This window comes from Pantoea hericii (assembly GCF_014155795.1).
In the GTDB taxonomy this organism is placed as follows: domain Bacteria; phylum Pseudomonadota; class Gammaproteobacteria; order Enterobacterales; family Enterobacteriaceae; genus Pantoea; species Pantoea eucalypti.
Map to the genome: position 1 here is coordinate 57306 of NZ_SCKV01000004.1, position 57671 is coordinate 114976.

The following is a 57671-nucleotide window of genomic DNA, read 5'->3' on the forward strand; positions in this document are numbered from 1 at the left end:
GGAAGCTCTGAACAACCCGCTCAAGCTGGGTACTCTGTGATTCCATCGCCTGCGCGGCAGCGGAAACCTGCTCCACCAGCACGGCGTTCTGCTGTGTGGTGCCATCCAGCTGGGTAATTGCCACGTTGACCTGTTCGATACCCATGCTCTGCTCACGGCTGGCTGACATGATTTCGCTCATCAGGGTGGTCACACTGCTCACGCCCTGCATGAGCTCATCCATGGTCTGACCCGCCTGTTCAACCAGCGCGCTGCCGGTATCAATGTTCGCCACTGACTCTTCGATTAACTTTTTAATCTCTCGTGCCGAGTTAGCTGAACGCTGTGCCAGGTTACGCACTTCCGATGCCACCACCGCAAACCCACGACCCTGTTCACCGGCACGTGCAGCTTCGACTGCGGCGTTCAGGGCCAGGATATTGGTCTGGAATGCGATGCTGTCGATTACGCTGATGATATCGACCACTTTACGGGACGAGTGATGAATCTCACCCATGGTGGTGACCACCTGACGGACCACTTCGGTGCCACGCGCAGCCACCTGGGAGGCATCGCCTGCCAGCTGGTTAGCATGCGTCGCGTTGTCGGCATTCTGACGGACGGTGCCGGTCAGCTGTTCCATCGACGCAGCCGTTTCGACAATCGAGCTGGCCTGATCTTCAGTACGGGACGAGAGATTGGCGTTGCCGCTGGCAATTTCCCGCGACGCGGCGGTGATCGCCAGCGCGCTGTCACCCACCTGCTGGAGCAGGCCCTGCAGATAGCTGATGAACTGGTTAAAGCTCTGCGCAACGGCGTTGAACTCCGGGCTGTTGCTGGCTGGCAGACGCTGGGTCAGATCGGCGCCACCCGTCGAGAGCGCTTCAATGTTGCTGTTCAGCGCGTTAAGACGTTTCATCATGGCGCGGACAAATCCCAGCGACACCAGCAGCAGGATTACCGCCAGAGGAATCTGCACCAGGCCCAGTCGGGTCAGCATGTTATGCGACTGCGCTTTCAGCAGGCTGGTCGGCAGACTACTGGCGAGATACCACGGGCTGCCAGGAATCGCCTGAACGAACAGGGTCTGCTCGCCTTCGCTGCTGTCATAGGTGGTTTCCAGCGGCTGGCTGCCAACACCGTTCAGCAGCGCTTTAAGCGGTGCTGCCATCGGCATCTGCACGTCAGCCAGGTTCTCCAGCTTCGGTGCGGCATTGACCAGTGCGCCATTACCCACGACTTTGCCGTCGGCTTCAACAATCAGCACGTTGCCATGAATGGTTTCACCCATCTGCTTCGCCAGCTGATTAAAGAACCCCAGCGTGACGTCGATAGTGGCAACACCCCAGGCCGTGCCATTTTTGTAGATGGCCATAGCACAGTTAGTACGCGGCTGCGGACTGGCGGCATCCTGATAGGCTTTAGCCCAGGCACACTGCCCTTTTGCAGCAGCCATGCCATCTTTATACCAGGGTTGCTCCCAGTATTTGTCGGCGGCGTCGGAGTTCCAGTAGGTATTGACCTGCAGTTCATTGCTGGCATTACGGGCAAAGAAGCTGCTGTCTTTCTCTTTGGCCGGATCACGACGGTTTGGCAGTGGCCAGATACCGCCCCCAAACACATTGCTGTCCTGATACTGGTTTACCAGCGTCGGTAACAGGGTGTCGATAGTCGCGCTGTCCATAACGGAGGCCGCTTCGGTAATCGCACGCTGCTGAGCCTGCACGCGGTTCATCTGTTCAACGATGCCAGAGGCCAGTGAATCAACCTGATAGCGAACCAGACGGCTTTCGCTGTCGACGAGCTGTGGTGCGACGAACTGATTAATCACCCAGACTGTAACGAGTAAAAGCGCAACAAAGAATGCGATCATTGTTGCGGTAAAGCGGGATTGTGTTGTTTTGAACATCTTCATGCCCCTGCCCCTGGTACGGCGCGATTGCCTTATTCGGGTTAACGGCTCGCTTAAGGGGAACTTGAGATGGGCGGGATCACATATTTAAGAAATGTATGATTTATGTGAAATTTAATTTCACTCCGGGACTATCACCTCCCCAACAGCCGCCGGGGAAAGTGTCTACAGGCGCGTCATTGCTGAGCTACTCTGGCGAATCGACCACCTGCTGGCGTGGACGGAAAACGTGATCGTTACCGTCTGCTGTTAACAACTCCCGTAACTTCTGGCCGCCGTGTTCATCGGCCTGCGCGAACTGCCGCTCCGCTTCAGTAATCGGCGTTGTCCAGAGCAGCGTCGGGCGATCGCCATCACGCTTGGGCAGCGTGAACTGCCCTTTTTCGGTTGCCAGTTCATTCGCCAACAGGAAGCTTTCAAAGCCGACCGGTGCCACTTCTGACGCCAGCGTATGGCCCTCGCCCAGCCAGGTGAGACGCGCCCAGGGCAGATGTACAAATTCCGCCAATGCGCTGGCCATCTGCACCGCATTGCCTTCCGTCATGATTTCACCGTCAACCGCCATACCCAGTTCGATACGTCGATACTGCGGTGCCAGCTCATCAAACAGATAATCGACCTGCGGCATGGGCCGGATACTCATGCCAAGCGTCAGGAAATACCAGACGCCCTGATGCCAGTGCTGCGAGATTGCCATTGGCGGCCAGCTACCCTGATCAATCGCGTAATATTTCACCGACTCACCGAAACGAGCCTGATAGCAGGCCATGAGATCCTGCTGGACCTTATCCCACTCGCTGCCGTCGTGCCATTCTCGCCAGAACTGACGCTGATGCTCTGCACGGGCATAGTAGTCATTGGTTGATGCTGACCCCAGTGGGGCCGTCAGCCGGTTCTTTTTGATGCAGCCTGCGGAGAAACTCACCTGTTTCTCCTGATAGAGGCTCCAGCCAGGGATGACAGCCAGCAGCTGGCCGTAATACCACAGTGCTGCACCATCATCAGAAGGCTCCCACAGGATCTGCAGACCGGCCGGGTCCAGTGCGGGTTCCGCTTCCAGATTACGGCAATACTCTGCGCTGAGCAGCGGCGCTATGCCTTGCTCCATCGCCTCGCGGTCTTCCTGCGCCGGCGCAGGCAGCAGGTTTCGCAGCCAGCAGCCGCGCACAGCATACTGACTGCGGAACAGGTCGGTGGGCCAGATGTAAAAATAGGCGGTGCGCTCATCCTGTTCGACAATTGCGGTCAGTGTGCGCTGCTGATTGTGGACTTCAGCAATCAGGGATTTGTACGTCATAGTGCCTCGACAAAGCCTGGAGGAATCCATTTTCCCCGAGAATAGAGCAGGATCCTGGCTACGGCGATATGAGACAAGGGTAATAGTCTCAAAGTGCATCTCAGGATGATGTAGAGCGAGGAGCTGATGAAGGATTCTTGTACCAAAAACACTTTTACACGACCCGGATAAACAGTGTGAAATTCTAGAGCGATGCGATTTAAAAAAAGACTAAGGTTTTAACACAGGATGAGACGATCATCGCCTCATGCTAATCATAAAACCATACAGGGCTTTCTAAAAGAATAGCGTCTGTTTGCATCGATAATGACCGGCCCTATGCGTAAATCCGACTGCCTGATGTTCCTATGCAGAAACTGAGCAAATATCAATCATAAAAAATCAGCTGTGGCTAACTGCATCCTTTTTTCAAATAGCTCGGAAATCCTCAAAGAAATGATATTACCCTTGAGATGAATTCAGATCATGTAAAGCATGATATATATCATTTGAAGCTTAAGGCAAAAAAAAGTTAAATATCCCTATCGAACTAAATCCATGTAACCAAAGCGGAAGGTTGAATCCGGCACATCTGATTATAGTAGTTTTGCAATCCCCGACCTGTATTGCAGAATGTCATTCTGCGCATCCTGAACGCTAATATTTTCAATAATAATACCATTAACAATTACCCTATTCCCCCGTAACACTGCAGGAAAAATGAAATAACACGAAAGCGGACAAAGAAACGCGAATATCCATACCGGAAAGATGTTAAAAATATAACGCACCATCCTGAATCAGCGCTAAAAATAAAAAACTCACAATTTTTCGTTCATACAAACGAATTATGATATCCGGACACGCCTGATATCGCCTATAGCCTGGAGTTAAAGAAAATATTATGCGTTTACCTTTAAACAGCAAAGCGATCATGATCATGACGCTCATCTGCTTTGTATGGGGACTACAGCAGGTTGCAATCAAGGCTGCCGAAAAAGAGGTTTCACTCACTCTGCAGATTGCTATGCGATCCGGTCTCGCGGCATTAGTAATATACGTTTATGCAAAGATTAAAGGAGAAAAATTTTCAATGGAGAAAATAACACTCTTCGCAGGCGTTTGTGCAGGAGTCCTCTTTGCGCTGGAATTTTTTTTTCTTTCTGAAGGACTACGCTACTCCAGCGCATCGCATATGGCGGTACTTCTTTATACTGCTCCACTCTATTCGGCTGTAGGCTTGCATATTTTTTCTGCCGAAGAAAAACTTACTGCCCGACAGTGGTTTGGTGTGATGATTGCATTTTTTGGGCTGGTGGTAAGCATGATCAATACAGTCGCTCATGCTGGCTTTGACAGCATTAATTATGGCGATTTGTGCGGACTACTTGCTGGCCTGGCCTGGGGATGCACTACCGTAGTTATACGTACAACGCCACTTTCTGTGTGCTCAGCCAAACAGACCCTGCTGTATCAGCTTTCAGGTGCATTTATCATTCTAATGACCATATCGCTCTTTAATGATGGTTATCATTTCAAGCCAGGTACAGTGGCATATGGAAGCCTGATATTCCAGACATTAATTGTTTCAGTAATCAGTTATCTTGTGTGGTTCAGCCTGCTGCGAAATTATCAGGTAGCCTCACTTTCAATGTTGACATTTATGACACCTTTTTTCGGAATACTTTCGGGCATAATAATATTGCATGAAAAAGTTCAGGCCAACTTTATTGCTGGCACAGTGCTGCTTATTATTGGCCTGCTTTTTATTACAGTAAAAACGCATCAACAGCATTCAAAAAATAAGTCAGTAGAATGAATTACGATATTTTAAGTTATAATATAAACTGCACTGGAGGTAATAACATTATGATTCAGGTAACAAATTACTCTCACGGTGCGCCTCTCATCACATTGAGTGACAATGCCAGCTTTGAAATCATGAGAAATAGAAAATGGTTTAGTCTTGCAAAAAATCAACGTATTGAGATACTTCGATTTGGCGACGATACAGCAATAGCATGGAACGAAACCAGGTCACATATCGATTATTTTAAACATGGAAAAATCTTCAGGTGCAATCTTATTTCCTGGTATAGCCCCGACACCTGGGCTAAAAAAAAATATTAATATACATCAGGCAGACAACTCAGGAATCGCTTAAAAGCCATGATTTTTGGCCACTGCCTGTCGGATATTATGCAGTTGAAGTAACAGTGCTCTACGGGCATCAGCATGCCCGGGAAAGGAAAAATTAATTCTCCTCTTTCCGTCCATTCCTGGACAAGATTAATTCTTCCCATCGCAATACCAAGATGCCGGGAAGCTGCAATCAGAGCCAAATCAGAACGGTCAAAGGATATTCCTTTTAGATCAGTATCAATATCCAGCTGAAAAAAACTTGACCAATTTGCCCATTCATTTTCACCTGAGTTAAAACGATCGTGCAGAAAGATACAATCTGACAGTTTTTCGGGATTGTTATAAAGACCATGATTTCTGGCATACCGCGGAGTACAGACCGGCGTTATGGCTTCTTTCATGAAGATCTCTTCTGTATAGCTTTCAGAAAACGAAGGTTTTCCGAAGTATATTGCCAGGTCTACTCCCCGATTAGCCAGATTAATGGCTTCAAGTCCGGTCAGAATCTTCAGCTGAACGGCAGGATTCTGTTCTATAAACTTATTAAGATGAGGAAGAAGAAGGCACTGAACGATAGACGGATGTGAATAAACAGTCAGATCACCTGTAAGCCCGCTATTCCTTATGTAATTAACCTCTTGATTTAAAAGATTAAAAGAATTTTTTAGTGCCCATTGCATCCGTTCTCCTTCAGGCGTGAGAGCTATTTTACGATGGAGCCTGTAAAACAAGCTGAAACCCAGTTCTTTTTCAAGCTGGCTGATACGATGGCTCACCGCGCTTGGGCTAACGAATAACTACTCGGCAGCAAGCGCAAATGATAATCGCCGTGCAACACACTCAAAAGTATGCAAGCGGGAGAGCTGATAGCCGGTCAGAGAATTAAGTATCGGAATGTTCTTGCTGTCAGAAAACACTTTTCCCCCAGAGTCGTTAGTCAAAAGAAAATACTTATTATAACCGCTCACGGATATGCCCAACTTATCCTTTGCTGGAAACCAGGCCTGGAGAAACAGCCATAATCTGTCTCAGCCTGTAAGCTTTATGGCTGGCCCGGAACGATCAATTGTTGAAACTGCTGTACAAAAGATTATCAGTGTAAGACATGCAGAAGCCTGAACAGACTATAAACGTCAGAGCATAACCTGCTTTTTCGTGGTCATAGCTTCAGGAAACGCTGCTTGCTCTCGCGTGACATTTTCGGTTCTGCGGGAAGCCATAAAAGCGCCTGTAGGGTTACTTTTAAAGCACTGAACCCGCGTCGTTATGCTGATAAAACTTAACCATCTGACTTACTTAAAAAACGAGTAAAAAAGATACCAGTCACCTCAGTGCGGATCTCTCCCCATCCTTACCATCGCCCGATACCACGCTCCGCGCTGAATCGACCATCTCAACCCCAACGCGATGACATTAATCTTCTGGTCAATGATCGCCTGCTCAAAGCGGCCGATTTCTCTACCGGACATCGCCTGCGCCCAGGCTGGCATTAGCCCGAAGCCTGATTTCAGCATGATCTTCATCACTGGTTTCGCCTGCCAGCTCGGTGCAGGGGCGTTCATCAGCAATCGCGTCACTTCGGCGGTACGCTCATCAAAGCGCAGCTCTGCTCGCATCTGTTGCAGGTAATCCGCCACATCAACAACGCTTTTCGGCACCTTCTCCGCGCCCAGCGCCTCGGCAATCTGCGCCGCTTCCTGATAGTACTGATCCTGTTCGGCGCGGCTGAGCTGCGGATTTTTATAGCGCAGATGGGCCGCCAGAAAACGGCTGGTCTCCGCCACATGCACCCAGGTCAGCAGATGTGGATCGCTGGCGGCATAAGGTTTGCCTTCGCTGTCGACGCCGCTGACTTTCAGATGAATGCGTTTCACCCGCTCAATCAGCGTCCGGGCATCCTGCGAATTCCCGTAGGTGGTCACGGCGATAAACTGACTGGTGCGCCGCAGGCGGCCCATCATATCTTCGCGGAAATTGGAGTGATCCCAGACGCCCGCCAGCGCCGCTGGATGCAGCATCTGCAACAGCAGCGCGCTGATCCCGCCGCACATCATGGAGGTGAAATCACCGTGGACGCGCCAGATCACGCTGTCCGGGCCATACAGGCCGGGATCGCCTGGCGGTTGAGAGAGGTCAAATTCATTCATCGACAGACCATTAAGGCGGAAGACCTGCTGCTGAATGCGGTCACGCAGATTAATCATAGCGGCTCTGATAGTGGATATGATGCGACGCGCGATAGCAGGACGCTAACGACGCGCCGCATCACCTTCCCCTGCATTCAGGGGAAAGGCTGACGGTTATTGGTAGTTGAACTGCGCATCCTGAGTACGCACGGAGTCGAGTCCAATCATCACGTTGAATTTGCCTGGCTCGGCAACATGCTGCATCTGCTGGTTCCAGAATTTCAGCGCATCGACGTCGATCTTAAAGGTCACGGTTTGCGACTCGCCTGCTTTCAGCATGATGCGTTTGAAACCACGCAGCTCCTGCACCGGACGGCTGATAGAGGCGACCGGATCGTTCAGATACATCTGGACCACCGTCGCACCATCACGCTTACCGCTGTTAGTTACCGTTACGCTGGCCTCAATGCTGCCATTACGCGGCATGGTCGGTGAAGACATTTTTACCGGCGACACGGTGAACGTGGTATAGCTCAGGCCGTAACCAAACGGATAGAGCGGGCCGTTAACCGCATCATAGTAGTGCGAGGTGTACTTGTTCGGCTTCGCAAAGTTGTAAGGCCGGCCAGTTGGCAGATGGTTGTAGTAAATCGGAATCTGACCCACTGAACGCGGGAAGGAGACCGGCAGTTTGCCCGATGGGTTATAGTCACCGAACAGCACATCGACGATGGCGTTGCCACCTTCGGTGCCACTGAACCAGGTTTCCAGCACGGCATCAGCCATGCGATCTTCGTTCACTATCGACAGCGGGCGGCCGTTCATCAGTACAATCACCAGCGGCTTACCGGTAGCTTTGAGCGCGGCTAACAGCTTCTGCTGGCTCGGCGGGATCACCAGATCGCTGCGGCTGGAGGCTTCGTGCGCCATACCCTGCGCTTCACCCACGGCGGCGACCACCACATCGGCCTGCTTCGCTTTAGCGACCGCGTCATCAATCATCTGTTGCGGTGAACGCGTATCAACAGAAACAGCCTGCTCATAGAGGTTCAGGAAGTCCTGAATCCCTTTGTTGTCGGTGACGTTCGCGCCCTTCTCATACAGCAGCGTCGCTTTGCCTTCGGTGGCATTGCGCATGCCCTGCAGCAGCGAAACGGATTGCTTCGCCACGCCCGCCGCAGACCAGCTGCCCATAATGTCGCGCTGACTGTCTGCCAGCGGACCAATCAGGGCAATGGTGCCCGATTTTTTCAGCGGCAGCGTTTCCAGACGGTTTTTCAGCAACACGATGCTTTTACGCGCGACGTCGCGCGCTTCAGCCCGATGCAGACGGCTTTCCGCATTGGTATCCTGCGGGTCACTCTCTTTCGGACCTAAATGGCTGTAGGGATCGTTAAACAGGCCCATGTCATATTTGACGTTAAGCACATGCCGTGCCGCATCATCAATTTCAGCCATGGTAACGTCGCCGCTCTTCACCAGCGCAGGCAGATACTTGCTGTAATATTCGTCGCTCATGCTCATATCGACGCCCGACTTCAGAGCGATGCGCACCGCTTCCTGCGGATCGCTGGCGACGCCATGTTTGATCAGCTCTTTAATCGCACCGTGATCGCTGATGGTGATGCCTTTGAATTTCCACTTATCACGCAGCAGATCTTTCAGCAGCCAGCTGTCTGCCGTGGCCGGTACGCCATTGATGGAGTTGAGCGCCACCATCACGCCGCCGCTGCCCGCATCCAGTGAGGCTTTGTAGGGCGGCAGATAGTCCTGGAACATACGCTGCGGACTCATGTCCACGGTGTTGTAGTCGCGTCCCCCTTCCACTGCGCCATAGAGTGCGAAATGCTTCACGCTGGTCATTACGCTGTAGCGATCGGCCGCGCTTTTTCCCTGCATCGACTGCACCATGCTGCGACCCATTTCGCTGGTGAGATACGTATCCTCACCGAAACCTTCGGAACCACGACCCCAGCGCGGTTCGCGGCTGACATCCACCATCGGTGCCCATGTCATATTCAGCCCATCGTCGGCCGCTTCATAGGCGGAGACGCGCCCCACCTCTTTCACCGCATCCAGATCCCAGCTCGACGCCAGGGCTAAAGGAATAGGAAAAATGGTGCGCTGGCCATGAATAACGTCGTAGGCGAAAAACAGCGGGATTTTCAGGCGGCTGAGCTGCATCGCCTGATCCTGCATCGCGCGGATATCCTGACGGGTCACAGTATTAAAGATCGCGCCAACCTGACTCTTCTGAATCATGTCGCGAATCACTTCTTTCGGATTATCAGGTCCGACGCTGATTAAACGCAGCTGGCCGATTTTCTCGTCCAGCGTCATTTTTTTAAGCAGTTGGTTAACGAAGGCATCCCGCGCCTGTTCGGTCATCGGGTGGTTACCTTGCACTGTCTCAGCTAAAGCGGGTTGCATCGCGAGGGAGACAGCGAGACTAACAGAGCAAATCCATTTCATCAGGTTGGGTTCTCTTAAGTAACTGCGCAATATCGAATTAACAGGCGGCAGTGTGCCACAAGATGAGAATAGCAGGTAGCGGTCAGGGTCACACTGCGTTGTGGTCAGTTGACGTGCTACAGTTAGGACGCACTGATAAGACAAGGGAATTGCTCATGACACAAACCTCTGCCCTGCTTTCTGACCTGCGCCGCCTGGTCGGCCCCTCTCATCTGCTGACAGAACCTGAACAGACCGCCCGCTATCGCAAAGGCTTTCGCTCCGGCGAAGGTGACGCGCTGGCCGTGGCGTTTCCTGGTACGCTGCTGGAGCTCTGGCGGGTACTGCAAACGCTGGTGAATGCGGATGTCATCATCCTGATGCAGGCGGCCAATACCGGCCTGACCGAAGGGTCAACGCCGCATGGCGACGATTACGATCGCCCGCTGGTGATCGTCAGTACCCTGCGACTCGATAAGCTTCAGCTGATTGACAGTGGCCAGCAGGTGCTGGCGTTCCCCGGCAGTACACTCTATCAGCTGGAAAAAGCGCTGAAGCCGCTGGGGCGCGAGCCTCACTCGGTGATTGGCTCCTCCTGTATTGGTGCCTCGGTGCTGGGCGGCATCTGCAATAATTCCGGCGGATCGCTGATTAAGCGCGGCCCGGCCTACAGCGAAATGGCCCTGTTTGCTCAGATTGATGCACAGGGAAGACTGAAGCTGGTTAACCATCTCGGCATCGATCTGGGAACGTCGCCGGAAGAGATTCTGGGGCGACTGGATGACGATCGCTGGCAGCCTAAAGATGTGCAGCACGATGGCCGTCACGCTTCCGATCATGAATATGCAGACCGGGTGCGTGAAGTTGATGCCGATACGCCAGCGCGTTACAACGCTGATGCGCGTCGTCTGTTCGAAGCATCCGGCTGTGCCGGGAAACTGGCGGTCTTCGCGGTGCGACTTGATACCTTCCCCACTGAACCGCAGCAGCAGGTGTTTTACATCGGCACTAACGAACCCGCTGTGCTCAACGATATCCGCCGTCACATGCTGGCGCATTTTACTCATTTGCCGGTGGCGGGCGAATATATGCACCGCGACATCTATGACATTGCGGAAGTCTATGGCAAAGACACCTTCCTGATGATCGACAAGCTGGGCACCGATAAGATGCCGCTGTTTTTCACGCTGAAGGGGCGGATTGATGCCTGGCTGAACAAGCTCTCCTTCGTTAAACCGCACTTCAGCGATCGCCTGCTGCAGCGCCTGAGTAAACTGTTTCCGGCGCATCTGCCCAAACGCATGAAGCAGTATCGCGATAAATATGAACATCATCTGATGCTGAAGATGTCGGGCGACGGCGTGGCAGAAGCGCGTCAGTTCCTGCGTGACTACTTCCGCGAAGGCGGCGGCGAGTTCTTTGAGTGTGAAGGCAAAGAAGGTGCGCACGCCTTTCTGCATCGCTTCGCGGCGGCAGGTGCGGCCGTGCGCTACCACGCGGTGCATGCCGATGAGGTCGAGGATATTCTGGCGCTGGATATCGCCCTGCGTCGCAACGATGCGGACTGGTTTGAAACTCTGCCCGATGAGATTCGCGCATCTTTAAGCCATCGCCTCTACTATGGTCACTTCTTCTGTCATGTCTTCCATCAGGATTACATCGTCAGAAAAGGGGTCGATGTGCACGCGCTGAAAGCGCAGATGCTGGAGATCCTTCAGGCGCGCGGCGCGGAATATCCCGCTGAACATAACGTTGGGCATCTCTATCAGGCGAAACCGCAACTGGCGGCGTTCTATCGCCGGCTCGATCCGACTAACAGCTTCAATCCCGGCATTGGCAAAACCAGCAAGCAAAAAGGCTGGGCGGTGAAACAGGTTTAACTCGCTGTTATCTGTCAGCCTGCCCTTCTCTGCAGGCTGACGTTCAAAACAGCCGAACCAGCAGACCCCATAAAACCTGCAGACTATTTGGTTATTCAGTTAATGAAATAGTCATCACTTAATCCAGCCTGACTGCTTTCCCTGATTACCGATTGCCCTTACCTTGTCTGCTAATAATATTTTAATAAAAAATTAACCCATCCTCCCATATTGAACCCACATTATTTTATGTCTCTGGGTTATGCGCAACGCCTCACAAAAAATCACCCTGACAATTGATAATTCGCGTCGCGAAAAATATATTCACGACACAAAAATAAAAAACCACAAATATTAATTTACCTCAGGGCAGGATCTTCCATGTCTAAAAAAAACTACACATTAGCATTGATGGAAATAATAGCGCTGTCAGCAGGCGTAACGGCAATGTCATCAACGCCAGCCTATGCTGCCGGATTTGTTGACGACTCAACGCTGACAGGAAATGTTTTTTACTGGCAGCGACAGCGAGACCGAAAAGAGAGCGATCCCGCCAGTCAGCATCAGGGAGAGTACCAGGCTAATTTACACCATACTTCACTCAACAGTAACCTCGACTATCAGTCCGGCTATGCCGGGGACTGGATTGGCATGGACCTCGCCGTGTTTGGCGCCGTTGAACTTTCCAATAGCGGTCCCGCCGCACCCAATGAAATTGGCTTCAGTAAATCGCATTCCCGCTGGAATGAAAAATGGAATGGCGACAGCAGTGGCGCATCGGTTTATAAAGCCGCACTGAAATTAAAACATAACGACTACTGGTTACGCGCGGGTTATATCCAGCCAACCGGACAGACACTGATTGCGCCTCACTGGAGTTTCCTGCCCGGCACCTATCGCGGATTTGAAACGGGTGCACTTTATGATTTCCAGCAAGCAGGCGCATTATCACTCTCCTGGATGTGGACCGATAAATATAAAGCCCCCTGGTATCGTGATTTATATGATTTCCGGCAGGCTGATAATAAAACGCCTGTCAGCTACCTGCATTCGTTCGGCATGAAATATGACTTCAAAAATAATCTGGTGCTTGAAGGTGCATTTGGTCAGGCCGCACATTATATGGATCAATATTTTGCCAAAGCATCCTGGTCTGCCAGCCCAGGTGGTAACGAACTGCGCACCAGCTATCAGTTTTATGGCGCACGCGACAAAGTCTCGGGGGGCGCCGCAAACCCGCGTGATGTCTATGATGGCCTGGCCTGGTTACAGGCGATCACCGTCGGTTATACCGTCGGCCCGGTGGATCTCCGACTTGAAGGCAGCTGGGTTAAAGCTGAAGGGAATCAGGGCTTTTTCCTGCAGCGCATGACGCCGGGCTACGCCACCTCCAACGGACGAATGGATATCTGGTGGGATTCGCGTTCTGACTGGAACGCCAATGGTGAAAAAGCGATCTTTGCGGGCGCGATGCTCGATTTATCGCCGTGGCAGCTGACGGGCTGGAAAGCCGGCGCATCTTACGTCTGGGGCTGGGATGCAAAACCCGCCACGCTCCCCACCGTTAACCAGAGTCAGCGACTGAGAGAGTCGGCCTGGAACCTTGATCTGATCTATCAAATCCAGCAGGGCCGGGCCAAAGATACCCAGTTCCATCTTCACTATACCCGCTACAAAAATCACAGCGACCTGCCCAGCTTCAGCAACGGATACAACAACATTTTCCAGGACGAGAAGGACATCAAATTTATTGTTATTGCGCCGTTTACGCTGTTCTGACGCCCTGCGGACTTTCGGAACTATTTTCACCATTAAGGATGAATCAACATGTTCAAGTTAAGCCTTATCGCGCTCACTCTGCTGAGCGTTACCGCCACAGGCCACGCCAGCTCGTCAGAGCAGAAGGTGGTTGATCAAATCAGCCAGTTTGGCGTGACCTATCAGGTAACAGACAACCAGGCGGGACTGCACGGTACAGATTGCGCCGCGTTAGGCGCCGACTTTGCCTCCTGTAACCGCGCCATTATCACGCTGACCAATAACGGCCCTGCACTGACCGACAAAAACTGGGCCATCTACATGAGCAACATCCGCCAGACGCTGCGGGTCGATAACGATCAGTTTAGATTGACGCATCTGGTCGGAGACTTAACCCGACTGGAGCCAACAGAGAAATTCACGGGTATTGGCGCGGGCGAATCAGTGCAGATCCCCATCGTTAACGAATACTGGCAACTGTTCGTGACTGATGTGATGCCGCGCTGGTATGTCACCTCCGGTGAGGCGACGCCAAAAATTATTGCCAGCACAGACTACGAAGATCCCAGCCAGTTTGTATTGCCGCTGGATAACCACTGGCGACGCAGTGCCGATGACAATAACGTCCTGATGCAGCCTGTCAGCCGGTTTGAGAAAAACAGCGATGTCGCCACCCTGCCAGCCTCAGCATTGCGGGGGCAAATCACACCCACGCCGCTGGACGTTAAACTTCGTTCGCAGGATGCCGATCTCAGCCTTGGCGTCACCTTGTCACTGACTGGACTGAGCCGTGAAACCGCTGAGGCAGTGAGACAGCGTATGGCACTGCTTGGCCTCAAAGAATCGCCTGATGGATTCGCTATTAACACGCAGGTCAAACCGGGTCACTTTAGCGGCAAAAAAGCGATATCGGGCGCATACGACCTCGATATTACTTCCCGCCGTGCGAGCATAGTCGGCTACGACGCTGCCGGTGCGTTCTACGGTCTGATGTCGATTCTGTCACTGGTCCCCTCAGAGGGCGCGCCACGGATTGCCACGCTGGAAGCCCATGATGCGCCGCGCTTTGCTTATCGCGGTGCCTTCCTTGACGTTGCCCGTAACTTCCACAGTAAACAGGCGGTGATGCGACAGCTTGATCAGATGGCATCGTGGAAGATGAACCGTTTCCATTTCCACCTCAGTGATGATGAAGGCTGGCGGATTGAGATTCCCGGCTTACCGGAACTCACGGAAGTGGGTGCGAAACGCTGTCATGATCTTTCCGAACAAAAGTGTCTGCTGCCGCAACTGGGTTCCGGCCCCTTCAGTGATAACAATGGCAGCGGCTATTTCAGTCGCGCTGACTATATAGAGATTGTTAAATATGCGCAGGCGCGCCACATTCAGGTCATCCCGGAAATTGACATGCCCGCCCATGCCCGGGCGGCGGTCATCTCAATGGAAGCGCGCTATCAGCGGCTGATGAAGGAGGGGAAACCTGACGAGGCTAACGCCTGGCGCCTGATCGATCCGACCGATAACTCCAAAACCACCTCAGTGCAGTTTTACGACCGTACCAGCTATCTCAACCCCTGCATTGAAAGTTCACAACGCTTCGTGGACAAAGTGATTGGTGAAATCAAGGCGATGCACCAGGAGGCAGGCCAGCCACTCAGCGTCTGGCATTTTGGCGGTGATGAAGCGAAGAATATCCGGCTGGGCGCAGGCTACTCTGACAAAAACAGTCCAAAACCGGGTACCGGTCTGCAAGACCTGAGCCGCGAAGATTTGCCATGGGCAAAATCACAGGCCTGTCAGGCACTGGTGAAAAGCGGCAAAGTGGAAGATCTGGCCCATCTGCCGAGCTATTTTGCCCTGACCGTGAACGAAATCGTGAACCGGCACGGTATTGGCAAAATGCAGGCCTGGCAGGATGGCCTGAAAGATGTCAAACATGCCGGAGAGTTCGCGACGCCGCGTGTCGCAGTCAACTTCTGGGATACCCTCTACTGGGGCGGTTTTGACAGCGCCGGTGACTGGTCACAGAAAGGGTACGACGTAGTCATCTCCAGCCCTGACTACCTCTATCTGGACTTCCCGTATGAAGTTAACCCACTGGAGCGCGGCTATTACTGGGGCACTCGCTTCAACGATGAGCGAAAAATTTTTGGCTTCGCACCGGACAACCTGCCGCAGAATGCTGAAACTTCGGTAGATCGCGACGGTAACGTTTTCAGCGCCAAATCCGCGAAACCCTGGAAAGGGGCTTATGGTATTTCGGCCCAGCTGTGGAGCGAGACCGTGCGCACTGACGATCAAATGGAGTACATGAACTATCCTCGCCTCCTTTCAGTCGCAGAACGCAGCTGGCACCGCGCCAGCTGGGAGCGGGACTATCAGCCGGGTGAGGAGTATACCGGTGGCAAAACACAACTTGTTGATCAGAAGGCGCTTCTGAACGACTGGCAGCGATTTGCCAACCTGCTGGGACAACGGGAACTGGCAAAACTGGATAAAGCGGGTATTGATTATCGCCTGCCCGTACCGGGAGCAAAAATTGCTGATGGTATTCTGTTGATGAACGTGGCATTGCCTGGCATTACGCTGGAATACAGCCTGGACAAGGGTGAGAACTGGCAGCGCTACGACGCCAACAGACCGCCGCAGGTCAACGGTACTGTCGCCATTCGGTCGGTGAGCAGCGATGGCCAGCGCACCAGCCGTGAGGAAACGTTGTAGTCAGCGGGAGTGAGAAAACAGGCTTAAAAGCCCGTGTTTTGGACATAAAAAAGGCCGACAGACGTCGGCCCTTTCACCTCTGAAACGGGTTCTTTTAAACCAGCTTCTCTTCGGGTACCGGCTCCACATCTGCTATCTGCTGACGGCGCTCAATAATCATGGTCTGCGGAGTGGAGAGCAGAATGCCCTCTTTACGCAGACGCGTCAGAATATCGAACAGCAGATCGCTCTTCGCTCCTGCTATCTGCCGCTGACCGGCAACATTACCGGTGACGCTCAGGACAATCCCTTGCTGGGTCAGATCTTTAAACGAAACCGATGGCTCAGGTGTTTCCAGAATACGTTCGTTTTCGTTATAAACTTCCAGCAGAATATCGCGCACCTTTACCGGATCGATATTTAGCGGGAAGGTCAGCGTAATGGTGACCACACCCTGCGCATTACCCATTGTCGCGTTGCGCACATTCTGCGAGATAAACTGCGAGTTCGGCACAATCACGGTGGATTTGTCGCCCAGCTGAATCTCCGTGGCACGCACATTAATCCGGCGAATATCCCCTTCAATGCCGCTGATGCTCACCAGATCGCCGACTTTCACTGGCCGCTCGGTCAACAGAATCAGACCGGAGATAAAGTTCTTCACGATCTCCTGTAAGCCAAAACCGATACCAACCGACAACGCACTGACGATCCAGGCCAGCTTGTTCCACTGCAGCCCCATAATCGACAGGGTCAGCAGAATAATCAGCACATAACCGATGTTGCTGAACAGCGTCACCAGCGACACCCGCATCCCCACATCCATGGTGGTTTTTGGCAGGAAATCGGTATCAAGCCAGCGACGCACCGAACGCAGCACATAGATGCCGACAATCAGGCAAATTATCGCATTCACCATATGCGCTGGCACAATGTTCAGGGATTCGAGGCCTTTACCGCCCCAGAACTCAATGACTTTTTGCAGCAGCTCAATCGGCGTTGAAGAGGCAAAGGTGCCGTTGACCAGCGCCAGCGCCACCACCAGCACCAGGAAGGTTTTACCGATGGCCGTCAGCAGCGTAGCCGTTTGCTGCAAATGACGCTCATTGATGTTAAGTGAACTCTGAATGCGTCGACCGGTGGCATTACTGGTCGAAAAGAGACTCTCACAACCATCCTTGAGCAGGTGACTCAGGAAGTAGAACGAACCAAACAGCAGACCGCACCAGATCACTTCATAACTCAGGAAGCGCGCCAGCGTAACGTAACCGATCAGCAGCGACACGAGGATGGCAACCGCGGTCAGCGTCAGGCCCATCTGAATCAGCCCGACCAGCGTTGAGCGTGCTTCCGGCGGTGTGCCCGCCTGGGTCAGGCGACGGCGTACGCGGTTGGTGCGCATGCTGATCGCCAGTGCAGTACTGCCAATCAACAGTGCCGTCAGGCCATTGGCAAAAATGGTGGTATTCAGACTGGTGCCGACGCTGTAGTTAAACGCCTCGACCGTCTGGAAGATAAACACCAGCACAGCGGTGATGGGTGGAAACGGCTTTAATGCCATCGCCACTTCATTGGAGATAGCCGGTAAGCGCCAGCTGGGCCTGCGGGTAGAGAGGAATGCGCGCCCCAGTCCGGCAATCAGGCCACAAAAGACGCTTAGCTGCACCAGACGATCAACAAAGTCCTGAACGTTTTCAGAGACCTCATCCCGGCGGGTAAAGGCCAGAGAGAGAAAGTTAAAGGTGAGGACAACAGCCGCCAGCGTAGTCAGCGCTACCGCTGCCGCCAGGAAACTGCGGCGCAGTTTTCCTTCCGGCAGTTTATTAATGCTGACCCAGGCCAGAAACTCTTCACTGTAGCGACGACCGACCGTCATCACCAGCAATGCCGCCAGCAGCCAGAAGACACTGCCCACGCGCCAGCCCGGCTCCCATGAGAGTGCCGCGGTATCCTGCAACTCCTGCAGGAACTCACCAATCTTCTCACCATCCAGATCCTGGCTATTGAGCAACGGTGACCAGAAGCGTGCACCAAGGATGCTGCCGGAGTTCAACGCCAGCTGGCTTTTCAGCTGATCACGACGCAGGTTAACAATCTGCGAGGAGAGCATCAGCGCGCCATTTTTAATCCCTTCTGCCTGTTTGATTTGGTCGTCGAGTTTGCCTTTCTGGCTCTCAAGCGCGTTACGCTTGCGTGTCACTTCCGGGGTTTCTTTCACCCCACTGTCGGCTTTCGGGGCCGGGCCAAGTACACCCAGCTGTGCATCGACCTGCTGGCGATCGGGTACCAGCGCCTGCCCGAGCGTATCGGCACTGCCAGAGAGTTCCAGCGCCATTTCATTCAGCTGTGTCAGCTTGTTTTCGCCGGCATCGACGGAGACCTGACTTTTAATTTTATCGAGGATCTTCTGCATTTTCGGCAGTTCCACCGCAGCATTCAGCTTCGGTGGCGCATCCTGTTCCTGAGCAGGCGTGGCCGTATTATCCGCGGCCAGCGCCAGCGCCGGGGCAAACCCCACCAGCGCCAGCATTAACAATGCAAAAAAGGATCGTATAAACATATGAGTAAGATTCCGGCAGCTTAAATCAGGCGATCTTCCCTCGCCAGTCGCGCGTAGTGTAGGGCTTTGCAAGGGAGGGCAATATAGGAATAACGGGCATTTTTTGGGGCTGATTCCGGGCGGTCAGAGGCAAAAAAGGGCCTGAAGCCTCTGACCACATTCTATTCTGGCATCCTGCTCAGCCTGCAGGCAATGCCTGTCGCGCAATACAACATGTCGGCTATTTTTACTCGACGCCGGCACTGCTGGCACCATTGCTGGCGACCTGGCCCGACTTCTGTTTTTTATAAGCCAGTGCGGCCGCAGGGACCGGTGCCGCTTTACCGGTCTCGATCCAGCTACGCAGACGGTTAGCGTCGGCGAAGTGGGTATATTTGCCAAAGGCATCCAGTACCACCAGCGCCACCGGACGATTATTAATCATGGTACGCATCACCAGGCAGTGGCCTGCCTCATCCGTGTAACCGGTTTTGGTCAGCTGAATATGCCAGTCATTTTTATAGACCAGATGGTTGGTGTTGCGGAACGGCAGCGCATAGCTCGGATGAGCAAAAACCGCCGTCTCTTCTTTCGTGGTGCTAAGCGCGCCCAGCTCCGGATATTCCCGTGTGGCTTTGAGCAACTTAACCAGGTCCTGTGCACTTGAGACGTTTTGCGTCGACAAACCGGTCGGCTCGACATAGCGGGTCTGTTTCATGCCCAGCGATCGCGCTTTCGCGTTCATTGCCCGGATAAAGGCGTTATAACCGCCCGGATAGGCGTGCGCGAGACTGGCAGCAGCACGGTTTTCCGAGGACATCAGTGCCAGCAGCATCATATTACGGCGGCTGATCTGACTGTTGAGCTTCACGCGTGAGAAGACACCACGCATTTCCGGCGTCTGGCTGATATCGACAGGTATCATCTCGTTCATCGGCTGATGCGCATCCAGCACGACCATCGCCGTCATCAGCTTGGTGATCGACGCGATAGGCCTGACCCGATCGGGATGGCTGGAAAAGAGCACTTTATTGGTGGTGAGGTCGACAATCATCGCACTGCCAGAGGCGATCTGCGGCTGAGCGATAGGCGCAAGTTGCGACAGTGTGGTAGTCGCCTGCGCCGGAAGTGAAACAATCTGCCCTGAAACGAGCAGCGCCAGCGAAAGCAGAGTAAAACGAATTTTTGCAGGCATCGTAGAAAAAAACCCGGTTATGAAGATGTACTGTGTCAGACCGACACAGGCCGCCCGCCTCAGTAAACTCGCAGCGCGGGCTGGCAGCGGTATCATACCCGTAAGGTTAAGAAATTTCCTGGTGAGATTGTTTCCGGGCGTAAAAAGAGAACTGCCGCCAGAGCGGCGGCAGAGGTCTATCAGAAAAGATGCGGTCCATATCCCCACAGCACGACAGTTAATGCCAGTAACACTTCAAATACCAGCACGCCGATGGCCAGCGTTGAGCCGGAAAAGCGCAGACTCTCTTCGCGGTCGATATTCAGAAACAGGGGGATGCCGATATAGAGCAGATAGCCGGTGTAAAGCAGCGCCAGCGCACCTGCCAGCACACAGAGCCAGACCAGCGGATAGAGTGCGACAAGTCCGCTCAGGAACAGCGGCGTAGCGACGTAACCGGCAAAGACCGTACAGCGCTGAACGCCGGGACGCTGAGGGTAATCCCGCGCCATCCAGTGAATCACGCGTCCCATTACCGCCACGCCACCCAGAATAATCAGATAGAACAGAATGCCCAACCCGATCCCTGTCGCCAGATTAAGTTGCACATATTGCCCGTCGCCCAGATTCCAGCCCAGCTGAGTTGTTCCGATAAAGGCGCAGATCACCGGGATCGCCGCCATCAGCAGAACATGATGGGTGTAATGGTGCGATACGCTTTCATTCTCTTGCTTGATATGACGCATTTCCTGGTTCGGATGCGCCAGAAGTCCCCAGACATGGTTCATACAGTCACTCCTCTGATGCGATGGGCCGCCCGGTGATGCATGCGTCTTTGGGGGCAGCGTCTTCTCAAGTATAAACGGCAGTAAAACTTTCGTGGTGACCGGACAAAAAAACAGCGTAAATAACCCCCTCCATCGTGCACGGGCGGAAGGGAGGCCAAATCGCGTATAGACTGAAAGAAACCATCACCCAATGCACAGGGAGAGTCATTTTGCATCTGGATATCAACGCATTAATTACACAGTACGGCTATCTGGCACTTTTTATTGGCTGTATTGCCGAAGGGGAAACATTTACATTGCTGGGCGGCGTTGCCGCGCATGAGGGGCTGCTGCATTACGTCGGAGTGGTGCTGGCCGCGATGGGTGGCGGCATTGTCGGCGATCAGTTGCTCTACTGGGTAGGCCGCCGCTGGGGCACGCGAATCCTGCGCCGCTTTAAAAAGCATCAGGATAAAGTAGTCAAGGCGAACCGACTGATTAAACGCCGTCCCAGCCTGTTTGTGATTGGCGTGCGTTTTATGTATGGCTTCCGGCTGATTGGCCCGATTATTATCGGTGCCAGCCGCCTTAATCCAATGAAATTTTTCATTCTTAACGTTATCGGAGCGGCCATCTGGGCCGTGATTTTCGTGACCCTCGGCTATTTCGCGGGTGGCATCATCGCGCCGTGGCTGCACAAACTCGATCAGCATCTGAAACATCTGCTGTGGCTGGTGGGCGCGGTCATCTTTGCCTTTGTGCTGCGCTGGTTCATCCGCCGCTGGCATAACCGTCGGGCCGATCAGGAATAAATGAAATAAACAACGCCGTTGCCAGCAGGCGTCACTGGCAGTGAACGTCAGCAGGGTCGCCAGACACGCATCAGCGCCCGGGCACCCTGCTGACCACGTCGTCAGTTTCACCTTCCCTGTTCTACGCGCTTTCCCTTCCCTGCCTTATTCAACCTTACGTTAACCATCTGTGCCCAACCGAAGCCGCATCGAATAGCTCAGCTATAGTTAGCAGGGACACTGACAGGGAGATGAGAATGAGTAAGGTAAAACGTAAGATTGAAGACCACGGTGTCATTGGCGATTTGCGCACCTGTGCGCTGATCGCCAATGACGGCACCATTGATTATCTTTGCTGGCCTGAACTTGACAGCCCGTCGGTCTTTGCCGCCCTGCTCGATAGCGATGACGCCGGACTTTTCTCTCTGGCTCCTGACTGGCCCAATGCACGACGTCAGCAACTCTACCTGCCCGACACCAACATCCTGCAGACCCGCTGGCTGGATGATGAAGGCGTGGCAGAAATCACCGACTACATGCCGATTTGTGATGACAGGGATAAGATGCCGCGCCTGATCCGTCGGCTCAAAATGGTCCGCGGCAGTGCCACCTTTCAGATGCGCTGTTCGCCCCGCCACGACTATGCCCGGGCGCAGACCCGTGCAGAAGCGCATAATGGCTGTATCGACTTTCATGCTGAGGGCCAGCCGTCGCTGCGCCTTGCAGCCTCGGTGGTGATGACGCTGGAGGATGAGAGTGCGACAGCCCACTTCACGTTACAGCCCGGCGAATATGCGCAGTTCGAATTTGGCAGCGTGGATGATGCGCATATCGAAGCGCTGGCCACTGAACACTGCTTTGAAGAGACACTGAATTACTGGCGACACTGGAGCAGCCACAGCACCTATCAGGGACGCTGGCGTGAAATGGTGCAGCGTTCGGCGCTGGTCCTGAAGCTCCTGACTTCGTATCAGCACGGCTCCATTGCGGCGGCGGCAACGTTTGGTCTGCCTGAAGAACTGGGTGGCGAACGCAACTGGGACTATCGCGCCTCCTGGATCCGCGACGCGTCCTTCAGCATGTATGCGCTGATGCGGCTGGGTTATATCGATGAAGCTAAACACTTTACTCACTGGGTGGGTCGCTGCGTTGAAAACAGCCATCATGATGAGATGCGCCTGCAGGTGATGTACCGTCTCGACAGCGGCACTGAGTTGCATGAGATGGAATTACTGAATCTCTCCGGCTATGCCGACTCCCGACCGGTGCGCATCGGCAATGATGCCTGGCAGCAGACGCAACTCGATATCTATGGCGAACTGATGGATGCGGTCTATCTGGCCAACAAATATGGCGAGGCGATCTCTCAGCGCGGCTGGCAACATGTGGTCAAAATGATCGACTGGCTAAGCGATAACTGGGATCAGCCCGATGCCGGTATCTGGGAGATGCGCGGCGAACCGGAGCATTTCCTGCATTCACGTCTGATGTGCTGGGTAGCGATGGATCGTGCGCTGCGTCTCGGCATGAAGCGATCCCTGCCGATGCCTTACGAGCGCTGGGATCGGGCACGCCGTGAGATCCGCGAAGATATCTGGGCGAACTTCTGGAACAGCGAACGCGGTCACTTCTCTTCGACCCGGCATGGCGAATACCTTGACGCCTCCATGCTGCTGATGCCGCTGGTACGCTTTGTTGGTGCCACCGATCCGGACTGGATTGCCACACTGGATGCGATCAAAGCCAACCTGGTCAGTGATGGTATGGTGAGGCGTTACAATACGCATGAGACGCCCGCCGACGGTCTTAAAGGATCGGAAGGCTCGTTTGGCGCCTGCTCTTTCTGGTATGTCGAATGTCTGGCACGCGCAGGGCGGATTCAGGAGGCGCATTTTGAATTCGAGAAGTTGCTGAGCTACGCCAATCCGCTGGGCCTTTATGCCGAGGAGTTTGACAGTCACGGCCATGCGCTGGGGAATACACCGCAGGCGCTGACACATCTGGCGTTGATCAGTGCCGCCTTTTTCCTGAACCGCAAACTCAGTGGCGAACAGACGCAGTGGCAACCTTAATCGGTGGTAACCCCGGAAAGCCCCATTTTTACCCTCCTGATTCACGGAAATGCGCTAACATCCGCGCTGAAATTACGTAAAGTATTGCAGGGAGGTTAAAATCCCGATTCACAACGTCAGTTTAATGAACATATAATGCGCAGCAGGTCACATTGGCCAGCATGAATTCGACACACTGAACAGCCTGAAATATGGCGATAAAGAATTGTAAAATATGAAAATCATTCGCGCTTTCGCTTCAATCGCACTGGCTCTGGCGGCGTTCAGCCAGTCAGCCTTTGCTGTGGTTTACCCGTTGCCGCCGGCCAACAGCCGTCTGATCGGGGAAAATATCGAAATTACTGTTCCTGAAGACAGCAAACTGCCGCTGGAAGCTTTTGCGGCACAGTACCAGATGGGCCTCAGCAATATGCTGGAAGCCAATCCGGGCGTTGACGTTTATCTGCCAAAGGCTGGCAGCAAAATGATCATCCCACAGCAGCTGATCCTGCCTGACGCACCGCGTGAAGGCATTGTGATTAACAGCGCGGAGATGCGTCTTTACTACTACCCGAAGGGCAGCAAAACCGTCGTGGTTCTGCCAATTGGTATCGGTGAACTGGGTAAAGATACGCCGATCAGCTGGACTACCGCGGTAGAACGTAAGAAAGATGGCCCGACCTGGACGCCAACCAAAGGTATGCATGCGGACTACGCGGCTCGCGGCGAAACGCTGCCAGCGGTGTTCCCGGCAGGCCCGGATAACCCAATGGGCCTTTACGCGCTTTACATTGGTCGTCTCTATGCGATTCACGGCACCAACGCCAACTTCGGCATCGGCCTGCGCGTGAGCCATGGCTGTGTGCGTCTGCGTGCTGACGATATCAAATGGCTGTATCAGAATGTGCCGGTTGGCACACGCGTACAGTTCGTTGATCAGCCCGTGAAAGCGACTGTAGAGCCGGACGGTTCACGTTATGTGGAAGTGCATAACCCACTGTCGACCACTGAAGAGCAGTTCAACTCACGTGAGCTGGTGCCGATTACCCTGACTCAGGCCGTGAGCAAAATTGTGGTTGATGCCAGCGTGAATCAGGATCAGGTTAATGCCGCGATTCAGAGCCGTACCGGTATGCCAGTAAAAGTGAATGGTGTGGAAAACAATGTCCAGACTGCGCCTGTTCCGGTACCCGAAAATTCACAGGCTGCTCCTCAGGAAGAGCCAATGACGCCGGTAACGCCACAGGGTGCAAGCAGCGATGCTACTCAGCCGCAGCAGCCGCAGCAGCCAGCCACTGAGCCAGCTGCACCTGCCGCGCCGGTAACACCTGCAGCGCCAGCAGCAGCGGCAAATACCAGCTCGTAATTGTCACTCTGCCTTCTGAAGCCAGCGCCTGTCGCTGGCTTTTTTATTGCCTGCATAAAGGCAAATTGACGAATATTTCTCCTCTCCTTCCCCACGTGACCATCATTAATCTGTCATATAAAGCGCGTATCACACTCCGTTAACCCGATGCATATCAGCATCCGGCATCAGCCATATGAGGTACACCATGAGCGAAAACAGTCTCTCCTCCTCATCAGCCCAGGGACGGCCCGATTTCAACGGCAAGGGCAGTCGCTTCAGCAAGCCGCTATTTTTTATTCTGCTGGTCGCCGGACTGGCCTTCGCCGGACTCAACCTGGTCAATGACGTCGAACAGACCAATATGCCGGTCACCAGCTATCTGCCGTTCTTTCTGCTGGGACTGGCGTTGCTGATTGCGCTCGGCTTTGAGTTCGTCAACGGTTTCCACGATACCGCCAATGCAGTTGCTACAGTGATTTACACTCACTCGCTCACGCCCGGCGTCGCGGTGGTCTGGTCCGGTTTCTGTAACTTTATGGGCGTGCTGCTCTCCAGCGGCGTGGTTGCATTTGGCATTATCTCGCTGCTGCCGGTCGAGCTGATCCTGCAGGCCAGCAGCGGCAACGGCTTCGCCATGGTCTATGCGTTGCTTTTCTCCGCCATTATCTGGAATCTCGGCACCTGGTATTTCGGCCTGCCGTCGTCGTCGTCGCATACCCTGATTGGCTCGATTATTGGCGTCGGGGTTGCCAACGCCATGCTGCACGGGCGCAGCGGTGTGAGCGGCGTAGACTGGGATCAGGCGCTGAAGGTGGGCTACGCTCTGCTACTGTCACCGGTGGTCGGCTTTGTCTGCGCCGGGCTGTTGCTCTGGGTAATGAAGATCTTTATCCGCAATCGGCAGCTTTATCAGGCGCCAAAAAGCGATCAACCACCACCGGTCTGGATTCGTGGCCTGCTAATCCTGACCTGTACCGGCGTCTCATTTGCGCACGGCTCCAACGATGGGCAGAAAGGGATGGGGCTGATTATGCTGATCCTGGTCGGTACCATGCCGATCGCCTACGCCCTCAACCGATCGCTGCCTGCCGATCAGATCCCACGCGTAGCCGCGCTGACTGAAGTGACCGCGCATCAGCTGTTGCAGCTGCAACCGGCGACGGCGAACCCGCCGGCGGCCCGCGACGTGCTGACCGGCTTTGTCGGCAGTAACCAGATGAATGCCGATGTGTTGCCGGCGCTGGCGAGGACGCTGAACGAGGTAGGCGATCAGATTCGCCGTTACGGCTCCATGGACAATATTCCTGCTCAGGCGGTGACCAACACCCGCAACCAGATGTATCTGGCCTCAGAGTCGATTAAGCATCTGCAAAACACGAAAGTTGCAATGCCACAGGAGACGGAACGCAACCTTAAGGCGGTGAAAGCGGAACTCGACAGCGCCACCCGCTTTATCCCGATGTGGGTGAAAGTGGTGGTGGCGATTGCGCTGGGTCTTGGCACCATGGTGGGCTGGCGCAGAATTGTGGTGACAGTGGGAGAACGAATTGGGAAAACGCACCTGAGCTATGCGCAGGGTGCCAGCGCCGAACTGGTGGCGATGATGACGATAGGCGCAGCGGATGGCTTTGGCCTGCCGGTGTCGACTACACATGTGCTGTCGTCTGGCGTGGCAGGCACCATGGCGGCCAACCGCTCAGGTCTGCAGTTTTCAACCTTGCGTAATCTGGCTGTCGCCTGGATATTAACACTGCCGGTTTCTATTCTGCTTTCCGCCCTGCTCTACTGGCTGTTTACCCATTTCTGATGCATCTCTGGCTCACCACCAGTCAGGGGGTGAGCCAATGCTGACCATAATCAGGCGCTGAGCCGTTGTTGCCCATAGAGCCGCAGCGTAATCAGTAATGCGCCCAGCACCATCATCGCAGCAGCCAGATAAACCGACTGCATTCCCCAGTGTCCGATAAACAGTCCCGCCACCGGGCCGGTTAAACCCAGCCCAAGATCGAGGAAAGCGGAATAGGTTCCCAGCGCCGAGCCCTGATCCTGACGCTCAACCCTTTTTACCGCCTCAACACCCAGCGCCGGAAAGACCAGCGAAAAACCGCTGCCGGTCAGGAATGCGCCCACGCCCACCAGCCAGGCGCTATCCGCCTGCCAGATAATCAGCAGTCCCAGACACTCCAGCAGAAAAGAGAATAGCGACACACGCAATCCACCAAAGCGGGTAATAAAGCGACCAAACCCCAGCCGCACCAGCACAAAACCCAGGCTGAACAGCGTTAGCGCATAGGCTGCGCCCTGCCAGTCACGACTGGCAAAATAGAGGGTAATAAAGGTCGCGATGACGCCAAAACCGATCGTGCCGAAGCCCAGCGCCAGACCATAAAGCCAGACGCGGGAGAAGACGCGGTGAAACGGAATGCGCTCGCCGACGCTGACGGTGACCGACGGTTTGCGGCTGGCCATCAGATAACCGGCGACGCCCATCAGCGCAATCAGTCCGGCAAATCCACTCATGCCAAATTGATTGTTGAGCAGCACACCCAGCGGTGCACCCACAGCCATCGCCAGATACGTGGCGACACCGTTCCAGGAGATGACGCGCGCGGTCTGCAACGGCCCGACGATATTCATGCCCCACAGCGTAGAGCCCGTGCTGCTGAAGCTTTCGCCTACCCCGAGAAACAGTCGCCCGATAGCCAGCAGCGCCAGACTCAGCCACGGCCAGCTGCTCAGCATTGCGGCCACGATAGTCAGCACCCCGCTCATGCCGCAGCAGAGCAGTCCCAGCATCACCACCCGTTTTGGCCCCAGCCGATCGGCCAGACGGCCCGACTGCGGACGACTGAGCAGCGTCGCAAAATATTGAATGCTGATAATCAGTCCGGCAATAAAGGAGCTGAAGCCAAGATGATTTTTGACAAAGCCCGGCAGTACGGCCAGCGGCAGTCCGACGGAGAGATAACAGAAGAAAGTGAAGATAATAACGGAGAGGATTCGTTTGTTGAGCTGGCTGTTGCTCAGTACAGCGGTGTCAGACATAGCAGGCTAGTGGTATAGGAAATTTTGCCCACTATACCGTCAGGTCGCGAAGGGGTCGCCTGATTTTTTATCACAAACCGTGAACAATCGCGTGACGATCGATTGCCTGCGCAATATCGCCGGAGTTTTTTAACGCGCGGATTTCACTGAATAAGCCATCGGCTTCGCCATAGGCTTTGCGCAGATAACCCAGCCACTGTTTGATACGCGCCACGTGATAGAGGCCGGTATCGCCCTGCTTCTCCAGCCGGCTGTACTTCTGCAGTAACCGCACCACATCCGTCCAGGACATCGGTGGTTCGTTGTATTTCACCACCCGGCTCAGGTTGGGGATGTTCAGTGCACCACGGCCAATCATTACCGCACTGCAGCCCGTCACTGCCATACAATTTTGCGCGCTTTGCCAGTCCCAGATCTCGCCGTTGGCAATCACCGGAATGCGCAGCCGCAGACGAATCTCGCCAATTGCCTGCCAGTTGATCGCCTCTGCGCGATAGCCTTCTTCTTTGGTCCGCCCATGCACCGTCAGCTCGCTGGCTCCCGCCTGCTGAACCGCATCGGCAATCTCCAGACTGCGGGCACTGGAATCCCAGCCGAGCCGCACTTTTACCGTTACCGGTAAATCCGCAGGGACGGCTTCACGCATCGCTTTCGCGCCGCGATAAATCAGATCGGGATCTTTAAGAAGGGTCGCGCCGCCTCCGCTGCCGTTGACCAGTTTAGAGGGACACCCACAGTTGAGATCAACACCCCAGGAACCCAGCTCCACCGCGCGTGCGGCGTTCTCGGCTAACCATTCGGGATGCTGCCCCAGCAGCTGCATACGCACCCGCGTGCCTGAAGGCGTGCGGCTGGCGTTATGCAGTTCGGGGCAGAGACGGTAGAAAGATTTTACCGGCAGCAGTTGATCGACCACGCGCAAAAACTCAGTGATGCAGAGATCGTAGTCGTTCACTTCCGATAACAGCTGGCGCACCAGTGAATCCAGCACGCCCTCCATCGGCGCCAGTAAAACCCTCATACTCAGACGTTACCGGTACGCTTCGCGGCTGCCGGACGACGTGGACGCGACGCGGGCTTATCGCCCTGAGGCGCGGCCTGGCTCTGACGACGCGCCTGAGGACGCTTGTCGCCGGATGAAGATGAACGCGATGCGCCTGCACCCTGTCCGCCCTGACCACGACCCCGGCCGCCGCCACCTGCACCGCCGCGAGACTGCTGCTGACGACCATTAATGATCGGCTCCGCTTTGATGCTCGGATCGGGTTCATAACCTTCAACGGCCAGACGCGGGATTTCACGCTTCAGCAGACGCTCAATATCACGCAGCAGTTTATGCTCATCGACGCAGACCAGCGACAGTGCGACACCGGTCGCGGCTGCACGACCTGTACGGCCAATACGGTGAACATAATCTTCGGCGACGTTAGGCAGCTCGTAGTTCACGACGTGTGGCAGCTCTTCAATATCCAGGCCACGGGCCGCGATATCGGTCGCAACCAGCACGCGAATGCCGCCTGACTTAAAGTCGGCCAGCGCACGGGTACGTGCACCCTGGCTCTTGTTGCCATGAATGGCTGCAGCACTGATGCCATCTTTGCCCAGTTGCTCGGCAAGGTGGTTCGCGCCGTGTTTGGTACGGGTGAAGACCAGCACCTGCTGCCAGTTACCTTCGCCAATCAGCTGCGACAACAGTTCACGCTTGCGCTTCTTATCAACGAAAGCGACCTGCTGCGCAACCTGCTCAGAGGCGGTATTGCGGCGAGCCACTTCAATCATTTCCGGATTGGTCAGCAGTTTCTCAGCCAGACCTTTAATCTCATCAGAGAAGGTGGCAGAGAACAGCAGGTTCTGACGTTTCGCCGGCAGGCGCGCCAGCACACGACGGATATCATGGATAAAGCCCATATCCAGCATGCGGTCCGCTTCATCCAGCACCAGAACTTCGACCTGTGACAGGTCAACGGCATTCTGTTGCGCCAGATCCAGCAGGCGACCTGGTGTTGCGACCAGAATATCAACGCCGCCACGCAGCTTGACCATCTGGGGATTGATGCTGACACCACCAAACACCACCATCGAACGCAGCGAAAGATACTTGCTGTAGTCGCTGACGTTTTCACCGACCTGCGCCGCGAGTTCACGGGTTGGGGTCAGGATCAGGGCGCGCACCGGGCGACGACCGCGGATTGGCGTGGCAGTGGCTGAGAGTTTCTGTAACAGGGGTAAAGTAAAGCCGGCCGTTTTGCCGGTGCCGGTCTGGGCACTCGCCAGCAGATCGCGGCCAGCCAGCACCACAGGAATCGCCTGGCGCTGGATAGGTGTAGGTTCGCTGTAGCCTTGTTCGGCGACCGCGCGCAAAATATCGGCACTCAGGCCGAGAGAGTCAAAAGACATTACGTGATTTACTCCGGTCCGCTCTGGCCGTGATTCACGGTGTAGTTTTCAGAGGGATAATGACGCCAGCTGGGGCTGACGCGTGAAAAGGGCACAAACTACGATGCGTAAGCGAGCGAGTGTATCAGCTTTATAGACAGTGTGCGAGATAGCTCACATTTACTGACACAACTTAATAGCCTGAAAACAGGAAGGCCACCTTCCGGTGGCCTTCAACTTAACTACGTTTGTTTTCGATTCGCCGCGGCGGCTCTTTCGCCAGCAGCGAGACCAGCGCCGGACCCAGCAACATCACTACGCCGAGACAGGCCAGCAGCAGGTTGTTGTGGTAAATTCGCGACACCAGGAACAGTGTCATCATGGCAGCGCCAAAGTAGTAAGTGGTGGTCGCTTCTTCAAGATAATCGCCGAGAGTACGTAAACGTGGGATGCGCTGTGTTACCAGCATGGCAACAAAAACCAGTGCATACATCGCCACCAGCGTACTGCAGACATCAACCAGAGCCTTGTGCTTCCAGCCCCAGATCAGCGCAGCGATCACCAGTAAATGCATAGCAATATGCAATAACGTTTGACCCGTGATGATTTGAATACGATTAGACCATTTCATTCAGTTCTCCTGGCAGACCCAACAGGTCGCCCAAGTGCTACCGGCAGAAGCCGGAAACGATTTCCTCAATGTAAAACAATTTTCGGATAACGCCCTAATTATTGCCCTCTTTCACCACCCATTTGTGACAAAGACTACACTTTGATTCTGATGATGATGAAAAGGAGTGCGTCGCGAGTATGCCACAAAACACGCAAGGATTTTCAATAAAAGTCCTGACGATCAATACACACAAGGGTTTCGCCCCGTTTAATCGCCGATTCATCCTGCCCGAATTACGCGACGCCGTTCGCGCAACAGAGGCGGATGTGGTCTTTCTCCAAGAGGTAATGGGCACGCATGCTATCCACGCCCTTAATCATGAGGCGTGGCCCGATTCTCCGCATTATGAGTTTCTGGCCGACACCATATGGAACGATTTCGCCTATGGGCGAAATGCGGTCTATCCGGAGGGACATCATGGCAATGCGGTGCTGTCACGCTTCCCCATCACCGAATATGAAAACCGGGATATCTCGGTAGCAGGCAGTGAAAATCGCGGCATGCTGCATTGCCAGATTGCCCTGCCGGAACCGCACGGCACGCTGCATGTCATCTGCGTACATCTGGGCCTGAAAGAGGCGCATCGTCACGCGCAGATGAAGAAAATATGTGAAATGGTTAACTCGCTGCCGCCCGACGCACCGGTCGTCGTGGCGGGTGATTTTAACGACTGGCAGCGACGCGCTAACTCAATCTTAAAACAGGGTGCGGGTTTGAAAGAGGTATTCAGCATGAAAACCGGACGCCCGGCGCGGACCTTTCCGGCACGCTTCCCGATCCTGCGACTTGACCGCATCTATGTGCGCAACGCCACGGTCAGTCATCCGTGGGCGCTGCCACGTAAACCCTGGTCACATCTGTCGGACCATGCACCGCTGGCCGTGGAGATCCACCTATGAATTTTAGCTGGCAGGAAGGCAACCGGCTGCTGTTGCTGGAAAATGGCGAAGCGTTTTTCCCGCGCGTCTTTGGCGCGATTCAGCGGGCAGAACGCACGGTATTAATTGAAACCTTTATTCTGTTTGAGGATGAGGTAGGCAACGCTCTGCACCGTGAGCTGCTGGCTGCGGCACAGCGCGGCGTGCGGGTTGAAGTGATGGTCGATGGTTATGGCTCCGCTGAACTCTCAGATAAATTTGTGAACAGCCTGACCAGCGCGGGCGTACGTTTCATCTATTACGATCCCCGTCCGCTGGTGATGGGGATGCGCACCAACGTATTCCGCCGTCTGCACCGCAAAACCGTGGTGGTGGATGATGTCGTCGCCTTTGTGGGCGGCATCAACTTTTCGGCTGAACACAACACCGATTATGGCCCGGAGGCAAAACAGGATTACTCAGTGCAGGTCAAAGGCCCGGTTGTGGCCGATATTGCCCGCTATCTGCAACAGGCGATTGGCAGCGAGCAGCCTACCCGCCGCTGGTGGGGCTCGCGTTCTCATCGTCCGGCAGTGAACGCTACACCTGGCGATGCCCAGGTGCTCTATATCTATCGCGATAACGACGAGCATCGCGACGACATCGAAGTGCATTATCTTGAGATGCTGCGCGAGGCGAAGCGGGATGTCATTATTGCCAACGCCTACTTCTTTCCTGGCTACCGGCTGCTGCGTGAGATGCGTAATGCCGCACAGCGTGGCGTCCGGGTACGCCTGATCGTTCAGGGCGAGCCAGATATGCCGATAGTAAAAGTGGGTGCGGAGCTGCTCTATAACTATCTGGTCGATGGCGGCGTCGAAGTGTATGAATATATTCGTCGTCCGCTGCACGGCAAGATTGCTGTAAAAGACGATCACTGGGCCACCGTCGGCTCCAGCAATCTCGATCCGCTCAGCCTCTCTTTAAACCTGGAAGCCAACCTGATCATTCACGATCATCCCTTTAATCAGACGCTGCGTGACAACCTCGAAGCGCTGCTGGCCAACGATTGCAAGCGCGTCCAGGAGGAGCACCTGCCACCGCGAAACTGGTGGCAACTGAGTAAAAGCGTGGTGGTGTTTCACTTCCTGCGCCATTTCCCGGCCATCGCGGGCTGGCTTCCGGCGCATACGCCCTTGCTGGCTCAGGTGAGTCCGCCGGTACAACCTGAAATGGAAACGCAGGATCGCGTTGAAGCTGATAATCCGGGAGCAAAATCCTGATGGCAAAAAAACATCCACGCTGGCAACTGGCGAAAAAAATCCTCACCGTACTGTTTTTCATCGCGGTGGTGGTTTTGCTGGTGGTTTATGCCCGCAAAGTGAACTGGGAAGATGTTTATAACGTCATCGTTAATTACAACCGTTTTGTGGTGCTGACCGCCGCCGGACTGGTGGTGCTGAGTTACCTGGTGTATGGCTGCTATGACCTGATTGGCCGCGCCTACTGCGGCCACAAACTGGCGAAGCGTCAGGTGATGCTGGTGTCGTTTATCTGTTATGCCTTTAACCTGACGCTGAGCACCTGGGTCGGCGGTGTGGCGATGCGCTACCGGCTTTACTCCAGACTCGGTCTCGATAGCGGCACCATCACCCGCATCTTCTCCCTGAGCATCGCGACCAACTGGCTGGGCTATATTCTGCTGGCGGGCGTGGTGTTCAGTGCCGGCATGGTCTCGATCCCCAGCGGCTGGTTTATCGGCGAGACCACACTGCGGTTGATTGGCGGGGTTCTGCTGGTACTGGTGGCGGTTTATCTCTGGGCCTGCGCTTTCTCAAAGCAGCGGCGCTGGACGGTAAAAGGCCAGACGCTGCAGCTGCCTTCGCTGCGCATGGCGCTGCTGCAGTTCGCAGTGTCCTGCGCCAACTGGATGGTGATGGGCGCGATTATCTGGCTGCTGCTGGGACGTGACACAGGCTATCCGATGGTGCTGGGCGTGCTGCTGATCAGCAGTATCGCGGGCGTAATCGTGCATATTCCGGCGGGTATTGGCGTGCTGGAAGCGGTTTTCCTGGCGCTGCTCAGCGGTCAGCACGTCTCGCATGGCACCATTATTGCGGGCCTGCTGGCGTATCGCGTGCTCTACTTTATCCTGCCGCTGCTGTTAGCGCTGGTGCTCTATCTGGGGCTGGAGAGTCGGGCGAAGCATCTGCGTCAGAAGAACGAACAGAAATTGCAGAAGTCGTAAAAAAAGGGAGGCGCAGATAATGCGCCTCCCTGCTAATGACTCACTGACTTAACGGCGGTTGCCGAAAATCCGCAGCAGCATCAGGAACAGGTTGATGAAGTCGAGATAGAGCGTCAGTGCACCCATAATCGAGTAGCGACGCAGGTTCTCCGTGTCGCGGGCATCGATCTGCTCACCAATATTTTTCAGCTTCTGCGTGTCATACGCTGTTAACCCCACGAACACCACTACGCCGATATAGGTAATCGCCCACATCAGCGCCGGGCTTTTCAGCCAGAAGTTCACCAGCGACGCCAGTACAATGCCAATCAGCGCCATAAACAGCAGGCTGCCAAAACGGCTCAGATCGCGTTTGGTGGTGTAGCCGTAGAAGCTCATCGCACCAAACATCCCTGCCGTGACAAAGAAGGTGCTGGCGATGGAGGAGTAGGTGTAAACCAGGAAGATACTCGCCATGGTCAAGCCGGTGAGGGCCGAATAGAGCATAAACAGTCCGGTAGCCACTGCCCCACTCAGGCGATGCACCATACCTGACAGGAAAAAGACCAGTGCCAGCTGCACGATAATCAGCCCGAAGAAAGTGATGCGATTGGCAAACACCATCTCCATCACTGCAGGCGTGCGCGCAGCATACCAGGAGACAAACGCGGTCAGTAACAGACCACAGGTCATCCAGCCATAAACCTGCGCCATATAGGCTTGTAAACCGCGAGATGCGGATTGAACGATGGAATCATTTCTTGGATATCGGTCCATGATGCACCTCTTGTTAGACGGATGAACAGATGCGCTCCCAACCGGGAGACATGCCAGAGGCTAAGTGTGGCACAGCTCAGCTCAACTGCGCCACAACATGCCGCTTAACGGCGCGACAGGCACTGCTGATAGCGGCTGTCAACACGCTGCGCAAACCACGCCGTGGTCAGATTACGGGTGATTTTCGGGCTTTCCAGCTTGATGCCCGGCAGCATTTCACGCGGGAGTTTGCGACCCGCCATTTTGTCCGCCAGGGTAAAGACCTGTTTCCAGAGTTCACTGTCGCTGAACGACGCTTTTTCCCCTTTCTCCAGATCGCGGCGAATATCGCTGTTGCTCATGTCGATCTGCTTCGACAGTGTGCGCACCGCGAGTTCAGTCCCCCCTGCCGCATCCGATCCATAAAGAATCAGATCCCCATCCAGCGCCAGCTTCATGCCGGTGGCGCGTGACACCGCCGCCTGGAAGGCCGCATTGCGACTGGCGTACCAGCCCGCATTGTAATCGGCAAAGCGGTAGAGCGGCTGACTGTAGTCAGCCGGGTAGCCGAGCAGATGCATAGTGCCGAAGTAGATTCCGCCGTGACGGGTAAAGACTTCGCGGCGGATGGTGCCATCGATCGGCCACGGGTAGCCTTTGGCGTGTGCTTCGGCAAACGCAATGCTGACCTGCATCGGCCCGCCGGTGTGGATTGGGTTGAGATTACCGAACAGCGTCTGGCCCATCGGCACCATGTCGATCAGGTCATCAAAGATAGCGCTGAGATCTTTTTCACTGCGCACCTTGTCCAGACGGGCCGCGTAACTTTCCCCGGTCGGCGACTTGATCAGCAGTGCGGTGCGCACCAGGAAGGCCGGCACATGCACCTGCGCCGCACGGCGGTTGATCTCGCCCCAGGCAATTTTTGGCAGGCCCGGTACGGCGGCCTCCGCGCTGAAGTTGCTCTCCTGATCCGCTACGGCGATGACTGCGCAGAGATTACTGGCGCTGGGATCGATCTGCTGCGTGCGGAAGGTGGTGTAGATGTCGTCGCTCCATGCGGCTTTATTACTGACGTGAGACGGCAGCAGTCGCTGGATCTGCGCTTTGACATCTTCGGGCTGCCGCACGGGCGCCTCAGGGGTTTTCTTGCTGCTACAACCCACCAGCACCAGCGCGGCGACCAGTGTCAGACGTTGCAGAATCGGGGTGGATGACATGCCTGTCCTCAGAATGAACGAAAGCCCTAGTCTACCATTGCCAGCGTTTCGCAGGCAGGCGAGAACTGAACTAAGGTTACCTTTTTTAACGTTAAAGGAACTTACGATGTTTAAACTCTGGCCTGTTGCGGCCTTCAGCCTGTTATTAACCGGCTGCGGCGCCAATAATACGCCTGCCCAGGTGCAGTCACCGGGCGCGCCCACCTCCTCCTCGCTTAAGGTGCTGGAGACGGGTGCCAGCGTGATTCAGTCACGTCCGCCTATCGACGCCATTAACACCTATCTCGATGGCTTCCATTTTTATAACGGCGACAGGAACGGTCAGATGGAGGCGCACCACTATGTCACCGTACTGAACGACGATGTGATGCAGGCGGTGATTTACGACGGCAATACGCGCGACGCACGGCTGATGGGCGTGGAGTACATTATCAGCGAACGGCTGTTTAAGACCCTGCCGCCGGAAGAGAAGAAACTGTGGCACAGCCATCAGTATGAGGTGAAATCGGGCACGCTGATTGCGCCGGGCTTACCCGCCGCCGCCGACCATGCCCTGATGACACGCATCGCGAACACCTACGGAAAGACCTGGCACACCTGGCACACGGATCGTGATAAAACGCTGCCAATTGGCATTCCGGCCTTGATGATGGGCTTTACACAGGATGGTCAGATGGATTCGCGACTGCTGGCGGATCGCGATCGCCGCTTTGACGTCGACAGTAAACAGATCCGTGCCGAACGAGCGGATATCGTAGCGCATCCGGCGGCACCGGGCGCCAATGCCTGGGAAAAGGGTCAGGTTATTCAGCTGAAGCGCACCACTGGCGGTGGTGAACACAGCCACGGCCAGACCGGCTTTGGCCCGGCGGAGCAGCTAAAGCAGCCTTAAGCGACGTGATAAGCGTGTTTTCTGGCAGTGGCGTGTGGATACACAGAGGAGACTCAGCGGGCGAAAAGGGTCTGGCCCGCTGAGCCATTAACGCCGCCTTAGTCCCAGCGCTGAGCTGCCTGCTGATCGCTGTCGCGGGCGTCCACCCAGCGATCGCCCTGCTCAGTCGCTTCACGCTTCCAGAAGGGGGCGCGGGTTTTCAGGTAATCCATGATGAACTCTGCGGCAGAAAAGGCGCTGCTGCGATGCGCACTGGTCACACCCACCAGCACGATTTCATCGCCGGGAAACAGTTCGCCGACGCGATGAATCACGGTAACCCGTTGCAGTGGCCAGCGTTCGCGCGCCGCATCCACAATCTCCTGCAGCGCTTTTTCGGTCATGCCGGGATAGTGCTCCAGCGTCAACGCCGCCACGTTATCACCCAGATTGTGGTTGCGGACTTTGCCGGTAAAGGTTACCACCGCACCATCTTCATCACAGGCCGCCAGCCAGCGATACGCTTCCGCCATATCAAAGGGTGCAGGGCCAACGCGAATCTGCGTTTCCATCTCAGCCTCCGGTCACGGGCGGGAAAAAGGCGACTTCATCCCCGGCGTGCAGCGGATGCGTCATCGGCACCAGCGTCTGATTGACCGCCGCCAGCAGTTTGCCTGACTCCAGCGCCAGCGCCCAGCGATCGTTGCGGTCGGCCAGCGCACTACGCAGCGTGGCCACATCCGGGTAATCAGCACCGACCTCAAGTGATGCCGTGCCGGTCAGCTCACGCACCTGGGCAAAAAACAGCACCTTAATCATGCGCGACCGCCTGGAAATCGCCGCTTTTACCGCCGCTCTTGCTGATTAAACGCAACTGATCGATGACGATATCTTTCTGTACCGCTTTGCACATGTCGTAGATGGTGAGGGCGGCAACCGAGGCGGCCGTCAGCGCTTCCATCTCGACGCCGGTTTTGCCGGTGAGGCGACAGAGCGTGGTAATGCGAACCCGATTATGATCCGGTTCCGCTTCCAGATTCACTTCCACTTTGCTCAGCATCAGCGGATGACAGAGCGGAATCAGCTCCCAGGTGCGTTTTGCTGCCTGAATCCCGGCGATGCGCGCCGTGGCAAAGACATCCCCTTTGTGGTGGCTGCCTTCCATAATCATCTGCAGCGTTTCAGGCTGCATCAGCACCAGCACTTCTGCCCGCGCTTCTCGCACGGTTTCAGCTTTGGCGGAGACATCCACCATGTGCGCTTCGCCAGCGGCGTTAATGTGTGTGAGTTGAGACATACTTACCGTTCTTACCGTTTCTTCAGATGTGAGACAAAATTACAGGGCGCGGTGCGCGCATCAAGCTGGTCAGCAATAATCCGCTCCCAGGCAGTACGGCAGGCGCTGGTTGATCCCGGCACAGCCAGAATCAGCGTCCCGTTAGCCAGACCGGCAACGGCGCGCGACTGCAATGTTGAACCGCCAATCTCTTCATAGGAGACCATCCGGAACAGTTCGCCAAAGCCGTCAATCTCGCGATCAAACAGTGGCAGCAGGGCTTCCGGCGTGCTGTTTTTCAGGTTAAAGCCGGTGCCGCCATTAATAATCACCACCTGTACATCTTCACTGGCGATCCAGCGCGACACGGTGGCGCGGATGCGGTAGAGATTATCCGGCACGATGGCGTGATCAACCACCTCATGGCCCGCTTCTGCTGCCGCCTCGCGCAGGTAGTCGCCGGAGGTATCGTTGCTGGCATCGCGACGATCTGACACCGTCATCACCGCCATCTGCAATGCCTGAAATTCGCTGGCTGGTTTACCCATACTTCCTCCTGAAATTAGCCGCCAATGTAAGAGAGATTCTGTGTGATGCCGGTGTTGCCCTGATGCAGGAAGTGGGTCTGCTTTTTCTGCCCCAGGCTGCTGGCAATGCGCGCCTGTAGTTCGGCCTGCTGCTCATCGGACGCCAGCAGGTCGCGCAGCGGTACGCCGCCGTCACCAAACAGGCACAGGTGCAGATTACCGTGCGCTGAGACGCGCAGACGGTTGCAGCTGGCACAGAAATCTTTGGCGTAAGGCATGATCAGGCCAATCTCGCCGACATAATCGGGATGGTAAAAGACCTGCGCCGGCCCGTCACTGCGTCCACTTTCGCGGCGCTGCCAGCCCTGGGCGATCAGTTGATCGCGGATCACCATGCCGGAAACGTGCTGATCGCGGAACAGCGTGCCGCCGTCGCCGGTTTCCATCAGTTCGATAAAACGCAGCTGGATCGGGCGGGTGCGGATCCAGTCGAGGAACGTCGCCAGATTACGGCTGTTGAGATCACGCATCAGCACACTATTGACTTTGACCTGGCGAAAACCGGCGTCCAGCGCGGCATCGATGCCGCTCATCACCTGATGGAATTTATCCTGACCGGTAATAGCGTGAAACTGACGGGCATCCAGACTGTCGACGCTGACGTTAAGTGCGGTTAAACCCGCATCGCGCCACTGCTTCACATCACGCGCCAGCCGGTAGCCGTTAGTGGTCACCGCGATCTGGCGGATAGAAGCGTTTTCACGGACCGCCGCAATGATGTCGGTGAAATCACGGCGCAGCGACGGCTCACCGCCGGTCAGCCGCACTTTTTCGGTGCCGGCAGCGGCGAAGGCCCGCGTGACACGGCGGATTTCATCCAGAGAGAGAAAGCTTTTGTTACGAATTCCCTGCGGTTTGTAGCCGTCAGGCAGGCAGTAGGTACAGCGGAAATTACAGACATCCGTGACCGACAGGCGCAGGTAATAGAACTTACGCGCGTATGCATCAGTAAATTGTGACACCAGAACACCTTTCCAGATTGGGAGATGCAGTCATTTCTTCCTGCACCCTGGCAGCTCGATGGCTACGGCCTGAACCCCCTATCCGCAGACTTAGGCATTCAGGCTTGAGTGTACGCTGACCCGTTGATCAGCGCGGTAAGCATGATGGTAGCGTGTATTTCGCCACTCTTCCATGTGCTCTTTTCGCTATATATTCTTATACATATCGAATTTTCACCGCATGTTAGCGACAGGATACGTTAAAATGCGATCCAGATTTTGACGCATGTCATCCGCGCGGGCTTAGCGTTTAGAGCCTCGCCACGCGAACGGATTTTAAGGAGAAGTATGAATCGCACACTGGCCGATCTTGATCGCGTTGTGGCACTGGGAGGCGGACACGGTTTAGGCCGCGTGATGTCGGCCCTTTCCCCGCTGGGTTCGCGTCTCACCGGTATCGTCACCACCACCGACAACGGTGGATCAACCGGCCGTATTCGCCGCTCCGAAGGCGGGATCGCCTGGGGCGACATGCGTAACTGCCTCAACCAGCTGATTGCGGAACCCAGCGTCGCCTCAGCGATGTTTGAGTATCGCTTTGCCGGTAACGGCGAACTGGCCGGACACAATCTCGGTAACCTTATGCTGCGGGCGCTGGATCATTTGAGCGTACGTCCGCTTGAAGCGATTAATATCATCCGCAACCTGCTGAAAGTGGATGCCTTTTTAATCCCGATGTCAGAACAGCCGGTGGATCTCGTGGCGATGGATGCCGAAGGCAATATGGTTTACGGTGAAACCGCCATTGACGAGATGAAACAGCCGCCACAGGAATTGATGCTCCATCCTAATGTCCAGCCCACGCGGGAAGCATTGCAGGCGATAGGTGACGCGGATCTGATCCTGATTGGTCCAGGCAGTTTTTACACCAGCCTGATGCCGATTCTGCTGATGGAAGAGATGGCGCAGGCATTGCGTCGCACGCCCGCCACCATGGTGTTTATCGGCAATCTGGGCCGTGAGCTCAGTCCCGCTGCCGCCAGTCTGTCTGTGGCTGATAAGCTTCAGATGATGGAGCGTTACATTGGCAAGCGAGTCATTGATGCGGTGGTGGTCGGCCCGTCAGTGGCAACAGAGGGCATTGAAAACCGTTTGATTGTCCGGGAACCGCTGGAGGCCGCCGACATCAAATATCGTCACGACCGCCAGCTATTACGGGTGGCGCTGGAACACGCCATTCAGGGCTTTGACGGCGCTACGAGGCCGCAATAAACAGCGTTCGCAGCTCATGCAGCTGATCGCGCACATTTGCCGCCTGTTCGAACTCCAGGTTCTGCGCGTGTTGCTGCATCTGCCCTTCCAGCTCGTGAATCTTTTTCTGCAGAGCCTGCGGCGTTAGCAGCTTGAAATCGGCCAGTGCCTGGGCTTCGCCAGGACGTGCCGGTTTCGCTTTGCCGCGGGTTTTCACTATGTTGTTACCCAGTTCCAGAATATCGGTGATCTTCTTGTTCAGCCCCTGCGGCACAATGCCGTTTTGCTCGTTGTGTAGCTGCTGCTTCTCACGGCGACGCTCGGTCTCTTCAATGGCGCGTGCCATCGACGGCGTAATTTTATCGCCGTAAAGAATCGCCTTACCGTTGATGTTACGCGCCGCACGACCAATGGTCTGAATCAGCGATCGTTCAGAACGCAGGAAGCCCTCTTTATCCGCATCCAGTATCGCGACCAGAGAGACTTCCGGCATATCCAGCCCCTCACGCAGTAAGTTGATGCCCACCAGCACATCAAACTCCCCCAGACGTAAGTCGCGAATAATCTCCATACGCTCCACAGTGTCGATATCGGAGTGCAGATAACGCACCTTCTCGCCATGCTCCGTCAGATACTCGGTGAGATCTTCAGCCATGCGTTTGGTCAGCACCGTGACCAGCACACGTTCGTTGATTGCCACGCGCTGACGGATTTCTGACAGCAAATCGTCGACCTGAGTCCCGACCGGGCGCACTTCAATGATGGGGTCCAGCAGGCCGGTAGGACGTACCACCTGATCGACCACTTCGTCGCCCGATTTTTCCAGCTCATATTTGCCCGGCGTGGCAGAAACATAGATGGTCTGCGGCGCCAGTGCTTCAAACTCTTCAAACTTCATCGGACGGTTATCCAGCGCCGACGGCAGGCGGAAGCCATACTCAACCAGCGTCTCTTTACGCGCCCGGTCACCTTTGTACATGCCGCCAATCTGCGGAATGGTGACGTGTGACTCATCCACTACCAGCAGGCCATCCGCCGGCAGATAATCAAACAGTGTCGGCGGGGCTTCGCCCGGTCCACGTGCGGAAAGATAGCGCGAGTAGTTCTCGATGCCAGAGCAGTAGCCCAGTTCGCTCATCATCTCCAGGTCAAACTGGGTACGCTGGGTAATGCGCTGCTCTTCCAGCAACTTATTATTCTCAAGCAGCACCCGGCGGCGGTCCGCCAGCTCGACTTTAATATCTTCCATTGCCTGCAGAATGCGCTCGCGTGGCGTGACATAGTGCGTCTTTGGGTAAATGGTAAAACGCGGCACCACAGAATCGATCTGACCGGTCAGCGGGTCAAACAGCGACAGACGCTCCACCTCTTCATCAAACAGTTCAACGCGCAGCGCAATATCGTCCGACTCTGCCGGGAAAATATCGATCACTTCACCACGCACGCGGAAAGTACCGCGCTGAAACGCCTGATCGTTACGGGTGTATTGCAATTCTGACAGGCGGCGCAGGATGCTACGCTGATCAATAATCATGCCGCGGGTGAGGTGCAGCATCATTTTCAGATAGAGATCGGGATCGCCCAGACCATAGATTGCCGAAACCGACGCGACGACGATAACGTCGCGCCGCTCCAGCAGCGCCTTAGTGGCCGAGAGACGCATCTGCTCAATGTGTTCGTTAACCGATGCATCTTTTTCAATAAAAGTGTCCGAGCTCGGTACATAGGCTTCAGGCTGGTAATAATCGTAGTAAGAGACGAAAAACTCGACGGCGTTATCCGGGAAAAACTCTTTCATCTCGCCATAAAGCTGAGCGGCCAGCGTCTTGTTCGGGGCCAGCACCATTGTCGGGCGGTTGAGGTCGGCAATCACGTTGGCGACGGTAAAGGTCTTACCAGAACCCGTCACACCCAATAAGGTCTGATGGGCCAGTCCATCCTCCAGCCCCTCTTCCAGGCGACGGATCGCCTCAGGCTGATCGCCCGAAGGTTTGAAGGCGGAATTCAATTTAAAGGCTTTGGTCATGAATGCAGTTCCTGCTGGAGAAGTCGGCGGGCAGGCACTTATTTTACTCTGCTATGGTGATTTTGCCAGAAAATAATACTGGATATAAAAACAGTAATGATGCATTGTTAATGTCAGCACAATGAGACTTTTTGAACCGGCGACGTCGTAGCGATTGCACAAAGTCTGTTGCGCAATGTTATCCCCAGACCCGGATCAGATTTAACATTTGTCAATAGAGCGTCACAAAATTACAGTTCGGTTACCTGACAGATAATTCGCAGGCTTGTTTTTTGATAACCTACTGATTTAATTTACTTTAGGTCACAAGGCCAGATTCTCGTCATAATGTTACCAGGCCGCGTATTTCCTCGCTTCCAACTGGTTTTCATTACCTAATGCACAAGGTTATCCACAGGAATGGTGGATAAGTGATGGCAGCCCCGCCGCCATCAGCTGTGTATAATTTTTCCCTGCTCCTTCATCGCCTCGAAAATAATTTTTTTTGCGTTAAATTTCACGTCAGCCGCTGACGGAATATTCTGCATTTTTCATCGTCCACCTGATGTATCACGCAAATTTTCATCAATCCACTAAGATTCTTAATCAGACTTATTGCCTCTTAACACACCGTCTGCACCAGAAACAGCGCCCCGAGGCACTGCAAAAGTGCAGCGGCGTGACCACCGTGGGGAATTGATAAGTTTTTCTCAACTTTTATCCCTTAAACATGGCATCCCGGCCGGAATCAGGACCGTTTTTAGATCTGGCCTGAGAATTGCAGGAATGACTGGCGTCAACGCGCTTCACGCGCACTGTGCTGCAATAGCGAGACAGCTGTTGCTGATGACTTGTTTGCCAGACGACAGAGAGCGGATGCAATCAGGCTAATGATCGGGAAGGAGAGTGTCAGATGCTGAGTCTACGTTCGGTCAATCAATTTTACGGTCAGAACCATATTCTGTGGGATGTGGATCTGGATCTGGCACCTGGCACCTGCACGGGCGTTCTGGGTCGTCAAGGCATGGGGAAAACCACGCTGGTCAACTGCATCATGGGCAGACTGCCGATTAACAGCGGCTCTATCTCCTGGAAAGAGGATGGCTCACCGCCAGAAGATCTTCTGCTGCAGCCCGCTGAACAGCGGGCACAGATGGGCATTGGCTATGTTCCACAGGGCCGCCATATTTTTACGCAGATGAGCGTGGAAGATAACCTGCTGATTGCCCTGCTGGCGGGGGCCAGCCAGCGTGATCGCCATCGCGCCATTCCCGAAATGGTATTTGATTTGTTTCCGGCGCTTTATTCACTGCGACAGCAGCGCAGCGGCGATCTGCCGATCGATCAACAGCAACAGCTGGCCCTGGCGCGCGCACTGGTGCTGCAGCCCAAATTGCTGATTCTGGATGAGCCGACTGACGGGATGTCGCCGTGGCTGGAAGAGGAGATGGGCAACCTGATTCGTCGTCTTAATCTCGACTACGGGCTGACCATCCTGCTCCTTGAACAGCGACTGTCGCTGATCCGTCGCGTGGCAGACTATTTTCTGCTGCTGCACCGCGGTCGCAATGTGGCGCAGGGCAGCATGGAACAGCTGGATGACCACACCGTCGATAAGTGGCTGACGGTGGCCTGAGGCTTACGCCGGAAGCGTCAGGTAGTGACCACATGACGCCTGCTGCGCCGCATCGGTAAGATACGGAATTGTGCCCAGACAGGGCGCAGGCAGTCGGTTTTTCAGGCTGGTGAGATACTCCGGATAGCGTTTGCCAGGCGGTTCCACGGTGTTGGCGATCCATCCCACCAGCGGCAGGCCACGCGCCCGCACCGCCTCTGCGGTGAGCATCGCGTGGTTGATGCAGCCGAGCTTAATTCCCACCACCAGAATCACGGGCAGCTTTTCCCTGACTACCCAGTCTGCGTAGGTGTGTGTCTCTGACAGCGGCGTGTACCAGCCGCCCGCGCCCTCCACCAGAATCCAGTCCGCCAGTGGCTCCAGCGCCGCCAGACCGGCTGACAGGGCCAGATGGGTAATCGGTCTGCCCTCTTCAGCGCTGACGATGTGCGGCGAGGTGGGTTCCATAAACGCCAGCGGATTCACCTGCTGATAGGTTAACGGCACACTGCTGAATCGCTGCAACGCCAGCGCATCGCTGTTGCGGATCCCCTCTGGTGTCATCTCACAGCCCGACGCAACCGGCTTATAGCCCGCACAGCGAAAGCCTGCTGTGGCAGCGGCCTGCAACAGTGCGCCGCTGGCGACAGTTTTACCGACTTCAGTGTCGGTGCCGGTAATAAAAAACCGTTTCATGAAAGCGTGACTCCATAAATTAAATGGTAACTCAGGCGATAACCGTGCCGATCGCGCGGCCAGTGCGCCTCTAACTGGTTAAGCCGTCGCCGGGTAAGTATCTGCCCGTCGCGGCCCTGATGCAGATGGGTTGCCCCAATCCCCTTCAGGGATCGCATGGCGCTGAGCGCATCGGGGAAATGCAGCGTCACCTCCTCTGAGCTGCAACGCAGTTGCTCTGCCTGGCAGGCCGCTGCAATCTGCGGCTCGCTAAGAAAGCGGTTGGCGTGCGGCAACGCATCCAGATGAGACCAGGCTTCATGAACCTCCTGCAGCGAACCGTCGCCCAGCGTGGAAAACAGCAGCGTGCCATTGGGTCGCAGCACCCGCCGGAACTGGCGCAGCGCGCCGGGCAAATCTTCACTCCACTGCACCGCCAGGTTGCTCCATACCAGGTCGATGCTGTTATCCGCCAGCGGCAGCGCGTCGATGTCGCCCGCCAGATAGCAGTGCGCCGCGTCGTTATCCCGCGCCTGTTGCAGCATCTGTGGCGAGAGATCCAGTGCCGTCACCTGTTTGCCGCGTTCGCGCCACAGCCTGCTGTACCAGCCGGTGCCACATCCGGCATCCAGCAGTTGAACCCCGCTGTGAGCCGGTGCGAGAGCCAGCAGCGCATCGCCGCTAAGGCGTTGCAGCGCCGCATGGGCATCGTAATGGCTGGCCGCCCGGCCAAAAGCGCGTGCAACCGCCTGCTTATCAATCCGCAGCGTCATGCAGCACCTCCAGTAACCGATCGATATCGTCCGGGCGATGTGCCGCCGTCAGGGTAATGCGCAGCCGTGCCGTTCCCGGCGGCACGGTGGGCGGCCGGATGGCGCTGACCCAGCAGCCCGCTTCAGCCAGACGCTGAGAGAGCGCCATCGCATCGCTATTTTCACCCACCAGCAGCGGCTGGATCGCACTCTCTGAGTTCATCAGTTGCCACGGCAGTGAGGCTGCGCCGCGCCGGAAATGCCGGATGTTCTGCTGCAGCTGCTGGCGCAATGCATCGCCCTGCTGAATGACCTGCAGCGCCGCCTGCAGTGCAACAGCCTGCGCGGCGGGCATCGCGGTGGAGTAGATCAGATGCCGGCTGAACTGCAGGAAATAGTCGGCAGTCTCCGCATCACAGAGCAGCGCGGCACCGCTGACGCCAAAGGCTTTGCCAAAAGTGACCACCAGCAGTTCCGGTTTAACGCCCTGCAGCCAGCAGCTGCCGCGCCCCTGCTCACCCACCACACCGATGCCGTGCGCATCATCCACCAGCAGCCAGCCCTCAGCCTGGCGCGTCTGTTGCGCCAGTGCAGCCAGCGGCGCGCTGTCACCATCCATGCTGAAAATGCCCTCGGTCACAACCAGCGTTTCCCCCTCGCAGGGTAATGCGAGCCGCGCCGCCAGACTCTCAGGTGCGTTGTGACTGAAACGACGCAGCTGCGCCGGGCTGTGGCTGGCAGCGTCGAGCAGCGAGGCATGGCTGAGCTTATCGGCCAGGATACGATCGTTTTTCTCACCCAGCAGATGAATCACCGCCTGATTGGCGGCAAAGCCAGAGATGAACAGCAGCGCACAGTCATAGCCGAGCCAGTCGGCCAGTTGCGCCTCAAGATCGGCGTGCTGACGGTGATAACCGGTGACATGCCCTGAAGCGCCCGCCCCCGCGCCTGCCAGCGCCGCACCCTGCTGCCAGCCGGCTATCACCGCCGGATGGCGGGTTAAGCCGAGATAGTCATTGCTGGAGAAGTGAAGATAGTTGCGGCCACCGCTCTGCAGTGTGCGGGTCGATTGCTCATAGATAACCCGACGCTGCCGCCAGCCATCAGCCGCACGGCGCTGCGCCAGCCCCTGCCGGAGTCGTTGCTGCCAGCTCATTACAGTGCCGCGTTGTAAAAATGTTCAGTATCGGCATGAAACAGCTGCTCGCTGAGTTGCTGTTCCTGCTGCTGATCGCCATGCTGGGTGTGAGTATGTTCCGGGTTCAGCCCCAGTTTGCGGAACAGCACGCGGTCTTTATCCTCTTCCGGATTCGGTGTGGTCAGCAGTTTGCAGCCGTAGAAAATCGAGTTCGCCCCGGCCATAAAGCACATCGCCTGGGTCTGCTCGCTCATCTGCTCGCGGCCCGCGGAGAGACGCACATGCGAGGTCGGCATCATGATCCGCGCCACCGCGATGGTGCGGATAAAATCGAATGGTTCGACGTCATCGTTATCCGCCAGCGGTGTACCTTTCACTTTCACCAGCATGTTGATCGGCACGCTCTCCGGTGGTGTCGGCAGGTTGGCTAACTGCACCAGCAAACCTGCACGGTCGTTCACGGTTTCGCCCAGGCCAACGATGCCGCCCGAACAGACTTTGATCCCGGCGTCACGCACTTTACCCAGCGTATCCAGACGTTCCTGATAGCTGCGGGTGGTGATGATGGAGCCATAGAATTCCGGCGAGGTGTCGAGGTTATGGTTGTAGTAATCGAGGCCCGCGCCCGCCAGGCGCTGCGCCTGGTCGTCGCTGAGCGTGCCCAGCGTCATGCAGGTTTCCATGCCCATCGCCTTCACGCCTTCGACCATCTTTTCCAGGTAAGGCATATCGCGCTCGTGCGGGTTTTTCCACGCGGCTCCCATGCAGAAACGGGTTGAACCCGCGGCTTTGGCCTGACGCGCGGAGGTCAGCACCTCTTCCACTTCCATCAGACGCTCCGACTCCAGGCCGGTTTTATAGCGCGCGCTCTGCGGGCAGTATTTGCAATCTTCCGGACAGGCACCGGTTTTAATCGACAGCAGGGTACTGACCTGCACCTGGCGCGGGTCGAAGTGCTGACGATGCACCTGTTGCGCCTGAAACATCAGTTCGAGAAAAGGTTGATCAAACAGCGCTTGTGCCTGTGCAATTGTCCAGCGTTGAGCCATTACTTACTCCAGAAAAGGGTGTCATCCCGACGAAAAGCAGGGGTATACTTGTAAACTATATTTTTTTATTTTGGTTTACAACTCCGATGACTACCCCTGTTTTTTCCTCAGATGATGCCCGTTTTGACCGCCAGCATATCTGGCATCCCTACACCTCAATGCAGAATCCACTGCCCTGCTATCCGGTTGTTACCGCGCAGGGTTTTCAGCTGCAACTGGCCGATGGCCGTGAGCTGGTAGATGGGATGTCATCATGGTGGGCGGCGATCCACGGCTATAACCATCCCCGCCTGAACCGGGCGCTGACGGAGCAGGTCACACAGATGTCGCACGTGATGTTTGGCGGCATTACCCACCCGGCGGCGGTGGCGCTCTGCCGTCAGCTGGTGGCGATAACGCCTGAGCCGCTGGAGTGCGTTTTCCTGGCCGATTCCGGCTCGGTGGCGGTGGAAGTGTCGATGAAGATGGCGCTGCAGTACTGGCTGGGTCGGGGCGAAACCCGCCAGCAGTTCCTGACGCTGAAACGCGGCTATCACGGCGATACCTTTGCCGCGATGTCGGTGTGCGATCCTGAGAACTCAATGCACAGCCTGTGGCGCGGCTATCTGCCGGAGCATCACTTTGCGGCGGCTCCCGCCTGCGGCTTTGATGATGAGTGGGACGAGCGCGATTTCGATGATTTCGCCCGTCTGATTGAACAGCATCACCGGCAGCTGGCGGCGGTGATTCTGGAGCCAATAGTACAGGGTGCGGGCGGCATGCGTTTCTACCATCCACGCTATCTGCAGCAGGTGCGGGAAGCCTGCGATCGCTATGGCGTGCTGCTGATCGCCGATGAGATCGCAACCGGCTTTGGCCGCACCGGCAAACTCTTCGCCTGTGAACACGCGGACATCACGCCGGATATACTCTGCGTCGGTAAAGCGCTGACCGGCGGCATGATGACGCTGGCGGCGACGCTGACCACCCGTGACGTGGCCGACACCATCAGTCGCAGCGCGGCAGGCTGTTTCATGCATGGCCCGACCTTTATGGGCAACCCGCTGGCCTGCGCGGTCGCGGCAGAAAGCCTGACCATGCTGGCGGAAGGAGACTGGCAGCATCAGGTGGCCGCCATTGAACAGCAGCTGCGCGCTGAGCTGCTGCCGCTACGCAACTCACCGCAGGTGGCTGATGTGCGCGTGCTGGGCGCAATTGGCGTGGTGGAAACGCATCAGGCGGTCAACATGGCGGCGCTGCAGCAGTTCTTTGTTGAACAGGGCGTCTGGATCCGGCCATTTGGTCGTCTGATCTACCTGATGCCGCCCTACATCATCACGCCACAGGCACTGAGTCAGCTGGTGCAGGCGATAGGCGGCGCGCTGGAACATTCGCAACATTTTGCTGCCTGAAGCGGGCTGACCGCTGGCACTGGTGGCGCTTTTGGTTATGATGAAAGGCTATTCATCGACAATTGAGGAGATGTGATGCGCGTTTTTAGTCAGGATTTTAATGACGGCGAGAAGATGCCTGAAAAGCATGTTTTCAACGGCATGGGTTATCAGGGCGAGAATATCTCTCCCCATCTTGCCTGGGAAGCGGCGCCGGAAGGCACCAAAAGTTTCGTGGTGACCTGCTACGATCCTGATGCGCCGACCGGTTCAGGCTGGTGGCATTGGGTGGTGGCGAATATTCCGGCCAGCACCACGTCACTGCCACAGGGTGCCGGTTCCGGCAAAGCGTCACTGCCAGCAGGCGCAATTCAGACCCGTACCGATTTCGGTCAGGCGGGCTACGGTGGCGCGGCGCCGCCGCAGGGTGAAACCCATCGCTACATTTTCACCGTACATGCGCTGGATGTGGAGACGATTGAGGTGGATGAAGGCGCCAGCGGCGCAATGGTCGGCTTTAATGTGCATTTCCACGCACTGGCGAGCGCCTCGCTGACCGTGAATTATCAGTAATTCAGTAAGACTGACCACTGACAAGCCTAAAGCTGAATGATCTGGCAGCAACGCGTTAGCTTAAATTGCAGGGAACAGGGTCAGAGGAGGAAAGCGTCCCGTGCCAGGGATGGCGCGGGTCGAGCATGCCATGGATGGCGGCTTTTGCGTCTTTCCGATCTGACCCTGTTCCCTGTGTCTGCAGGATCTCACAGCTGGCAGCCACGCCTTTCCCGCCCGGGAGAGGCATTTTTCGTGGTGCGTTACGCCTGCAACTGATGAATCACGACCCACATCGGGCCCTGCCCTACTGCATAACGTCCCAGCGGCTGTAACAGCCCTTTTGGTTCGCTAATCGCATAGACTTCGATGTGATGCGATTTCTGTCCCGCTGCCACCAGATAGCGTCCGCTGTGATCGATATTGAATCCGCGCGGCTGTGTTTCTGTCGGCTGGAACCCTTCCAGGGTCAGCTCGTCACCCAGCTCGCTGACGCTGAACACCGCCAGAGTGCTGCTGGTGCGATCGCAGGCGTAGAGGAAACGGCCATCCGGCGTCAGGTGAATATCCGCAGCCCAGCGCGTACCGGTGAAATCCGGTGGCATCATATCCAGCGTCTGCACGCTTTCTGCTTCACCTTCACCCGTATTTAATGCCCAGACCTCAACCGTGCTGTCGAGCTCATTTACGCAATAAGCGAACTGACCGCCCGGATGGAACTGCATGTGGCGCGGGCCAGCGCCTTCTACTGTCGTGACCTGCGCCTGCTTACGCGGCGTCAGCTGACCGTCAGCGCCCAGCGAGAACAGACAGATACGATCCTGCTTCAGTGCCGGCACATACAGGGTCTTATTGTCAGTGTCGATGTTGGCCGAGTGGCAGCCATCCAGACCGTTGATCACCTGCAGCGGAGCCTGCGGAATGCCGTCATCGCCAATGGGGCTGACGCTGACGCAGGCATCATTGTAGGAGCCGCAGAACAGGAACCGGCCCTCACGATCGGTGGAAATGTGGGTCGGACTGCCGGGCAACGGTGCCTGACCCGCTTCGGTCAGCGTGCCATCAGCGGCAATCTTAAACGCCAGCACGCGAAAATTGGGACGCACGCCGACATAGAGAAAATCGCGTTTCGGACTCACCACCATCGGCTGAACCTGGCCGGCGACATCGGTCACCTGAAGCAACGTCAGCGCACCCTCATTATTCATCTGCCAGACGTGAATCTGCTGGCTCTCGGGACTGGCGGTGTAAACAACCTGTTTCATGCATTCTCCTTTTTTGCTGCCTTGTCATGATCTTTGAATCACTGTAGCGCGTTTTATTGCCCTACGCTGGAATCATTTGTGCCCTGTTTTTTGTCTCCGGGCCGTGGTCAGGTGTAGACTTCAGCCCCTGCAAACCTGGAAAAACGTGAGGATTAATGAGCTACCGTGTAATTGCCCTCGACCTCGACGGCACGCTGCTGACCCCAGCCAAGACGATTCTGCCGCAGTCAATCGATGTGTTAAACCAGGCCCGACAGGCGGGCGTTCATGTCGCTATCGTCACCGGACGCCATCACTGCGCTATTCATCCTTTTTATCAGGCGTTACAGCTGGATACCCCCGCAATCTGCTGTAATGGTACCTACCTGTATGATTACCAGGCAAAAAAGGTGCTGGCGTCCGATCCCATGGACCCGCAACTGGCGTTACAGGTCATTGAGATGCTGGACCAGCAGCGTATTCACGGGTTGCTCTACGTGGATGATGCAATGCTTTATCAGACGCCGACCGGTCACGTGATGCGCACACTGAAGTGGGCCGAATCACTGCCTGCTCATCAGCGTCCGCTGTTCATTCAGGTGCCCGACTTAGCGCAGGCGGCGCGTGACGCCGGTTCGATCTGGAAGTTTGCCCTGTCGCACGACAATCATGAGGAACTGCAGCAGTTCGCCACCCGCGCCGAAGCGGAGCTGGGTCTGGCCTGCGAATGGTCATGGCACGATCAGGTGGATATTGCGAAAGGCGGCAATAGCAAAGGCAAACGGCTGGCGCAGTGGGTTGAATCACTGGGGCTGGACATGTCTGATGTGATCGCATTCGGAGATAACTACAACGATCTCAGCATGCTGGAAACGGCCGGGCTGGGTGTGGCGATGGGCAATGCCGACGACGCGATCAAAGCGCGGGCGAAGCGGGTGATCGGCACCAACCTTGAAACCGGTATTGCCGATACCCTCCGTCAGTACGTGTTGTAATCAGGGCGTCACGGAGACGCTTTTGATCTGGGCATAGAGCCACTGATCCGGCCGGATGCCCAGTTCATCACGCGCCCACGGCGTAATGCGCGCCCAGAGCTCGCTGATACCAATACGCAGCTTCACTTCCACCTGATCGCCGACCTCCAGCAGTTCTACCACCTGTGCAGGTAAAATGTTGCGGATGGAGCTGTGTTGCGGCGGTTGCAGCGCCAGCGAGACATCAGAAGAGGCGATGCGAATACGCAGTGGCGTTTTCACCGGCTGATTCACCCGGCTGACCCAGATATGCTGGTCGCCCAGCGACAGCGCGGTCATTGGATAGTCGGGATGCTGCTCAAGCACCAGCACCCGCAGTACGCTGGTCAGTTCGCTTACTGGCAGCCACGGCCGCATCGCGCTGCTGCTCCAGACCCGCTCAAGCGGACCAAAGGCCTTGACCTTGCCCGCATCCAGCACCAGCACGTTATCCGCCAGATGCAGGATCTCATCCAGACTGTGAGAAACGTAAAGCATCGGAATATCGACCTGTTTCGCCAGTTTTTGCAGATACGGCATCAGTTCACGTTTGCGCGGCAGATCCAGCGACGCCAGCGGCTCATCCAGCAGCAGCATGTCCGGTGCGGTCAACAGCGCACGGCCTATCGCGACCCGCTGCTTTTCCCCGCCAGACAGCGACAGCGGAAAGCGCGGCAGCAACGCCTCCAGACCCAGCAGCGACACAAGGCTGTCGAACTGCGCTTTCATTGCCGGCGCCATACCGTATTGCAGGTTGCCACGAACCCGGTAGTGCGGGAACAGCCTCGCATCCTGAAACACGTAACCAATGCGTCGTTTTTCAGGCGGCAGCGCAATTTTCTGCTCCGCATCAAACAGCAGACGCTCGTTAAGCTGGATCCGCCCGCGCTGCGGCTGGGTCAGCCCGCTAATCGCGTTAATCAGGGACGTCTTACCGGCACCGGAAACACCAAAAATAGCGGTGATCCCTTTGGCCGGGATCTGCAGGTCAACCTCCAGCTGGTGATCGCCCTGCTGCTGCATAAAGTTAAGTGATAACATCAGCTTCCCATCCGCTTACGGCCTGCGCGAGCCAGCCATTCCGACGCCAGCAGTGACGCCAGCGCCAGCACGATAGCGATAACGCACAGGCGCGCCGCCGCGCCCTCTGCACCGGGAGTCTCTATCAGGGTAAACATCGCCAGCGGAAGCGTGCGCGTCTCGCCGGGAATATTGGAAACAAAGGTGATGGTGGCCCCGAATTCACCCAGCGAACGGGCAAACGCCAGCACCGTCCCGACAATCACGCCAGGCAGCGTCAGCGGCAGCGTGATAGTGAAAAAGACCCGCCAGCGCCCGGCACCCAGCGTGCGGGCCGCCTGCTCCAGCCGGATATCCACCGCCTCCAGCGCCAGCCGGATGGCACGCACCATCAACGGAAAGGCGATGACGGCAGACGCCAGTGCGGCGCCACGCCAGCTGAAAGCAAAGCTGAAACCGAACCAGTCAAAAAGCTTTTCGCCAATGATGCCGCGCCGGCCCAGGCTAATCAGCAGCAGATAACCCACCACCACCGGCGGCAGCACCAGCGGCAGGTGGATCAGGCTGTCGAGCAGCGCTTTGCCGGGAAAACGGCAGCGCACCAGAATCCAGGCCATCAGGATGCCAAACGGCAGACTGCCCAGCACGGCTATGCCAGAGACTTTAAGGCTAAGCAGTACCGCCTGCCATTCGGGATCGCTGAGTATCATTTCGTCGGTGTGAATCCGTAGTGTTTGAAGATAGCCGCGGCCTGCGGTCCTTTCAGATAATCATAAAACGCTTTAACAGTCGCATTGTCGTGCTCGTTCACGATCGCCATCGGATATTCCACCGGTTTATGGCTGTTTGCCGGAAAACGCCCGACCACCTGCACGTTGTCGCTGGCAACAGCGTCCGAGCCATAGACAATGCCATAAGGTGTTTCGTTTCGCTCCACCAGCGCCAGTGCCGCACGCACATTATTGGCTGGCGCTAACACAGGCGCAACGCTTTCCCAGGCGCCCAGCTTTTGCAGCGCCTCTTTGGCGTAGATGCCGGCCGGAACATGGTCCGGATCGCCAACCGCCAGACGTTCACCGTGCAGCAGTGTTTTCCAGTCGGTCTTTGCGTCCAGCGTCACCGCTTTAGCTGGCGCACTGCGTGGTGCAATCAGCACCAGATCGTTGCCCAGCAGCGTGTAGCGAGTGCGGGTGATCACGCTTTTTTTCACCACCGCATCATCCATCCACTGCTGATCGGCAGAGATAAACAGGTCGGCAGGCGCACCCTGCTCCAGCTGGCGGGCCAGCGTTGACGATGAGGCGAATGAAGAGACCACCGTCACCCCTTTTTCCTGCTTGTATTGACTGGCAATATCCTGCATCGCGTTGGTCAGTGACGCTGCGGCAAACACGGTAATGTTATCGGCGGCCACAACCTGCCCGGCCAGCGAAACAGTGATCAGCGCCGCTGCGCCCCAGCGAGTGTAATTCAATGACATGATGTTCTCCGGCTATACGTTGTGTAGTGGATAATATAACGCAATGACCGGGAGGTTCAGTAAATTATCGGCAGGAGGAACAAAAGGTTAAATCAGAGAGGAATAATAACGACCACGCCCGCGACGATGGCGGGCGTGGCAGCAATTAATTGTGCGAACGGGCTGAGGATTTTTCGCGATGACCAATTTTAGAAATGACGTTAAACACTTCACCCAGGCCATAAATCATACCCAGCATCAGCGCCATCACCACAGGCACCATCAGGACGGCGAAGGCGAGGCTTTTCAGTAATTCCAGCATGGAGAGTCTCACTCTGCTAACAAAAAAGTGATTGTAACGGGTCAGGAAAATTTTGCGCAGCCCTTTTCGTGCTTTTACTTTGGTCACAAAACGCCGCTATCATCGGCCTTCGCCTTAACCCTTTGCCGGAGCTGTCATGGAAGCCGAACTGTCCCTTCATATCCGTTTACAACAGAAACTGTTTGCCGATCCCCGGCGTATTGAGCTGCTGAAACGCGTGCAACAGACCGGATCGATCAGTCAGGGGGCGAAGCTGGCGGGCATCAGCTACAAAAGTGCCTGGGATGCGATCAATGAGATGAACCAGATGGCGGATGAAACGCTGGTGGCGCGGGCAACGGGCGGTAAAGGCGGCGGCGGTGCCACGCTGACCCGCTACGGTGAACGCCTGATACAGCTGTTTCAGCTGATGGAACAGATTCAGCAGAAAGCGTTCGATGCCCTGCAGCAGGATACGCTGCCGCTCGACAGTCTGCTGGCGGCCATCGCCCGCTTCTCTCTGCAGACCAGCGCCCGCAATCAACTGTTTGGCACCGTGATCAGCAACGATGCGCAGCAGGTGGTCCAGCATCTTATGATTCAGCTTGCTGATGGCGTCACACAGCTCAATGTGGCGCTGACCCAGCGCAGCGCCGATCGTCTGCAACTGGCGGCAGGTAAAGAGGTGCTGGTACTGATTAAAGCCCCGTGGATCCGTATCAGCCGTGACGCCGCGGAAGAAGATAATCAGCTTCCAGCCACCGTCAGTGCCATCGAGCCCGGTGAGCAGATGAGCGAAGTGCTGATGCAGCTTGCCAGCGGCGAAACCCTGTGCGCCACCCTGAGTCACGATCAGCTGCAGCAGTTGAAGCTTCAGCCAGGCGACGCTGTGATTGCCAGCTTTAACGCGGAAAATGCCATTGTCGCTACCCTGCTCTAGCCGTTGATTTGACTTCATTACGGGCAATGGTTACAACTCAGTGACACGATGCAAAAAATGGAACAGATCATGGATTCATTGCAGATTTTGCAAGGCACGTTTCATCTTAGCGATACACGGACACTGAACCTGAATCAGGTGGAACTGCAGCGCGGCGAAAGCTGGGCTTTTGTCGGTGCCAACGGCAGCGGTAAATCCTCTCTGGCGCGCGCGCTTTCCGGTGAACTGCCACCGCTGGCCGGTTCCGTCAGCAGCGATTTCAGAAAGCCGGTCCGGCTGTCGCTGGAGCAGTTACAGACCCTGGTGGCGCAGGAGTGGCAGCGTAACAACACCGATATGCTCAGCGAAGGCGAAGAAGATACCGGACTGACCGTGGCAGAGGTGATTCAGGCGGAGGTGCAGCAGCCCGATCGCTGCAAACAGCTTGCCCGGCAGTTTGGCATTGAACCGCTGCTGTCCCGTCGCTTCAAATATCTCTCCACCGGCGAAACCCGTAAAACCCTGCTCTGCCAGGCGCTGATGAGCGAGCCCGATCTGCTGATTCTGGATGAGCCATTTGACGGACTGGATGTGGCGTCACGCGCCAGCCTGACCGACACGCTGCGCAGCCTGCAGCATCCCGCGTTTACCCTGGTGCTGGTGCTCAATCGCTTTGACGACATTCCCGATTTCATTCAGCAGGTTGGCGTACTGGCAGAATGTACCCTCACCCACAGCGGGCCGCGCCAGGCCATTTTAACGGAAGCACTGGTGGCACAGCTGGCGCACAGTGAACAGCTGATGGGAATGGCGTTACCCGAGGCGGATGCGCCGGATCAGTTACCCTCACTGACAGATGATGCCCCGCGCGTTATTCTGCGCAACGGCACCGTCTCCTACAACGATCAGCCGGTGATTCAGGGGCTGAACTGGCAGGTCAACGCCGGCGAACACTGGCAGATCATCGGACCAAACGGTGCCGGAAAATCGACCCTGCTCAGCCTGGTGACCGGCGATCACCCGCAGGGCTACAGCAATGATTTAACCCTGTTTGGGCGCCGTCGCGGCAGCGGCGAAACCATCTGGGAGATCAAACAGCATATTGGCTATGTCAGCAGCAGCCTGCATCTTGATTACCGCGTCAGCACCAATGTGCGAACGGTCATTCTGTCGGGCTTCTTCGACTCTATCGGTCTCTATCAGGCGGCATCTGACCGGCAAAAAGCGCTGACACAGCAATGGCTGACGCTGCTGGGAATGGATAACCGGCTGGGCGATGCGCCGTTCCACTCACTCTCCTGGGGACAGCAGCGACTGGTGCTGATTGCCCGCGCACTGGTTAAGCATCCGACGCTGCTGATTCTGGATGAGCCACTTCAGGGACTGGACCCGATTAACCGCCAGCTGGTGCGGCGCTTTGTGGATGTGCTGATTGGCGAAGGGCGGACTCAGTTGCTGTTCGTTTCGCATCACGCTGAAGATGCGCCCGCCTGTATCACACATCGCCTGAGCTTTGTTCCCGATAATGGCGGCTACGTTTTTCAGCAGGAAACGGTGCGCTAAAGCTTTCACATCACGTCCTTCAACGCCGCTACCGCGGCGTTTT

Annotated in this window: 47 protein-coding genes, 1 pseudogene and 1 riboswitch (1 of these 49 only partly in view); of the genes and pseudogenes, 19 read left to right on the forward strand and 29 right to left on the reverse strand. The window is 55.9% G+C overall.

The genetic code is table 11. The features are described 5' to 3' along the window. On the reverse strand, window positions 1-1888 hold the 5' portion of the coding sequence (locus H7K52_RS09840; protein WP_182630073.1) for a methyl-accepting chemotaxis protein. 8 nt of this gene lie to the left of the window's left edge; only the first 1888 of its 1896 coding nucleotides appear in the window; it begins with the start codon at window positions 1886-1888; its stop codon lies off the left edge, out of view. Window positions 1889-2078: 190 nt separating this feature from the next. Further along, a complete protein-coding gene (locus H7K52_RS09845; protein ID WP_003851794.1) occupies window positions 2079-3188 on the reverse strand; it encodes a suppressor of fused domain protein in 1110 nt (369 codons plus the stop codon). An 883-nt stretch (window positions 3189-4071) separates the two neighbouring features. Between H7K52_RS09845 and H7K52_RS09850 the strand changes: the two genes are divergently transcribed. Next, complete coding sequence (locus H7K52_RS09850) at window positions 4072-4986, forward strand: DMT family transporter (protein ID WP_182629989.1); 915 nt, start codon at window positions 4072-4074, stop codon at window positions 4984-4986. A gap of 307 nt (window positions 4987-5293) precedes the next feature. Here the strand turns inward: H7K52_RS09850 and dsdC are convergent. The 3 genes and pseudogenes from dsdC to bglX form a co-directional block, all read right to left on the reverse strand. After that, window positions 5294-6226 (reverse strand): annotated as a pseudogene (dsdC, locus tag H7K52_RS09855) (DNA-binding transcriptional regulator DsdC). Window positions 6227-6637: 411 nt separating this feature from the next. Next, the gene (locus tag H7K52_RS09860; RefSeq protein WP_140033587.1) at window positions 6638-7513 is read right to left on the reverse strand and encodes an oxygenase MpaB family protein; all 876 of its coding nucleotides are present in this window, start codon (window positions 7511-7513) and stop codon (window positions 6638-6640) included. A gap of 96 nt (window positions 7514-7609) precedes the next feature. Beyond that, the gene (gene bglX / locus H7K52_RS09865) at window positions 7610-9907 is read right to left on the reverse strand and encodes a beta-glucosidase BglX (protein ID WP_182629990.1); all 2298 of its coding nucleotides are present in this window, start codon (window positions 9905-9907) and stop codon (window positions 7610-7612) included. A 155-nt stretch (window positions 9908-10062) separates the two neighbouring features. Here bglX and dld point away from each other — a divergent pair, with 155 nt between their 5' ends. The 3 genes from dld to H7K52_RS09880 all read left to right on the forward strand — a co-directional run bounded on the left by dld (window position 10063) and on the right by H7K52_RS09880 (window position 16224). Next, window positions 10063-11766, forward strand: a complete 1704-nt coding sequence (gene dld, locus H7K52_RS09870) for a D-lactate dehydrogenase (RefSeq protein WP_003851802.1) — start codon at window positions 10063-10065, stop codon at window positions 11764-11766. A gap of 360 nt (window positions 11767-12126) precedes the next feature. Continuing rightward, the gene (gene chiP, locus H7K52_RS09875) at window positions 12127-13524 is read left to right on the forward strand and encodes a chitoporin ChiP (protein ID WP_182629991.1); all 1398 of its coding nucleotides are present in this window, start codon (window positions 12127-12129) and stop codon (window positions 13522-13524) included. Between the two features lie 48 nt (window positions 13525-13572). Then, entirely contained in the window at window positions 13573-16224 is a 2652-nt protein-coding gene (locus H7K52_RS09880; RefSeq protein ID WP_182629992.1) for a beta-N-acetylhexosaminidase, read from the forward strand. 94 nt (window positions 16225-16318) lie between these two features. Here the strand turns inward: H7K52_RS09880 and H7K52_RS09885 are convergent, their stop codons facing one another. The 3 genes from H7K52_RS09885 to H7K52_RS09895 form a co-directional block, all read right to left on the reverse strand. Beyond that, on the reverse strand, window positions 16319-18763 hold the full coding sequence (locus H7K52_RS09885) for a DUF3772 domain-containing protein (RefSeq protein ID WP_039659233.1): 2445 nt from the start codon (window positions 18761-18763) through the stop codon (window positions 16319-16321). 226 nt (window positions 18764-18989) lie between these two features. Then, window positions 18990-19937, reverse strand: coding sequence for a D-alanyl-D-alanine endopeptidase (gene pbpG, locus H7K52_RS09890; RefSeq protein ID WP_003851808.1), 948 nt, complete (start codon window positions 19935-19937; stop codon window positions 18990-18992). A gap of 179 nt (window positions 19938-20116) precedes the next feature. Continuing rightward, window positions 20117-20704: a Yip1 family protein gene (locus H7K52_RS09895; RefSeq protein WP_008925064.1), complete on the reverse strand. Its 588-nt coding sequence runs from the start codon at window positions 20702-20704 to the stop codon at window positions 20117-20119. 209 nt (window positions 20705-20913) lie between these two features. On the opposite strand from H7K52_RS09895, the gene H7K52_RS09900 reads away from it, so the two are divergent. The 4 genes from H7K52_RS09900 to H7K52_RS09915 all read left to right on the forward strand — a co-directional run bounded on the left by H7K52_RS09900 (window position 20914) and on the right by H7K52_RS09915 (window position 26680). Next, window positions 20914-21495, forward strand: coding sequence for a DedA family protein (locus H7K52_RS09900; RefSeq protein ID WP_003851812.1), 582 nt, complete (start codon window positions 20914-20916; stop codon window positions 21493-21495). A 236-nt stretch (window positions 21496-21731) separates the two neighbouring features. Beyond that, on the forward strand, window positions 21732-23546 hold the full coding sequence (locus H7K52_RS09905; protein ID WP_039659229.1) for a glycoside hydrolase family 15 protein: 1815 nt from the start codon (window positions 21732-21734) through the stop codon (window positions 23544-23546). Window positions 23547-23760: 214 nt separating this feature from the next. Further along, the gene (locus H7K52_RS09910) at window positions 23761-24891 is read left to right on the forward strand and encodes a L,D-transpeptidase family protein (protein ID WP_078804205.1); all 1131 of its coding nucleotides are present in this window, start codon (window positions 23761-23763) and stop codon (window positions 24889-24891) included. A 187-nt stretch (window positions 24892-25078) separates the two neighbouring features. Next, a complete protein-coding gene (locus H7K52_RS09915; protein ID WP_003851818.1) occupies window positions 25079-26680 on the forward strand; it encodes an inorganic phosphate transporter in 1602 nt (533 codons plus the stop codon). A 50-nt stretch (window positions 26681-26730) separates the two neighbouring features. On the opposite strand, the gene H7K52_RS09920 is transcribed toward H7K52_RS09915, so the two are convergent. The 4 genes from H7K52_RS09920 to H7K52_RS09935 form a co-directional block, all read right to left on the reverse strand. Further along, window positions 26731-27918, reverse strand: a complete 1188-nt coding sequence (locus H7K52_RS09920; RefSeq protein ID WP_008925062.1) for an MFS transporter — start codon at window positions 27916-27918, stop codon at window positions 26731-26733. Between the two features lie 70 nt (window positions 27919-27988). After that, entirely contained in the window at window positions 27989-28939 is a 951-nt protein-coding gene (gene dusC / locus H7K52_RS09925; protein WP_182629993.1) for a tRNA dihydrouridine(16) synthase DusC, read from the reverse strand. A 2-nt stretch (window positions 28940-28941) separates the two neighbouring features. Next, window positions 28942-30315 carry an ATP-dependent RNA helicase RhlE gene (rhlE, locus tag H7K52_RS09930; protein WP_003851827.1) on the reverse strand — a complete coding sequence of 458 codons (1374 nt, stop codon included), beginning with the start codon at window positions 30313-30315 and terminating at the stop codon, window positions 28942-28944. A 217-nt stretch (window positions 30316-30532) separates the two neighbouring features. Then, complete coding sequence (locus tag H7K52_RS09935; RefSeq protein WP_003851829.1) at window positions 30533-30925, reverse strand: YbhQ family protein; 393 nt, start codon at window positions 30923-30925, stop codon at window positions 30533-30535. A gap of 179 nt (window positions 30926-31104) precedes the next feature. Here H7K52_RS09935 and H7K52_RS09940 point away from each other — a divergent pair, with 179 nt between their 5' ends. The 3 genes from H7K52_RS09940 to H7K52_RS09950 are packed head-to-tail and all read left to right on the forward strand — an operon-like array spanning window position 31105 to window position 34072. Then, the gene (locus H7K52_RS09940; protein WP_003851831.1) at window positions 31105-31866 is read left to right on the forward strand and encodes an endonuclease/exonuclease/phosphatase family protein; all 762 of its coding nucleotides are present in this window, start codon (window positions 31105-31107) and stop codon (window positions 31864-31866) included. Beyond that, window positions 31863-33107: a cardiolipin synthase ClsB gene (clsB, locus tag H7K52_RS09945; RefSeq protein ID WP_182629994.1), complete on the forward strand. Its 1245-nt coding sequence runs from the start codon at window positions 31863-31865 to the stop codon at window positions 33105-33107. The genes H7K52_RS09940 and clsB overlap by 4 nt, the downstream gene beginning before the upstream one ends. Further along, on the forward strand, window positions 33107-34072 hold the full coding sequence (locus H7K52_RS09950; RefSeq protein WP_003851834.1) for a lysylphosphatidylglycerol synthase domain-containing protein: 966 nt from the start codon (window positions 33107-33109) through the stop codon (window positions 34070-34072). Before clsB ends, H7K52_RS09950 begins: the two co-directional genes overlap by 1 nt. A 48-nt stretch (window positions 34073-34120) precedes the next feature. On the opposite strand, the gene H7K52_RS09955 is transcribed toward H7K52_RS09950, so the two are convergent. Both H7K52_RS09955 and H7K52_RS09960 read right to left on the reverse strand, forming a co-directional pair. Then, window positions 34121-34828: a Bax inhibitor-1/YccA family protein gene (locus H7K52_RS09955; RefSeq protein ID WP_078804203.1), complete on the reverse strand. Its 708-nt coding sequence runs from the start codon at window positions 34826-34828 to the stop codon at window positions 34121-34123. 104 nt (window positions 34829-34932) lie between these two features. Beyond that, window positions 34933-36027 carry a DUF1615 domain-containing protein gene (locus tag H7K52_RS09960; RefSeq protein WP_008925056.1) on the reverse strand — a complete coding sequence of 365 codons (1095 nt, stop codon included), beginning with the start codon at window positions 36025-36027 and terminating at the stop codon, window positions 34933-34935. Between the two features lie 106 nt (window positions 36028-36133). Here H7K52_RS09960 and H7K52_RS09965 point away from each other — a divergent pair, with 106 nt between their 5' ends. Next, a complete protein-coding gene (locus H7K52_RS09965; RefSeq protein ID WP_182629995.1) occupies window positions 36134-36919 on the forward strand; it encodes an OBAP family protein in 786 nt (261 codons plus the stop codon). Window positions 36920-37017: 98 nt separating this feature from the next. Here H7K52_RS09965 and moaE read toward each other — a convergent pair whose 3' ends face one another. The 5 genes from moaE to moaA all read right to left on the reverse strand — a co-directional run bounded on the left by moaE (window position 37018) and on the right by moaA (window position 39723). After that, window positions 37018-37470, reverse strand: coding sequence for a molybdopterin synthase catalytic subunit MoaE (gene moaE / locus H7K52_RS09970; protein ID WP_039659218.1), 453 nt, complete (start codon window positions 37468-37470; stop codon window positions 37018-37020). A gap of 1 nt (window position 37471) precedes the next feature. After that, a complete protein-coding gene (moaD, locus tag H7K52_RS09975) occupies window positions 37472-37717 on the reverse strand; it encodes a molybdopterin synthase sulfur carrier subunit (RefSeq protein ID WP_003851844.1) in 246 nt (81 codons plus the stop codon). After that, a complete protein-coding gene (gene moaC, locus H7K52_RS09980) occupies window positions 37710-38195 on the reverse strand; it encodes a cyclic pyranopterin monophosphate synthase MoaC (RefSeq protein WP_008925053.1) in 486 nt (161 codons plus the stop codon). Before moaC ends, moaD begins: the two co-directional genes overlap by 8 nt. An 11-nt stretch (window positions 38196-38206) precedes the next feature. Further along, complete coding sequence (moaB, locus tag H7K52_RS09985) at window positions 38207-38722, reverse strand: molybdenum cofactor biosynthesis protein B (RefSeq protein ID WP_008925052.1); 516 nt, start codon at window positions 38720-38722, stop codon at window positions 38207-38209. A gap of 14 nt (window positions 38723-38736) precedes the next feature. Then, the gene (gene moaA / locus H7K52_RS09990) at window positions 38737-39723 is read right to left on the reverse strand and encodes a GTP 3',8-cyclase MoaA (RefSeq protein ID WP_003851849.1); all 987 of its coding nucleotides are present in this window, start codon (window positions 39721-39723) and stop codon (window positions 38737-38739) included. After that, window positions 39713-39846, reverse strand: a riboswitch (molybdenum cofactor riboswitch). It overlaps the preceding gene by 11 nt. A gap of 204 nt (window positions 39847-40050) precedes the next feature. Between moaA and H7K52_RS09995 the strand changes: the two genes are divergently transcribed. Continuing rightward, on the forward strand, window positions 40051-40974 hold the full coding sequence (locus tag H7K52_RS09995) for a gluconeogenesis factor YvcK family protein (protein ID WP_003851850.1): 924 nt from the start codon (window positions 40051-40053) through the stop codon (window positions 40972-40974). Here the strand turns inward: H7K52_RS09995 and uvrB are convergent. Next, window positions 40958-42979 (reverse strand): excinuclease ABC subunit UvrB, encoded by a 2022-nt coding sequence (uvrB, locus tag H7K52_RS10000; RefSeq protein WP_003851852.1) that lies wholly within the window; start codon window positions 42977-42979, stop codon window positions 40958-40960. The genes H7K52_RS09995 and uvrB overlap by 17 nt on opposite strands. 892 nt (window positions 42980-43871) lie before the next feature. On the opposite strand from uvrB, the gene H7K52_RS10005 reads away from it, so the two are divergent. Beyond that, on the forward strand, window positions 43872-44594 hold the full coding sequence (locus H7K52_RS10005; protein ID WP_003851859.1) for an ABC transporter ATP-binding protein: 723 nt from the start codon (window positions 43872-43874) through the stop codon (window positions 44592-44594). A gap of 3 nt (window positions 44595-44597) precedes the next feature. On the opposite strand, the gene bioD is transcribed toward H7K52_RS10005, so the two are convergent. Genes bioD through bioB form a run of 4 tightly spaced genes read right to left on the reverse strand, consistent with a single transcriptional unit; the run spans window position 44598 to window position 48187 of the window. Then, window positions 44598-45269 carry a dethiobiotin synthase gene (gene bioD / locus H7K52_RS10010; RefSeq protein ID WP_003851861.1) on the reverse strand — a complete coding sequence of 224 codons (672 nt, stop codon included), beginning with the start codon at window positions 45267-45269 and terminating at the stop codon, window positions 44598-44600. Continuing rightward, window positions 45266-46021, reverse strand: coding sequence for a malonyl-ACP O-methyltransferase BioC (gene bioC, locus H7K52_RS10015; RefSeq protein WP_003851863.1), 756 nt, complete (start codon window positions 46019-46021; stop codon window positions 45266-45268). Before bioC ends, bioD begins: the two co-directional genes overlap by 4 nt. Beyond that, on the reverse strand, window positions 46005-47156 hold the full coding sequence (bioF, locus tag H7K52_RS10020) for an 8-amino-7-oxononanoate synthase (RefSeq protein WP_182629996.1): 1152 nt from the start codon (window positions 47154-47156) through the stop codon (window positions 46005-46007). The genes bioC and bioF overlap by 17 nt, the downstream gene beginning before the upstream one ends. Beyond that, window positions 47156-48187, reverse strand: coding sequence for a biotin synthase BioB (bioB, locus tag H7K52_RS10025; RefSeq protein ID WP_039659210.1), 1032 nt, complete (start codon window positions 48185-48187; stop codon window positions 47156-47158). The genes bioF and bioB overlap by 1 nt, the downstream gene beginning before the upstream one ends. Window positions 48188-48273: 86 nt before the next feature. Here bioB and bioA point away from each other — a divergent pair, with 86 nt between their 5' ends. Beyond that, window positions 48274-49578 (forward strand): adenosylmethionine--8-amino-7-oxononanoate transaminase, encoded by a 1305-nt coding sequence (gene bioA, locus H7K52_RS10030; protein WP_182629997.1) that lies wholly within the window; start codon window positions 48274-48276, stop codon window positions 49576-49578. 75 nt (window positions 49579-49653) lie between these two features. Next, entirely contained in the window at window positions 49654-50130 is a 477-nt protein-coding gene (locus tag H7K52_RS10035) for a kinase inhibitor (protein WP_013357177.1), read from the forward strand. A gap of 242 nt (window positions 50131-50372) precedes the next feature. Here H7K52_RS10035 and pgl read toward each other — a convergent pair whose 3' ends face one another. Then, window positions 50373-51374, reverse strand: a complete 1002-nt coding sequence (gene pgl / locus H7K52_RS10040) for a 6-phosphogluconolactonase (RefSeq protein ID WP_182629998.1) — start codon at window positions 51372-51374, stop codon at window positions 50373-50375. A 155-nt stretch (window positions 51375-51529) separates the two neighbouring features. Between pgl and H7K52_RS10045 the strand changes: the two genes are divergently transcribed. After that, window positions 51530-52348, forward strand: a complete 819-nt coding sequence (locus H7K52_RS10045) for a pyridoxal phosphatase (RefSeq protein ID WP_003851875.1) — start codon at window positions 51530-51532, stop codon at window positions 52346-52348. Here H7K52_RS10045 and modC read toward each other — a convergent pair whose 3' ends face one another. The 4 genes from modC to H7K52_RS10065 form a co-directional block, all read right to left on the reverse strand. Beyond that, the gene (gene modC, locus H7K52_RS10050) at window positions 52349-53407 is read right to left on the reverse strand and encodes a molybdenum ABC transporter ATP-binding protein ModC (RefSeq protein ID WP_003851877.1); all 1059 of its coding nucleotides are present in this window, start codon (window positions 53405-53407) and stop codon (window positions 52349-52351) included. It lies immediately after the preceding gene. After that, the gene (gene modB / locus H7K52_RS10055) at window positions 53407-54096 is read right to left on the reverse strand and encodes a molybdate ABC transporter permease subunit (protein WP_008925044.1); all 690 of its coding nucleotides are present in this window, start codon (window positions 54094-54096) and stop codon (window positions 53407-53409) included. Before modB ends, modC begins: the two co-directional genes overlap by 1 nt. Then, window positions 54093-54866, reverse strand: a complete 774-nt coding sequence (gene modA / locus H7K52_RS10060; protein ID WP_008925043.1) for a molybdate ABC transporter substrate-binding protein — start codon at window positions 54864-54866, stop codon at window positions 54093-54095. Before modA ends, modB begins: the two co-directional genes overlap by 4 nt. A gap of 145 nt (window positions 54867-55011) precedes the next feature. After that, window positions 55012-55167, reverse strand: a complete 156-nt coding sequence (locus H7K52_RS10065) for an AcrZ family multidrug efflux pump-associated protein (RefSeq protein ID WP_008925042.1) — start codon at window positions 55165-55167, stop codon at window positions 55012-55014. Window positions 55168-55303: 136 nt separating this feature from the next. Between H7K52_RS10065 and modE the strand changes: the two genes are divergently transcribed. Further along, a complete protein-coding gene (modE, locus tag H7K52_RS10070) occupies window positions 55304-56086 on the forward strand; it encodes a molybdenum-dependent transcriptional regulator (protein WP_003851884.1) in 783 nt (260 codons plus the stop codon). A gap of 69 nt (window positions 56087-56155) precedes the next feature. Continuing rightward, a complete protein-coding gene (modF, locus tag H7K52_RS10075; protein WP_182629999.1) occupies window positions 56156-57628 on the forward strand; it encodes a molybdate ABC transporter ATP-binding protein ModF in 1473 nt (490 codons plus the stop codon). Window positions 57629-57671 lie beyond the last annotated feature (43 nt).

What these genes read in the sequence shown, in the direction of transcription:
- H7K52_RS09915 (WP_003851818.1), top strand. Translation starts at nt 25,079, where the DNA reads ATGAGCGAAAACAGTCTCTCCTCCTCATCAGCCCAGGGACGGCCCGAT.
- H7K52_RS09920 (WP_008925062.1), bottom strand. Translation starts at nt 27,918, where the DNA reads ATGTCTGACACCGCTGTACTGAGCAACAGCCAGCTCAACAAACGAATC.
- modB (WP_008925044.1), bottom strand. Translation starts at nt 54,096, where the DNA reads ATGATACTCAGCGATCCCGAATGGCAGGCGGTACTGCTTAGCCTTAAA.
- dld (WP_003851802.1), top strand. Translation starts at nt 10,063, where the DNA reads ATGACACAAACCTCTGCCCTGCTTTCTGACCTGCGCCGCCTGGTCGGC.
- clsB (WP_182629994.1), top strand. Translation starts at nt 31,863, where the DNA reads ATGAATTTTAGCTGGCAGGAAGGCAACCGGCTGCTGTTGCTGGAAAAT.
- modE (WP_003851884.1), top strand. Translation starts at nt 55,304, where the DNA reads ATGGAAGCCGAACTGTCCCTTCATATCCGTTTACAACAGAAACTGTTT.
- H7K52_RS09895 (WP_008925064.1), bottom strand. Translation starts at nt 20,704, where the DNA reads ATGAACCATGTCTGGGGACTTCTGGCGCATCCGAACCAGGAAATGCGT.
- bioD (WP_003851861.1), bottom strand. Translation starts at nt 45,269, where the DNA reads ATGAAACGGTTTTTTATTACCGGCACCGACACTGAAGTCGGTAAAACT.
- H7K52_RS10035 (WP_013357177.1), top strand. Translation starts at nt 49,654, where the DNA reads ATGCGCGTTTTTAGTCAGGATTTTAATGACGGCGAGAAGATGCCTGAA.
- H7K52_RS09850 (WP_182629989.1), top strand. Translation starts at nt 4,072, where the DNA reads ATGCGTTTACCTTTAAACAGCAAAGCGATCATGATCATGACGCTCATC.
- H7K52_RS09860 (WP_140033587.1), bottom strand. Translation starts at nt 7,513, where the DNA reads ATGATTAATCTGCGTGACCGCATTCAGCAGCAGGTCTTCCGCCTTAAT.
- H7K52_RS09845 (WP_003851794.1), bottom strand. Translation starts at nt 3,188, where the DNA reads ATGACGTACAAATCCCTGATTGCTGAAGTCCACAATCAGCAGCGCACA.
- H7K52_RS09955 (WP_078804203.1), bottom strand. Translation starts at nt 34,828, where the DNA reads ATGGACCGATATCCAAGAAATGATTCCATCGTTCAATCCGCATCTCGC.
- H7K52_RS10005 (WP_003851859.1), top strand. Translation starts at nt 43,872, where the DNA reads ATGCTGAGTCTACGTTCGGTCAATCAATTTTACGGTCAGAACCATATT.
- moaB (WP_008925052.1), bottom strand. Translation starts at nt 38,722, where the DNA reads ATGGGTAAACCAGCCAGCGAATTTCAGGCATTGCAGATGGCGGTGATG.
- bglX (WP_182629990.1), bottom strand. Translation starts at nt 9,907, where the DNA reads ATGAAATGGATTTGCTCTGTTAGTCTCGCTGTCTCCCTCGCGATGCAA.
- H7K52_RS09880 (WP_182629992.1), top strand. Translation starts at nt 13,573, where the DNA reads ATGTTCAAGTTAAGCCTTATCGCGCTCACTCTGCTGAGCGTTACCGCC.
- H7K52_RS09960 (WP_008925056.1), bottom strand. Translation starts at nt 36,027, where the DNA reads ATGTCATCCACCCCGATTCTGCAACGTCTGACACTGGTCGCCGCGCTG.
- H7K52_RS09950 (WP_003851834.1), top strand. Translation starts at nt 33,107, where the DNA reads ATGGCAAAAAAACATCCACGCTGGCAACTGGCGAAAAAAATCCTCACC.
- moaD (WP_003851844.1), bottom strand. Translation starts at nt 37,717, where the DNA reads ATGATTAAGGTGCTGTTTTTTGCCCAGGTGCGTGAGCTGACCGGCACG.
- moaE (WP_039659218.1), bottom strand. Translation starts at nt 37,470, where the DNA reads ATGGAAACGCAGATTCGCGTTGGCCCTGCACCCTTTGATATGGCGGAA.
- modF (WP_182629999.1), top strand. Translation starts at nt 56,156, where the DNA reads ATGGATTCATTGCAGATTTTGCAAGGCACGTTTCATCTTAGCGATACA.
- bioF (WP_182629996.1), bottom strand. Translation starts at nt 47,156, where the DNA reads ATGAGCTGGCAGCAACGACTCCGGCAGGGGCTGGCGCAGCGCCGTGCG.
- moaC (WP_008925053.1), bottom strand. Translation starts at nt 38,195, where the DNA reads ATGTCTCAACTCACACACATTAACGCCGCTGGCGAAGCGCACATGGTG.
- H7K52_RS10065 (WP_008925042.1), bottom strand. Translation starts at nt 55,167, where the DNA reads ATGCTGGAATTACTGAAAAGCCTCGCCTTCGCCGTCCTGATGGTGCCT.
- modC (WP_003851877.1), bottom strand. Translation starts at nt 53,407, where the DNA reads ATGTTATCACTTAACTTTATGCAGCAGCAGGGCGATCACCAGCTGGAG.
- pgl (WP_182629998.1), bottom strand. Translation starts at nt 51,374, where the DNA reads ATGAAACAGGTTGTTTACACCGCCAGTCCCGAGAGCCAGCAGATTCAC.
- dusC (WP_182629993.1), bottom strand. Translation starts at nt 28,939, where the DNA reads ATGAGGGTTTTACTGGCGCCGATGGAGGGCGTGCTGGATTCACTGGTG.
- pbpG (WP_003851808.1), bottom strand. Translation starts at nt 19,937, where the DNA reads ATGCCTGCAAAAATTCGTTTTACTCTGCTTTCGCTGGCGCTGCTCGTT.
- bioC (WP_003851863.1), bottom strand. Translation starts at nt 46,021, where the DNA reads ATGACGCTGCGGATTGATAAGCAGGCGGTTGCACGCGCTTTTGGCCGG.
- H7K52_RS10045 (WP_003851875.1), top strand. Translation starts at nt 51,530, where the DNA reads ATGAGCTACCGTGTAATTGCCCTCGACCTCGACGGCACGCTGCTGACC.
- uvrB (WP_003851852.1), bottom strand. Translation starts at nt 42,979, where the DNA reads ATGACCAAAGCCTTTAAATTGAATTCCGCCTTCAAACCTTCGGGCGAT.
- chiP (WP_182629991.1), top strand. Translation starts at nt 12,127, where the DNA reads ATGTCTAAAAAAAACTACACATTAGCATTGATGGAAATAATAGCGCTG.
- H7K52_RS09905 (WP_039659229.1), top strand. Translation starts at nt 21,732, where the DNA reads ATGAGTAAGGTAAAACGTAAGATTGAAGACCACGGTGTCATTGGCGAT.
- H7K52_RS09965 (WP_182629995.1), top strand. Translation starts at nt 36,134, where the DNA reads ATGTTTAAACTCTGGCCTGTTGCGGCCTTCAGCCTGTTATTAACCGGC.
- H7K52_RS09940 (WP_003851831.1), top strand. Translation starts at nt 31,105, where the DNA reads ATGCCACAAAACACGCAAGGATTTTCAATAAAAGTCCTGACGATCAAT.
- bioB (WP_039659210.1), bottom strand. Translation starts at nt 48,187, where the DNA reads ATGGCTCAACGCTGGACAATTGCACAGGCACAAGCGCTGTTTGATCAA.
- rhlE (WP_003851827.1), bottom strand. Translation starts at nt 30,315, where the DNA reads ATGTCTTTTGACTCTCTCGGCCTGAGTGCCGATATTTTGCGCGCGGTC.
- H7K52_RS09995 (WP_003851850.1), top strand. Translation starts at nt 40,051, where the DNA reads ATGAATCGCACACTGGCCGATCTTGATCGCGTTGTGGCACTGGGAGGC.
- bioA (WP_182629997.1), top strand. Translation starts at nt 48,274, where the DNA reads ATGACTACCCCTGTTTTTTCCTCAGATGATGCCCGTTTTGACCGCCAG.
- modA (WP_008925043.1), bottom strand. Translation starts at nt 54,866, where the DNA reads ATGTCATTGAATTACACTCGCTGGGGCGCAGCGGCGCTGATCACTGTT.
- H7K52_RS09935 (WP_003851829.1), bottom strand. Translation starts at nt 30,925, where the DNA reads ATGAAATGGTCTAATCGTATTCAAATCATCACGGGTCAAACGTTATTG.
- H7K52_RS09910 (WP_078804205.1), top strand. Translation starts at nt 23,761, where the DNA reads ATGAAAATCATTCGCGCTTTCGCTTCAATCGCACTGGCTCTGGCGGCG.
- H7K52_RS09885 (WP_039659233.1), bottom strand. Translation starts at nt 18,763, where the DNA reads ATGTTTATACGATCCTTTTTTGCATTGTTAATGCTGGCGCTGGTGGGG.